This is a genomic window from Marinicauda sp. Alg238-R41, from assembly GCF_947331485.1.
Taxonomy (GTDB): Bacteria; Pseudomonadota; Alphaproteobacteria; order Caulobacterales; family Maricaulaceae; genus Marinicauda; species Marinicauda pacifica.
The window spans coordinates 172,305-228,204 of record NZ_CAMZOJ010000002.1; the positions used below are offsets into that span (position 1 = coordinate 172,305).

Annotated in this window: 53 protein-coding genes and 1 other RNA gene (2 of these 54 only partly in view); 36 read left to right on the forward strand and 18 right to left on the reverse strand. The window is 64.6% G+C overall.

The window, feature by feature from the left end; all coding sequences use genetic code 11:
• Both PGP17_RS09275 and PGP17_RS09280 read left to right on the forward strand, forming a co-directional pair.
• Positions 1-480 carry the final stretch of a leucyl aminopeptidase family protein gene (locus tag PGP17_RS09275; RefSeq protein WP_270375120.1) on the forward strand. Its footprint begins 870 nt before the window's first position, so 480 of the gene's 1,350 nt are visible here — the last part of the coding sequence; the start codon falls outside the window, past its left edge; the stop codon is at positions 478-480.
• 6 nt (positions 481-486) lie between these two features.
• Positions 487-1,284, forward strand: a complete 798-nt coding sequence (locus PGP17_RS09280; protein WP_270375121.1) for a C40 family peptidase — start codon at positions 487-489, stop codon at positions 1,282-1,284.
• A 76-nt stretch (positions 1,285-1,360) separates the two neighbouring features.
• Here PGP17_RS09280 and PGP17_RS09285 read toward each other — a convergent pair whose 3' ends face one another.
• Together PGP17_RS09285 and nudC are read right to left on the reverse strand one after the other, a co-directional pair.
• Positions 1,361-2,125 (reverse strand): c-type cytochrome, encoded by a 765-nt coding sequence (locus tag PGP17_RS09285; protein WP_270375122.1) that lies wholly within the window; start codon positions 2,123-2,125, stop codon positions 1,361-1,363.
• A 141-nt stretch (positions 2,126-2,266) separates the two neighbouring features.
• Positions 2,267-3,145: an NAD(+) diphosphatase gene (gene nudC / locus PGP17_RS09290; RefSeq protein WP_270375123.1), complete on the reverse strand. Its 879-nt coding sequence runs from the start codon at positions 3,143-3,145 to the stop codon at positions 2,267-2,269.
• Between the two features lie 289 nt (positions 3,146-3,434).
• Here nudC and PGP17_RS09295 point away from each other — a divergent pair, with 289 nt between their 5' ends.
• From PGP17_RS09295 to PGP17_RS09335, 9 genes are all read left to right on the forward strand, one after another.
• Positions 3,435-3,953, forward strand: a complete 519-nt coding sequence (locus PGP17_RS09295) for a porin family protein (RefSeq protein WP_270375124.1) — start codon at positions 3,435-3,437, stop codon at positions 3,951-3,953.
• Between the two features lie 188 nt (positions 3,954-4,141).
• A complete protein-coding gene (locus PGP17_RS09300; protein WP_270375125.1) occupies positions 4,142-4,342 on the forward strand; it encodes a hypothetical protein in 201 nt (66 codons plus the stop codon).
• Between the two features lie 95 nt (positions 4,343-4,437).
• Positions 4,438-4,534, forward strand: an RNA gene (gene ffs / locus PGP17_RS09305) — signal recognition particle sRNA small type.
• Between the two features lie 63 nt (positions 4,535-4,597).
• Positions 4,598-6,433, forward strand: a complete 1,836-nt coding sequence (locus PGP17_RS09310; RefSeq protein WP_270375126.1) for a DNA polymerase III subunit gamma/tau — start codon at positions 4,598-4,600, stop codon at positions 6,431-6,433.
• Complete coding sequence (locus PGP17_RS09315; RefSeq protein WP_135944372.1) at positions 6,430-6,774, forward strand: YbaB/EbfC family nucleoid-associated protein; 345 nt, start codon at positions 6,430-6,432, stop codon at positions 6,772-6,774. The genes PGP17_RS09310 and PGP17_RS09315 overlap by 4 nt, the downstream gene beginning before the upstream one ends.
• Before the next feature lie 4 nt (positions 6,775-6,778).
• Positions 6,779-7,384: a recombination mediator RecR gene (gene recR, locus PGP17_RS09320; protein WP_442915144.1), complete on the forward strand. Its 606-nt coding sequence runs from the start codon at positions 6,779-6,781 to the stop codon at positions 7,382-7,384.
• 286 nt (positions 7,385-7,670) lie between these two features.
• Complete coding sequence (locus PGP17_RS09325) at positions 7,671-8,675, forward strand: alpha/beta hydrolase (protein ID WP_270375127.1); 1,005 nt, start codon at positions 7,671-7,673, stop codon at positions 8,673-8,675.
• Between the two features lie 78 nt (positions 8,676-8,753).
• Complete coding sequence (locus tag PGP17_RS09330) at positions 8,754-9,620, forward strand: SDR family oxidoreductase (RefSeq protein ID WP_135944367.1); 867 nt, start codon at positions 8,754-8,756, stop codon at positions 9,618-9,620.
• On the forward strand, positions 9,617-10,234 hold the full coding sequence (locus tag PGP17_RS09335) for a hypothetical protein (protein ID WP_270375128.1): 618 nt from the start codon (positions 9,617-9,619) through the stop codon (positions 10,232-10,234). Before PGP17_RS09330 ends, PGP17_RS09335 begins: the two co-directional genes overlap by 4 nt.
• On the opposite strand, the gene PGP17_RS09340 is transcribed toward PGP17_RS09335, so the two are convergent.
• Positions 10,231-11,358, reverse strand: coding sequence for a GNAT family N-acetyltransferase (locus tag PGP17_RS09340; protein WP_270375129.1), 1,128 nt, complete (start codon positions 11,356-11,358; stop codon positions 10,231-10,233). The two genes, PGP17_RS09335 and PGP17_RS09340, sit on opposite strands and share 4 nt — an antisense overlap.
• Before the next feature lie 102 nt (positions 11,359-11,460).
• Here PGP17_RS09340 and def point away from each other — a divergent pair, with 102 nt between their 5' ends.
• From def to mdoH, 4 genes are all read left to right on the forward strand, one after another.
• A complete protein-coding gene (def, locus tag PGP17_RS09345; RefSeq protein ID WP_270375130.1) occupies positions 11,461-11,982 on the forward strand; it encodes a peptide deformylase in 522 nt (173 codons plus the stop codon).
• A 107-nt stretch (positions 11,983-12,089) separates the two neighbouring features.
• Positions 12,090-12,485 carry a hypothetical protein gene (locus PGP17_RS09350; protein ID WP_270375131.1) on the forward strand — a complete coding sequence of 132 codons (396 nt, stop codon included), beginning with the start codon at positions 12,090-12,092 and terminating at the stop codon, positions 12,483-12,485.
• Between the two features lie 132 nt (positions 12,486-12,617).
• Positions 12,618-14,162 carry a glucan biosynthesis protein G gene (locus PGP17_RS09355; RefSeq protein WP_270375132.1) on the forward strand — a complete coding sequence of 515 codons (1,545 nt, stop codon included), beginning with the start codon at positions 12,618-12,620 and terminating at the stop codon, positions 14,160-14,162.
• Entirely contained in the window at positions 14,155-16,248 is a 2,094-nt protein-coding gene (gene mdoH / locus PGP17_RS09360; protein WP_270375133.1) for a glucans biosynthesis glucosyltransferase MdoH, read from the forward strand. Before PGP17_RS09355 ends, mdoH begins: the two co-directional genes overlap by 8 nt.
• A gap of 318 nt (positions 16,249-16,566) precedes the next feature.
• Here mdoH and PGP17_RS09365 read toward each other — a convergent pair whose 3' ends face one another.
• Both PGP17_RS09365 and PGP17_RS09370 read right to left on the reverse strand, forming a co-directional pair.
• Positions 16,567-17,034: a Dps family protein gene (locus PGP17_RS09365; protein ID WP_135944355.1), complete on the reverse strand. Its 468-nt coding sequence runs from the start codon at positions 17,032-17,034 to the stop codon at positions 16,567-16,569.
• A gap of 121 nt (positions 17,035-17,155) precedes the next feature.
• A complete protein-coding gene (locus PGP17_RS09370; RefSeq protein ID WP_270375134.1) occupies positions 17,156-18,364 on the reverse strand; it encodes a pyridoxal phosphate-dependent aminotransferase in 1,209 nt (402 codons plus the stop codon).
• Between the two features lie 230 nt (positions 18,365-18,594).
• Here PGP17_RS09370 and PGP17_RS09375 point away from each other — a divergent pair, with 230 nt between their 5' ends.
• From PGP17_RS09375 to PGP17_RS09385, 3 genes are all read left to right on the forward strand, one after another.
• Complete coding sequence (locus PGP17_RS09375) at positions 18,595-18,753, forward strand: hypothetical protein (RefSeq protein ID WP_158291227.1); 159 nt, start codon at positions 18,595-18,597, stop codon at positions 18,751-18,753.
• A 69-nt stretch (positions 18,754-18,822) separates the two neighbouring features.
• Positions 18,823-19,893 carry a hypothetical protein gene (locus PGP17_RS09380; RefSeq protein WP_270375135.1) on the forward strand — a complete coding sequence of 357 codons (1,071 nt, stop codon included), beginning with the start codon at positions 18,823-18,825 and terminating at the stop codon, positions 19,891-19,893.
• A gap of 41 nt (positions 19,894-19,934) precedes the next feature.
• Positions 19,935-20,957 (forward strand): threonine aldolase family protein, encoded by a 1,023-nt coding sequence (locus PGP17_RS09385; protein WP_270375136.1) that lies wholly within the window; start codon positions 19,935-19,937, stop codon positions 20,955-20,957.
• Positions 20,958-21,017: 60 nt separating this feature from the next.
• Here the strand turns inward: PGP17_RS09385 and PGP17_RS09390 are convergent, their stop codons facing one another.
• The gene (locus tag PGP17_RS09390; protein ID WP_135944348.1) at positions 21,018-21,548 is read right to left on the reverse strand and encodes a response regulator; all 531 of its coding nucleotides are present in this window, start codon (positions 21,546-21,548) and stop codon (positions 21,018-21,020) included.
• 144 nt (positions 21,549-21,692) lie between these two features.
• Between PGP17_RS09390 and uvrB the strand changes: the two genes are divergently transcribed.
• The 4 genes from uvrB (at position 21,693) to PGP17_RS09410 (ending at position 27,041) form a co-directional block, all read left to right on the forward strand.
• Positions 21,693-23,912: an excinuclease ABC subunit UvrB gene (gene uvrB / locus PGP17_RS09395; protein WP_270375137.1), complete on the forward strand. Its 2,220-nt coding sequence runs from the start codon at positions 21,693-21,695 to the stop codon at positions 23,910-23,912.
• 321 nt (positions 23,913-24,233) lie between these two features.
• Positions 24,234-25,292, forward strand: a complete 1,059-nt coding sequence (locus tag PGP17_RS09400; RefSeq protein ID WP_270375138.1) for a DNA methyltransferase — start codon at positions 24,234-24,236, stop codon at positions 25,290-25,292.
• The gene (locus PGP17_RS09405) at positions 25,216-26,166 is read left to right on the forward strand and encodes a hypothetical protein (protein ID WP_270375139.1); all 951 of its coding nucleotides are present in this window, start codon (positions 25,216-25,218) and stop codon (positions 26,164-26,166) included. Before PGP17_RS09400 ends, PGP17_RS09405 begins: the two co-directional genes overlap by 77 nt.
• 176 nt (positions 26,167-26,342) lie before the next feature.
• On the forward strand, positions 26,343-27,041 hold the full coding sequence (locus tag PGP17_RS09410; protein WP_270375140.1) for a hypothetical protein: 699 nt from the start codon (positions 26,343-26,345) through the stop codon (positions 27,039-27,041).
• 515 nt (positions 27,042-27,556) lie between these two features.
• On the opposite strand, the gene PGP17_RS09415 is transcribed toward PGP17_RS09410, so the two are convergent.
• From PGP17_RS09415 to PGP17_RS09440, 6 genes are all read right to left on the reverse strand, one after another.
• Positions 27,557-28,456 carry a LysR family transcriptional regulator gene (locus tag PGP17_RS09415; protein ID WP_233342056.1) on the reverse strand — a complete coding sequence of 300 codons (900 nt, stop codon included), beginning with the start codon at positions 28,454-28,456 and terminating at the stop codon, positions 27,557-27,559.
• A gap of 78 nt (positions 28,457-28,534) precedes the next feature.
• On the reverse strand, positions 28,535-29,797 hold the full coding sequence (locus PGP17_RS09420; protein WP_270375141.1) for an ABC transporter permease: 1,263 nt from the start codon (positions 29,795-29,797) through the stop codon (positions 28,535-28,537).
• Entirely contained in the window at positions 29,794-30,513 is a 720-nt protein-coding gene (locus PGP17_RS09425) for an ATP-binding cassette domain-containing protein (RefSeq protein ID WP_270375142.1), read from the reverse strand. The genes PGP17_RS09420 and PGP17_RS09425 overlap by 4 nt, the downstream gene beginning before the upstream one ends.
• 66 nt (positions 30,514-30,579) lie before the next feature.
• Entirely contained in the window at positions 30,580-31,581 is a 1,002-nt protein-coding gene (gene trxB / locus PGP17_RS09430) for a thioredoxin-disulfide reductase (RefSeq protein ID WP_270375143.1), read from the reverse strand.
• 77 nt (positions 31,582-31,658) lie between these two features.
• The gene (locus PGP17_RS09435; RefSeq protein WP_270375144.1) at positions 31,659-32,582 is read right to left on the reverse strand and encodes a mitochondrial fission ELM1 family protein; all 924 of its coding nucleotides are present in this window, start codon (positions 32,580-32,582) and stop codon (positions 31,659-31,661) included.
• The gene (locus PGP17_RS09440) at positions 32,582-33,139 is read right to left on the reverse strand and encodes a MarR family winged helix-turn-helix transcriptional regulator (protein ID WP_135944333.1); all 558 of its coding nucleotides are present in this window, start codon (positions 33,137-33,139) and stop codon (positions 32,582-32,584) included. The genes PGP17_RS09435 and PGP17_RS09440 overlap by 1 nt, the downstream gene beginning before the upstream one ends.
• Before the next feature lie 89 nt (positions 33,140-33,228).
• On the opposite strand from PGP17_RS09440, the gene PGP17_RS09445 reads away from it, so the two are divergent.
• Genes PGP17_RS09445 through PGP17_RS09455 form a run of 3 tightly spaced genes read left to right on the forward strand, consistent with a single transcriptional unit; the run spans position 33,229 to position 34,753 of the window.
• Positions 33,229-33,942 (forward strand): hypothetical protein, encoded by a 714-nt coding sequence (locus PGP17_RS09445; RefSeq protein ID WP_270375145.1) that lies wholly within the window; start codon positions 33,229-33,231, stop codon positions 33,940-33,942.
• Positions 33,943-33,947: 5 nt separating this feature from the next.
• Complete coding sequence (locus PGP17_RS09450) at positions 33,948-34,190, forward strand: hexameric tyrosine-coordinated heme protein (protein ID WP_270375146.1); 243 nt, start codon at positions 33,948-33,950, stop codon at positions 34,188-34,190.
• Positions 34,191-34,204: 14 nt separating this feature from the next.
• Positions 34,205-34,753, forward strand: a complete 549-nt coding sequence (locus PGP17_RS09455; protein WP_270375147.1) for a redoxin domain-containing protein — start codon at positions 34,205-34,207, stop codon at positions 34,751-34,753.
• 124 nt (positions 34,754-34,877) lie between these two features.
• Here the strand turns inward: PGP17_RS09455 and greA are convergent, their stop codons facing one another.
• The 3 genes from greA to PGP17_RS09470 form a co-directional block, all read right to left on the reverse strand.
• Entirely contained in the window at positions 34,878-35,351 is a 474-nt protein-coding gene (gene greA, locus PGP17_RS09460; RefSeq protein WP_135944325.1) for a transcription elongation factor GreA, read from the reverse strand.
• Between the two features lie 53 nt (positions 35,352-35,404).
• A complete protein-coding gene (carB, locus tag PGP17_RS09465) occupies positions 35,405-38,656 on the reverse strand; it encodes a carbamoyl-phosphate synthase large subunit (protein ID WP_270375148.1) in 3,252 nt (1,083 codons plus the stop codon).
• A gap of 195 nt (positions 38,657-38,851) precedes the next feature.
• Positions 38,852-39,214: a hypothetical protein gene (locus tag PGP17_RS09470; RefSeq protein WP_270375149.1), complete on the reverse strand. Its 363-nt coding sequence runs from the start codon at positions 39,212-39,214 to the stop codon at positions 38,852-38,854.
• Between the two features lie 77 nt (positions 39,215-39,291).
• Between PGP17_RS09470 and PGP17_RS09475 the strand changes: the two genes are divergently transcribed.
• Positions 39,292-39,870 carry a hypothetical protein gene (locus tag PGP17_RS09475; RefSeq protein WP_270375150.1) on the forward strand — a complete coding sequence of 193 codons (579 nt, stop codon included), beginning with the start codon at positions 39,292-39,294 and terminating at the stop codon, positions 39,868-39,870.
• A gap of 29 nt (positions 39,871-39,899) precedes the next feature.
• On the forward strand, positions 39,900-40,085 hold the full coding sequence (locus PGP17_RS09480) for a helix-turn-helix domain-containing protein (protein WP_270375604.1): 186 nt from the start codon (positions 39,900-39,902) through the stop codon (positions 40,083-40,085).
• Positions 40,086-40,088: 3 nt separating this feature from the next.
• Here the strand turns inward: PGP17_RS09480 and PGP17_RS09485 are convergent, their stop codons facing one another.
• The gene (locus tag PGP17_RS09485) at positions 40,089-41,645 is read right to left on the reverse strand and encodes a peptide ABC transporter substrate-binding protein (RefSeq protein WP_270375151.1); all 1,557 of its coding nucleotides are present in this window, start codon (positions 41,643-41,645) and stop codon (positions 40,089-40,091) included.
• Positions 41,646-41,731: 86 nt separating this feature from the next.
• Positions 41,732-42,940, reverse strand: a complete 1,209-nt coding sequence (gene carA, locus PGP17_RS09490) for a glutamine-hydrolyzing carbamoyl-phosphate synthase small subunit (protein ID WP_270375152.1) — start codon at positions 42,938-42,940, stop codon at positions 41,732-41,734.
• 191 nt (positions 42,941-43,131) lie between these two features.
• On the opposite strand from carA, the gene PGP17_RS09495 reads away from it, so the two are divergent.
• The 5 genes from PGP17_RS09495 (at position 43,132) to PGP17_RS09515 (ending at position 49,676) form a co-directional block, all read left to right on the forward strand.
• The gene (locus tag PGP17_RS09495; RefSeq protein ID WP_135944314.1) at positions 43,132-43,599 is read left to right on the forward strand and encodes a GatB/YqeY domain-containing protein; all 468 of its coding nucleotides are present in this window, start codon (positions 43,132-43,134) and stop codon (positions 43,597-43,599) included.
• 100 nt (positions 43,600-43,699) lie between these two features.
• The gene (gene dnaG / locus PGP17_RS09500) at positions 43,700-45,547 is read left to right on the forward strand and encodes a DNA primase (protein WP_270375153.1); all 1,848 of its coding nucleotides are present in this window, start codon (positions 43,700-43,702) and stop codon (positions 45,545-45,547) included.
• 57 nt (positions 45,548-45,604) lie between these two features.
• Positions 45,605-47,656, forward strand: coding sequence for an RNA polymerase sigma factor RpoD (rpoD, locus tag PGP17_RS09505; RefSeq protein ID WP_135944311.1), 2,052 nt, complete (start codon positions 45,605-45,607; stop codon positions 47,654-47,656).
• Positions 47,657-47,801: 145 nt separating this feature from the next.
• A complete protein-coding gene (locus tag PGP17_RS09510; RefSeq protein WP_270375154.1) occupies positions 47,802-49,172 on the forward strand; it encodes a mechanosensitive ion channel domain-containing protein in 1,371 nt (456 codons plus the stop codon).
• A gap of 45 nt (positions 49,173-49,217) precedes the next feature.
• Positions 49,218-49,676: a GNAT family N-acetyltransferase gene (locus PGP17_RS09515; protein WP_135944307.1), complete on the forward strand. Its 459-nt coding sequence runs from the start codon at positions 49,218-49,220 to the stop codon at positions 49,674-49,676.
• Positions 49,677-49,739: 63 nt separating this feature from the next.
• Here the strand turns inward: PGP17_RS09515 and PGP17_RS09520 are convergent, their stop codons facing one another.
• Entirely contained in the window at positions 49,740-50,102 is a 363-nt protein-coding gene (locus PGP17_RS09520; protein ID WP_270375155.1) for a DUF378 domain-containing protein, read from the reverse strand.
• A gap of 110 nt (positions 50,103-50,212) precedes the next feature.
• On the opposite strand from PGP17_RS09520, the gene PGP17_RS09525 reads away from it, so the two are divergent.
• The 4 genes from PGP17_RS09525 to PGP17_RS09540 all read left to right on the forward strand — a co-directional run.
• Positions 50,213-50,635 (forward strand): secondary thiamine-phosphate synthase enzyme YjbQ, encoded by a 423-nt coding sequence (locus PGP17_RS09525; protein WP_270375156.1) that lies wholly within the window; start codon positions 50,213-50,215, stop codon positions 50,633-50,635.
• Positions 50,636-50,716: 81 nt separating this feature from the next.
• Positions 50,717-52,243, forward strand: a complete 1,527-nt coding sequence (locus PGP17_RS09530) for a hypothetical protein (RefSeq protein ID WP_270375157.1) — start codon at positions 50,717-50,719, stop codon at positions 52,241-52,243.
• 182 nt (positions 52,244-52,425) lie between these two features.
• Entirely contained in the window at positions 52,426-55,584 is a 3,159-nt protein-coding gene (locus PGP17_RS09535; protein WP_270375158.1) for a peptidoglycan-binding protein, read from the forward strand.
• Positions 55,585-55,596: 12 nt separating this feature from the next.
• Positions 55,597-55,900: the 5' end (the start) of a sulfite exporter TauE/SafE family protein gene (locus PGP17_RS09540; RefSeq protein WP_135944300.1), read on the forward strand. The gene runs 635 nt beyond the window's last position; the window shows 304 of its 939 coding nt (coding positions 1-304); the start codon lies at positions 55,597-55,599; its stop codon lies beyond the right edge, outside the window.

Consider the following 55,900-nt stretch of genomic DNA (forward strand, 5'->3'; position numbering starts at 1 on the left):
CTCTCGGTCGAGATCGGCAATACCGACGCGGAGGGGCGCCTGGTACTGGCCGACGCGATCACCCGGGCATGCGAGAGCGACCCCGATCTGCTGATCGACATGGCTACGCTGACCGGCGCGGCCCGGGTTGCACTCGGTCCCGAAGTCATGCCGTACTATACCGACGATGATGCACTCAGCGATGGGGTCATGGCCGCCGCTCGATTGGTCGATGATCCTCTCTGGCGCATGCCCTTGTGGGACGGTTACGATAGCTGGATGGATGGTGAGATTTCCGACCTCAACAATGCCGCCGAGGGCGGCTTTGCAGGATCGATCACGGCGGCGCTCTTCCTGCGCCGGTTTGCCCGTGACGCGAAAGCCTGGATGCATTTCGATATTTTTGCGTGGAACCCCAAATCGCGGCCCGGCCATCCGGCGGGCGGCGAGATGATGGGAGCCCGCGCCCTCTACGATTTCCTGAAGCGACGCTACGGATAACCCGACATGACCGACTACCAGGTAACAGCCTCAGTGACAGCACTGAGAGCGTCTCCCTCCGAGAATGCGCCGATGGACAGCCAGTTGCTCCACGGTGAAGTCTTCTCGGTAGAGAAGGAAGAGAACGGCTGGGCGTACGGCACGGCCCGCCGCGACGATTACTCGGGCTGGGTGTCTCTCAGCGCGCTGGAGGAGCCGGTCCTGATCTCCACGCACCGGGTCTCCGCCCTGCGAACCTACGCGTTCTCGGAGCCGGACCTGAAATCGCGTCCGCGCGCCATCGTGTCTCTGAATGCCAAGGTCGCATCGGCGCAACGCAAGGGCAAGTTCATCGACTGCCAGCGTCTGGGCTGGATCTTCGAAACGCATCTGGCCGTGCTGGGCGCGGCGGAAAGCGACTATGTCGCGGTCGCCGAGCGGTTCTTGTACACGCCCTATCTGTGGGGCGGCCGGGAGAGCATCGGGCTGGATTGCTCCGGCCTGGTCCAGACCGCGCTGGAAGCGGCGGGTGTGCGCGGCTTCCCGCGCGACACAAAGGAGCAGGAAGCCTGGGCGAAGACTCGCTGGAACACGCTGGATATCAGTGACGATCTGGCCGGCCTGCAGCGCGGCGACCTGATCTTCTGGCCCGGCCATGTGGGCATCATGACCGATTCCCGCTCACTGCTTCATGCCAACGCGCATCACATGGCCACGGTCGTCGAGCCGCTGGCCACCGCAGCCAAGCGGATTGCGCATAAATCCTCTCCGATCTCGGCGATCTGCCGCCCGCCGGTGGAAACCGGCTGGACCGGGATGATGTAGGCTGGGCCAACCGGCCAAGAAAAACCCCGCTCCGGTCCGGAGCGGGGTTTTTTGTGTCTGTCGCTGAAGCGAGGCGTCAGCCTTCGTTCGGTTCTTCGCTCGCTTCGTCTTCGGGGGACGTTTCGTCCTGCGCCGCGTCTTCGTCGGCGTTTTCCAGGACAGCGTCTTCCTGATCGAGTTCGTTGGTCTCCGCGACCGCCTCAGACGGGCTGTTGATGTCGGTTTCGACCTCGGCATCCACGATCTCGTCGCCGGCAACCTCCTCGGCCGGTTCCTCTTCGGGAAGCGGTTCGGGCAGCGGGGCGGGGTCGTTCGACAGGGTGCGCATGTAAGCGATGAGGTTCATGCGGTCTTCCTGGTCGCGCAGGCCGGCAAAGCTCATCGCCGTGCCGTTGATGTAGCCGCGCGGATTGGCCAGGAAATTGTCGAGATTCTCGAACATCCAAGCCGTGCCGCCAGACCCGTATTCTTCCATGGCAGACGAGTAGTTGAAGCCGTCAACGGCTGCGACCTGACGCCCGACCACGCCCCACAGGTGCGGGCCGGTCCCGTCCGCGCCGCCTTCTTCAAAGGTGTGGCAGGACGCGCAGCGGTTCGCGACACGTGCACCCGCCGAAACGTCAGCTGCGGCCAGAAGCGCGCCGTAGTCGACCGGGCCCTCTTCCTCTTCCTCGCTTGCGCCCGCGACGTCCAGGACGGACAGATCGATCGGGTAGGCCAGCGTTTCAGGGTCAAGTTCTTCATGGCCGAACAGACCTTCGCCAAACGTGCGCAGGCCCAGAATGATCAGAAGAATGGCCAGAACGGCCCCGGCAACTTTATTCCAGAAAAGATCGCCCATCGACGTCCTCTCTCCCACCTGTCCAGAATTCGGCGCTGTGTTTGGCACGCCCAGCGCGATGAGGCAATGTTTCCAGTGTGCTTTCCTAACTAACGCGTGTGCAGAAGTTTCACACGCGTCAGGTCGTCGCGGGTTTTGTCCTCAGCTTTCCTCGCCGGCCAGCCAGGTTTCGATCAGAAGCCTGGAGATCGAGAAGTGCTTCGGGGCCCAGTTATTCTCTTCGTAGAGCTCGCGGACTTGCGGGCGGGTAAACCATTTGGCGTCCTCGATGTCGTCATCGGGGAAGAGTTCGCCCTCGTCGATCTCGGCCATCAGCCCGATCATCAGCGAGGAGGGGAAGGGCCAGGGCTGGCTCGCCACGTAGCGCGCGTGGAGCACCTTCCGGCCGATCTCCTCGCGGGTTTCGCGCGCGCACGCCTCCTCGATGGTCTCGCCCGGCTCCATGAAGCCGGCCAGCGTCGCATACATGCCCGGCGGCCAGCTCGCCTGGCGGCCGAGCACGCAGCGGTCGCCGCTGAAGGGCAGCATGATCACACTCGGATCGACGCGCGGGAAATGCTCCATCCCGCACGAGCCGCAGTCCAGTTTCAGCCCGCCGACGCCGGCCCGGTTCTCATGGCCGCAATTGGAGCAGAAACGGCGCCGGCCATGCCAGGCGAGAAGGGACGCGGCCCGGCCCATCAGGCAGGCAAAGTCCGGCTCGGCGCGCATGGCGGCGACGCGGAAGTTCAATCCATCCGGAACCGACCCGGGTTCGAGTGCAGCGCAGAACCAGGGTGTGCTGTCCCATCGGCCCAGAAAGACCAGGCCCGGGCGTGCGATCGGCAGATCGTCGGCTTCCCGCGCACGCACCACGAACGGGTCCCCGGCAGAATCGGTCGCCAGGCTGCCTTTGTGAAGCAGAAGGACCTTGGCGGAGCTGTCCAGGCGCTGGGTCTCGACCCAGGCCTGGTCGGCGCGTTCGAGCCCGGAGAAGTCGAGCGGCGAGGCGGTGAAGGTGAGGGGGCGTATCTCGGTCATGGCTCAAGACCTAACCGATCTTGCGGTGAACCGCGAGCCGGGTCTTCAAGCCGATCTTCGCCGCCGGCGGAGAAAGGCCAGTATGGCTGAATGCATTCAATAACAGGGACTTAGCGCATTCTTGACGCCAGTTCGCCGCAGGAATGCCACAATGAGTATCCTGAAAACAACACATCGATCTCGCAGGTGAGTAGGTGCTGCAGATCACCGCTTGCGGGTTCGGCGCAGGCGCATCAGATGCGTTCCACGGCTGGGGAACAAAACAGCCTGCTTACAAGGACAATCGATTATGAAAACTCTCCTCCTCGCTTCCGCTGCCGCGCTCGCGGTGACCGCCGGTGCTTCCGCTCAGGACGCCGGCAACGTGCATTTCGGTGCCGGTTACACCTTCCTGGACTTTGACGGCATCGAGTTCGACGCGCTCAATCTGCGCGGTGGCTATGACTTCAACGACTATGTCGGTGTCGAGGGCGAAGCCCTGATCGGCCTGGGCGACGAAGACGTCACCGCTGCCGGCATCACCGGCGATGTCTCGCTCGACTATATCGTCGGCGCGTACGCCAAAGCCCAGTATCCGGTGGGCCAGGGCTTCAACCTCTTCGCGCGGGCCGGTTACGCCTACGCCGAAGCGGAAGCCTCCGCCGCGGGCCTGACGCTGTCTGATTCTACCGACGGCTTCGCCTATGGCGCCGGCGCCGAATGGGCCTTCAACGGCCCGAACGCCGTGCGCGTCGAATACACGCGCTACGAGTTCGAAGACGATGCCGAAGCCGATTCCTTCGGTGCGTCCTACGTGCGCCGCTTCTAGTCGGCACTCGTATTCATCGGCTGGTCTTCGGGCCAGCCGGGCACAAAGCCCCGCTCCACACCGGAGCGGGGCTTTTTGTGTCGTGCGGCATGAGGCGCATTGCAGGAGTTCATTGCGAATGCTTCGCAAATGCGGTTAGGCTGAGGGTGTTGAGTCCCAGTTGAGCCCAGTCAAGCGGAGCGAGCCTCATGAAGATTCCCCATCTCGACCTTGTGCGCGAGCCGGTATCGGCGCCGCCGCATCAGCCGTCTCTTTCACGCTGGCTGGAAACCCAGTCCCGCGTGGTCGAATTGTGGATCGAGCGCCTGGTGGGCGATGGCGGCGATCCGCGCACCATCGCCGTGTTGCAGCAGCACGCCGCCTTCCTGCGCGAGGCCGGCGAGCTTTAGCGTCCTGCGGCGCAAGCGGCAGGCCGACGGACGGCGCGGACGAGTCTGCGGGCTTGCCTTGCGTTTGCCCGCGCGCGACGCAATATTGAGCACAGGAAGGCCGGCGGCGGACGAGCCCCTCGCCAACCCGGTCAGGTCCGGAAGGAAGCAGCCGTAACGAGTTTCGGTTCGGGTCGCTGTCCGGTCTTCCGCCGTCTTCCAATCTATTCGCTCCACGCCACTTGATCATTCGCGGGGAAGGGCGCCGGCCTTGTGATGGACGATTTCGACCGCGATCCTCACACGCCGGAGGCAGCCGACGCGCCCGCCGCGCCGGGCCCTGACGATGTGGCCCTGCCCGGGTTCGAGGCGCCGGGCGCCTCCCAGCCCGGCTACCAGGTGCTGGCCCGCAAATACCGTCCCCAGACATTTGAAGACCTGATCGGCCAGGACGCGATGGTGCGCACGCTCACCAATGCGTTCCAGGCGGGCAGGGTCGCTCACGCCTACATGCTGACCGGCGTGCGCGGGGTCGGAAAGACGACGACGGCGCGCCTGATCGCCCGTGCCCTCAACTACGAGACGGACACGGTCAAGGGGCCGTCCATCCGGCTCGAACCGCCGGGGCGCCATTGCGCGGCGATCGCAAAATCCTCCCATGTCGACGTGATGGAAATGGATGCGGCCAGCCGCACCGGCGTCGGGGATATCCGCGAGATTCTGGAAGGCGTTCGTTATTCGCCGGTGTCGGCGCGCTACAAGGTCTACATCATCGACGAGGTCCACATGCTGTCGACCTCGGCCTTCAATGCGCTGCTGAAGACGCTGGAAGAGCCGCCGGCGCACGTGAAGTTCATCTTCGCGACGACGGAGATCCGCAAGGTGCCCGTGACGGTGCTGAGCCGCTGCCAGCGCTTCGATCTGAAACGCGTCGACCGCAGCGTGCTGGCCGATCACCTGGAAAGAATCGCCGGGCAGGAAGGCGCGAATGTCGAGCGCGAGGGCCTGATGGCGATTGCCAGGGCGGCCGAAGGTTCGGTGCGCGATGCGTTGTCGCTGCTCGACCAGGCCATCGTGCAGGCAGAACGCGACGGACCGGTCAGCGCCGCAAACGTGCGCGACATGCTGGGCCTGGCCGACCGCTCGCGCGTGCTCGACCTGTTGAGCGCCGCGCTCGAAGGCCGCGCAAAGGACGCTCTGGAAGAGCTGCGGGCGCAGTACGATGCGGGAGCCGACCCGCAGGTTCTGATGCGCGACGTACTCGACTATCTGCATGCCATGAGCCGGATCAAGGCTGTCGGCGAGGACGCCGAGATCGCCGAGGCGCGCGAGACGATCGAGACCCTTTCCGCGCTCGCGTCGAAAACCTCGCTCGCCGGGCTGACCCGTCTCTGGAAGACCGCCCTGTCCGGTCTCGACGATGTCCGCAATGCGCCCGACCCGGTTTCGGCCGCCGAGATGGCGATCATCCGCCTGATGGCCGCGGCCTGCCTGCCTTCCCCGGAAGATGCCGCGCGCCTGCTGGCGGGCGGTGTGACGGGCGCGGCGTCTGGCGCCGGAGCCGCAGCTCCGCAAGCGCCCGCCCCGGGACCGCAAGGTCAGGCCGGAGCGCCTGAGCCAGAACCCGAAGCTGAAGCTGAAGTTGAAGCTGAAGACGCGACCGGTCCCGCCTCGCTGGACGAACTGGTCGCCCTGGTTGACCGTGAGCGCGACATCGCCCTGAAACGCGACGTGGAGCGCTATGTCCGCCCGGTCACGGTCCGCGCGCCCAAGCTGATCTTCGAGGCAGCCAAGGGCGCGCCAAGTGATCTGGGCGGGCGTCTGTCCGCCTTCCTGCAGGAGCAGACCGGAGCACGCTGGCTGGTGGACGGCAATGCCGATGCGCGCGGTGGTGAAACCCTGCATGAGCGCCGGGTGCGCGAACATCGTGAAACGCTGGAGCGTGCCGAGCGCGACCCGGCCATGGTGAGGCTGCTGACGCTTTTTCCCGGCGCCGAACTCCTGTCGGTCGAGGCGCCGCAGCCGCCAGCTGCGGGCGCCGACGCCGTGGAAGATCCAGCCGACGCCGTCCAACCCTCTGAAGATACGATCCGCAAGGAGCGCCGCTCATGAAAGACCTCGCCGGCCTGATGAAGCAGGCCCAGGAAATGCAAAAGAAGATGCAGGACGCCCAGGAGCGCCTGGCCGACGTGGAAGTCACCGGCCAGTCCGGCGGCGGCATGGTCAGGATCGAGATGACCGCCAAGGGCGAAGTCAAGAAGCTGCATCTGGACAAGGCGATCGTCGATCCTGAAGAGGTCGAGGTGCTCGAAGACCTGCTCGCGGCCGCGCTCAACGATGCGCGCCGCAAGGCGGACGAGGCCCAGCAGAAGGTGATGGGCGAAGTCACGCAGGGCATGGGCCTGCCCCCCGGTATGGACCTGCCTTTTGGCAAGGGCGGCGGCCCGTTCTAGCCCCTTGATGAATCAGGCATCCGGTCCCGAAATCGAGCGGCTGATCCAGCTGCTCGCCAAGCTTCCCGGTCTCGGGCCGCGCTCGGCCCGCAGGGCGGCGCTGCACCTGCTCAAAAAGCGCGAGCAGCTGATGGAGCCGCTGGCCGAAGCGATGGGCGAGGCTGCGGCGAAAATCCGTGCCTGCGCCGAATGCGGCAATCTGGACGTGACCGATCCGTGCGCCATCTGCGCCTCCCAACGGCGCGATCCCAAGGTGATCTGCGTGGTCGAGACGGTGGGCGATCTGTGGGCGCTCGAACGCGCCTCTGCCTTCAAGGGCCGATACCACGTTCTGGGCGGCGTGCTCTCCGCGCTCGACGGGATCGGACCCGACCAGCTCAATGTCGCCAAGCTGATCGAACGGGCCGGACGCGAGGAAACCAGCGAGATCATCCTCGCGCTCAACGCCACCGTGGACGGACAGACCACCGCCCATTTCATCGCCGACAAGCTGGAAGGCGCGAGCGTGGACATCACCTCGCTGGCGCGCGGCGTGCCGGTGGGCGGAGAACTCGATTATCTCGACGACGGCACGCTCGCCGCCGCCTTCAAGAGCCGCCGCCCGGCCTGAGCCCCGCGCAGCCGGTGCAATCCAGACCTCAACGATCTCTCCCCCTGTCACCCCGGACGCCGCAGGCGATCCGGGGCCTCGCGCGGGTAAAAGGTGCGAGCCTGCCTCCCTCACGAGACCCCCGCTCTCGTTTCACTCGGCCGGGATGACAAAGTGGGACCTCTCCGGGTGAGCCAGGTGTGACGAGGCTGAGTTGGCGGAACGGAGGCAGGCGGCTGGCGGGGTTTGACGTGCGCCACCTCGTGCCTAGGCTCCGCGCGAACCGAAACCGATACGGGGGTCCCTCATGACTGCGCGCCATTCCCATCCGGCCGGACGCGTCGAGCGCCTAGTGATCGAGTCCGAGCTTCTAAAGGACAATTTTCTGGGCGATCCGGCGCGCCGGGCCATCGATGTCTGGGTCCCGCACGGATCGGACGGGGCGGATTTGCCGCTTCTGGTCAGCCTGGCGGGCTATACCAGTAGCGGGCTGGCCCACACCGCCTGGAAGAATTTCGGAGAGAATCTGCCCGAGCGCCTGGACCGCCTGTATGGCGAAGGCCGGATCGGGCCGTGCGTGGTGGCCTTTCCCGACACGTTTACCCGGCTGGGCGGCAACCAGTTCATCAACTCGTCCGTGATGGGGCCGTGGGAGGACATCCTGATCGAAGAGATGGTCCCGGCGGTGGAGGCGGCGTTCAGGTGCGGCGGGCCGGGAAAGCGTGGTGTGTTCGGCAAGAGCTCGGGCGGGTATGGCGCCATCGTTCACGCCATGCTGCACAGCGATTTCTGGTCGGGCGCGGCGTGTCATGCGGGCGATATGGGCTTTGACATCGCCTATCTGCGCATGATGCCGGCCACGCTGCGTCAGGTCGCGAAGGCGGGCACGATCTCCGATTTCTTTGAGCGTTTCGAAGCCAGCGACCGGGTGCGCGGCGAGGATATCGAGGCCCTGATGATTCTGGCGATGGGGGCAACCTACGATCCCGCCCCGGAGGAGCCGTACGGGATTCGCCTTCCGGTCACGCACGACACATGCGAGGTGATCGCGGATCGCTGGGCCAACTGGCTCGCCTGGGACCCGCTGGAAATGGTTGACCAGCATGCCGCAAGCCTGAACGCGATGAAGGCCCTCTTCATCGATTGCGGACGTCAGGACCAGTACGATTTCCTGTATCCGGCGCGGCGCATGAAGGCGAGGTTGGACGATCTCGGCGTCGAGCATCGCTACGAGGAATTCGAGGGCACGCATTCCGGCATCGATTTCCGGCTGGAGGTGTCGCTGCCCTGGCTGGTGGAAAGGCTGGCGTGAGGCTCGACAGGCGCGGCAGGCCGTGCTCCTCTGAACCAAGTTCATAAAAACACAGCCCCAGACACGGGAGGAGAGGTCATGAGTGGACGCCTGGAGGGCAAGGTTGCCATCGTTACCGGAGGCGCCAGCGGGATCGGCCGCGCGACGGTGGAATTGTTCGAGGCCGAAGGGGCGAAAGTGATCCTGGCCGATATCCAGGACGATCGCGGCGAGGCGATTGCGCAAACCTCGCCCAATATCCGCTATGTCCACACCGATGTGACCCAGGAGCGTGACATCAAAGCGATGATCGACGCGGCGGTCGAGGCCTGGGGCCGGCTCGATATCCTCTTCAACAATGCAGGCACGGCCGAGCCCGATGCCGAGATGGAGTATATCGGCGCCGATGTGTTCGACCGCACGATGAGCCTGCATGTGCGCGCGGCCCTTCTGGGCATCAAGCATGCCGTGCCGGTGATGCGCGAGCAGGGTGGCGGGTCCATCGTCTCCACCGCGTCGGTCGCCGGGATCGGCACCAATTACGGCCCGGTCTGCTATTCCATCGCCAAGGCGGCGATCATGCATCTGACCAAGCTGGCCGCCGTGCGCCTCGCCGCGGACAAGATCCGGGTCAACTGCGTCAATCCCGGCATGATCACGACCGCGGTCTTCGGCCGGGCCATGGGGCTGAGCCAGGATGAGGCGGAAGAGAAATACGACGTGCTGCGTCAGGTTTCCTCGTTTGCCCAGCCCTTGCCGGTCGGCGGGGAAGGAGTCGATATCGCCGAGGCGGTGGTATACCTTGGCAGTGACGCTGCACGCTTCGTCACGGGCCAGGCCCTGGTCGTCGATGGCGGGCTGACGGCGGGTACGCCGCCCGATCCCGAAGGCGGGACGCAGAAAATGCTGGCGGAGATGCTGGGCGCCGATTTCGAAGCCCTCAAACAAAAGGCCCGTGGCTCATGAAACATCTTCTTTTTTCCGCCGCCGGCGCGCTCGTGCTTGTTGCCTGCGGGACGGACCCCGACAGCGCGCAGGAGGGAACCGGGACAGAGTCCACCTTGTTCGCAGCGCTGCAATCGCTGTGCGGAGACGCTTTCGAGGGTGAAGTCGTGTCCGACGATCCCGCCGACGCGGACTGGGCCGGGGAGGTGCTGACCGTGCATGTACGTACGTGTACCGACAACATGGTGCGCATGCCGCTGCATGTCGGCGACGACCGCTCGCGCACCTGGGTGGTGACGCGCCTGGAGGATGGCCGCCTTCGCCTGAAGCACGACCATCGTCACGAGGACGGCAGCGAGGATGCGCTGACCCAGTATGGCGGGGACACTGAAGGTGAGGTGGACGATTTGTCCGCCCGGTTCCCGGCCGATGACTTCTCACGCGATCTGTTCGAACGCGAGGGCATCCCGGCCTCGATGGATAATGTGTGGACGCTCGCCATCGAAGACGGCGGCGACACGCTGGTCTATGCCCTGGACCGGCCTGGCCGCCATTTCGAGGCCCGGATCGATCTGACCGAAACGGTCAGCACACCACCGGCGCCCTGGGGCGCGGAGCCCGGAACGCAGGACTAGTCGCGCGAGGACCCGAACCGGGCGCCGACCGCCGCGCCCATAAGGGCCAGCCTGCGGGCGCGGCGCGGCTCGAAGGCGCTGGTCTGCGCCCAGCGGCGGCGCAGCCGGGCGGGTATTTGCGACGCCGGGCCGGGCAGGTGCCGGGTCACGGCTTCGGCCAGTTCCCAGCCTGCGATACGCGCACCGGCCAGGCTTCCGGTCAGGACGCGGCCCTGCGCGAGCGGGACCTCGTAGTCGGCATAGTATTTCTTGTAGTCCGCCTCGCTCTTGCCGAGATCGATGCGGTCGATACCCAGGCGCGGCGCGGCCTCCGCGATGGCGTGGATGAGCTGCAGACCGGGAGAAGCGCTGGCAAATTGCCGGTCATAGGCCGGGAACCAGGAATGGTAGGCGCCGCCCGCCACGAGGCCGAATTCCACTGCGGCGAGCCGGTCACCGAAATAGAGCGCGCAGGTCAGCCCGCGGAAGGGCCCGAAGCGCCTTGCGGCAAAGCTTTCCAGCGCCTGATCGACCCAGCCGATCGAGAACAGGTCGAGCAGGCCGCTGGCGCGGTATTGCGCACTCTTCCAAGCCTTGAGCGTTTCGAAATGGGCGCCGAGCGGATCACCAAATTCCACCCGCCTCGCGCCGAATTCGCGCTCGGCCTTGCGGGCGCGCTGGTCCATTTTCCTGAAATAATTGCGGTAAAGGCTGCGGCGGCGCTTGAAATAGGCCTGCGAACCCTCTGACAGGTCGAGCACGCAGGAGCCGCCAATCGAGCGAACACGGCCCGGCGCCGGTGTGGTCGCCCAGTTTTCGTACACCAGCGCCCCGGTCTGGGTGGTGTTGAGCAGGTCGGACGCACTGACCTGTGTGCCTTCCCGGCACACAACCCCCTGATAGTCCGACATCGGGGCGCCGACCGGGCGCGCGATGGAGCCGGCGTGGTAGGCGAAGAAGGCGGCAGGACCGTCCGCATCCTCTGCGACGGCGACGCGCACATCGTCACGCGCGCTGGCGATCACCTTGGCGAAATCGGGGGTCAGATAAGGGCTTATCAAGCGTCCGCCCGGGGCGGCGAAGCGCCGCCAGGCTGCCAGGTCGCGTTCGCCAAGCTGCTGGATATCCAGATCGAAAAACCGCATGATCGCCTCATCGCGTTCTGTCCCGGATTGCGGCGACGCAAGACTGGTGCCGGAACGCGGCGCTAACTTGATCGAAACGCGTTCAGCCCTTATTTCGTGGCTATGGCTGTTAGAGACATCATCACCGTTCCCGATCCGCGCCTGAAGACCGTGTCCAAGCCTGTGGACACGGTCGACGATGCATTGCGCGCGCTGATCGACGACATGATCGAGACCATGTACGCCGCCGACGGTATCGGTCTGGCCGCCATTCAGGTCGGGGTCGACAAGCGCGTAATCGTGATGGACCTGTCTGAAGAGCGCAACGCGCCGCGCGTCTTCATCAATCCGGTCATCACGCCTTTGAGCGAAGACCTCAAACCGTATCAGGAAGGCTGCCTCTCGGTTCCCGAAGTGTTTGACGAGGTGGATCGGCCGATACGTTGCAAGGTCGAGTATCTCGACTATGAGGGCGAGGCGCACGAGGAAATCGCCGAAGATCTCTACGCAGTGTGTATCCAGCACGAGATGGATCACCTGGAAGGGATTGTCTTCATCGACTACCTGTCGCGCCTCAAACGCGACCGCGCCGTCAAGAAGGTCCAGAAGCTGGTTAAGGCCCGCTCGGCGATCGCCGCAGAGTAGGATCAGGCGCGCGCGCCGGATAACGCGGTCAACTTCTCGCGATACCGCTTCCCTCTCACGCGCCGATGAGACAGGCTGCCCCCCGGTTATCAGGCAGGGGTGGTTTCATGACCAGGCTCACACTTTCACTCTTCATCATGCGCGCTTCGGTTGCCGCATTCTTCGCCGTCTGGGCGGTGGAGAAGCTCGTCAAACCGGAAAGCGCGGTCGCGATCTTCGACCGATTCTACGGCATCTCCGGCCTGCCGGTCGGTGTGGCGTACGCCATTGGCGCGATTCAGCTCCTGCTGGTTCTGGCGTTTCTGGTCTGGGCAAGGTGGCGCGCGATCACTATCGGCCTCCTCCTGGCCATGCATGCGGTTTCGACGCTGTCTACATGGCAGCAGCTTGCCGCGCCCTATGAGGGCGGGAACCATCTGTTCTGGGCTGCCGTTCCGACGCTGGCAGCCTTGATCGCCCTCTTCCTGCTGCGGGACGAAGACCGCTTCCTTACGGTCGGTTAGGCAGGCAGCGAAAGAGGCTGTGGATAATCGCGGCCTCGCCGCAGACATGCCCGATTTACCCGTATTGTGCGCCCCGGGCTGAGCGACGTTCACGGGGGAACGATTCGCCGGAGTGGAGGCTGAGCTAAAGTCGTGACTGAGACGTCCAAACCTGACGCCGGCGCTGTGTCGCGCCGTTCGCTTCTGGCTGCCGGGGCCGGGGGGCTGAGCGCCCTTCTTGCCGGGCCCGCCTTCGCTCTGCAGGGGACGGGGGAGCGCTTCTCGAGAGAGGGTGTTGTCGCGCTGGCGCGGGCGCTGGCTGCGCGTGCCTACGTGCCGCCCGCCCCGATGCCTGAAGCGCTTTCCACGCTGGGTTATGATGCCTATCGCGCCATTCGCTACAAGCGCGAGGCAGCGGTATGGGGCCGGTCGCCGACGCGCTTCTCTATCGAGATGTTCGCGCCCGGCTCGGTCTATGCGAACGGCGTGGATATCCAGATCGTGGAAAACGGAGTGGCGCGCCCGGTTCCGGCCAATGCAGACGCGTTCGAGACCCCCTCCGAGGAAGTGGCTCAGCTGCTCTCGCGAGTCGGACAACTCGCCGGCTTCCGGCTTCACTTCCCGCTCAACCGTCCCGAGATCGCCGACGAGTTCGTCGTGTTCCAGGGCGCGAGCTATTTCCGGGCGGTCAGCCGCGGGCAGCATTACGGGCTGTCGGCGCGCGGGCTTGCTATCGATACCGCCGAGCCAACCGGCGAGGAATTCCCGATCTTCCGGACCTTCTGGATCGAACGCCCGTCGGCCGGGGTGGACTCCATCGTGGTCCACGGCCTGCTCGACAGTCGCCGGGTTACCGGCGCGTACCGGTTCGGGATCTATCCCGGGGCGCCGACCCAGATGGAAATATCTGCCACGCTGTTCCCGCGTGAGCGTCTGTCCCATGTTGGGCTCGGCTGCCTGACCTCGATGTATATGCACGGGCCGATAGATCCCCCCGCTCAGCCCGACTACCGCCCGGCGGTTCACGATTCGCTCGGACTGGCGATGGAGACCGGGCGGGGCGAGCGGCTGTGGCGCCCGCTCTCCAATCCACGTGCGCTCCAGATGAGCGCGTTTTCCGACCGCAGCCCGTCCGGCTTCGGGCTGGTCCAGCGCACGCGTGATTTTGGCGCCTATCAGGATCTCGAAGCGCGGTACGAAACCCGGCCCTCGGCCTGGGTGAGGCCGCGCGGCGACTGGGGCGACGGCCATGTCCAGCTGGTCGAGATTCCGTCGTCGCACGAAGGCAATGATAACATCGTGGCCTACTGGCGACCGCGGGAGGGCCTGCCGGCCAACGCGGCTTTCGAGTTTGCCTACGATCTGTCTTGGCCAAACCAGGTCAGCCTGCCGGGGCGTCTCGGCGAGGTCACACGCAGCGCGGTGGGACGCACGCTCGACCGCGGGTTGCCGCAAATGGTCATCGACTATGCCAACCCGCGCCGGATCGCGGCGGACCAGGTCCGCATCGAGGCCTCGGCGGGCCGCGATCTGCCTGTGCAGTACACCGTGGCCGAGAATGCGCGTACCGGAGGCTTGCGTGTGTATCTGACCTTCGAACCGCGCGATGCGCAGACGGTCGAACTGCGCGTGCGCCCCTTCGCGGGTGAAGACCCGATCGGTGAAACCTGGCTTTACCGGTGGACGCCCCGTGGCTGAGGGCAAGCGCGCCCTGCCGCCCGAAGAGCCACTCGAGATGCCGCGCGGACGCGTGCATGACGCGTTCACTCGCGCACCGGGGTGGGCGCTGCCGCGTCGAATCGAGCTCTATCTGGCGCGCACGGTCCTTTTCCTAGCCAGTTTCACGCTGACCGCTTACGGCGTTTACGAACTCCATGCAGTGATGAATGTTGCGGGCGGTCTGACGCTGACCCAGTGGGCATTTCTGGTCCTGTTCACAATCAGCTTTGGCTGGGTCGCTTTCTCCGCCGTTCAGGCCGTGCTGGGCTTTCCGGCCTTGCTTGCCGCGCGCCGGGCGCAGGCGGAGGGCTCGGTCGCCAAAACCGCAATCCTGCTGCCGGTCTATAACGAGGAACCCGCCCGGATCGCGGCGGCGCTGGAGGTCATGATCGGTGACCTTGCCCGGGACGCCCCGGACTGCTTCGCCGTCTTCCTGCTCGCCGATACCAACCGCCCCGGGGCCTGGGTGGAGGAAGAGGCGATCTTCTCGCGTCTCATCAGCCAGGCGCCCGAGGGGTGCCCGGTTTATTATCGGCGCCGCTCGGACAATGCCGAGAAGAAGGCGGGCAATATCGCCGACTGGGTTCAGCGCTGGGGCGCTGGGTACGAGGCCATGCTGGTGCTTGACGCCGACTCGGTGATGGGCTCGGGTACCGTTCTGTCGCTGGCGCGGCGCATCGCGGCCGACCCCCAGCTTGGCCTGCTCCAGACAATCCCCCGGATCGTGCGCGCCCGCACCCTGTTCGGCCGGCTGCAGCAATTTGCCAACCGGTGCTACGGCCCGGTCTTTGCCGCCGGACTGAATGTCTGGCACGGGCGGGAGGCCAATTACTGGGGTCACAACGCGATCATCCGGACGCAGGCCTTTGCCGCCGCAGCCCGCTTGCCCATCCTTACCGGAAAGCCACCGTTTGGCGGACCGGTGATGAGCCATGATTTCATCGAGGCGGCCCTGATCCGCCGGGCCGGCTGGCGGGTCGAGCTGGCACTGGATCTCACCGAAAGCTACGAGGAGGCCCCGCCGGCGTTGTCGGACGTGATCATCCGCGACCGGCGGTGGTGCCAGGGCAATATGCAGCACGCCCGCTTCCTGTTCGCGAGAGGCCTCAGCCTGGTCAGCCGCATCCATATCGTCATGGGCATGATGAGCTATATCAGCGCGCTAGTCTGGCTTGCGCTGATCGCCACCGGCCTGGTGCTGGCGGTCCAGGCAGAACTGAGCGAGCCGGATTATTTCGCGGAGCCGGGCCTGTTCCCGACCTGGCCGGTCTTTGATTCCGAACGCGCGGTACAGCTCTTCATCATCGCGATGGCAGTCGTGCTCGTTCCCAAGGTGCTGGGCTGGCTCTCGATCCTGGTCAGGCCGCGTCACATGATGCGCTACGGCGGCCCGGTGGCGCTGACCGCGTCGGTTCTGGTCGAGACGCTCATGAGCGCGCTCTATGCTCCGGTGATGATGCTGGCGCAGGCCAATATCATCCTCGACATCGTCCTCGGTCGTGACTCTGGCTGGCGTCCGCAGCGGCGCGATGGCGGGGCGATCGCCTTCACGGCTGCAGTGCGCGCCCATGCCTGGCATTTCATTACCGGCCTCGTTCTGGCTTCGGTCACGCTGGGCATCAGCCCGGGACTTTTCTGGTGGACCTCTCCGGTGACTGCGGGCCTGCTTCTGTCGCCAATCCTGTCATGGATCAGCGGAATGCGCGCAATCGGTTCGGGGCTGTCCGCGGCGGCAATCCTGAGGACCCCCGAGGAGCGGCCCCGGCGGGCACCGGTCATGGACGCCATGCAGGAGCGGCTCGGCATCTGGCGCGATGCAGGCGGCGCTGACTCCCTGCCGATGCTGGTGGCCGATCGCGGTCTGCTCGCCTTCCATTGCGCGCAACTGACCGACCCCGCACCGGGGCGATATGTCGAGGCCGAGATCCTGGCTGCCGAGAAGATCCGGCGGTCTCGGGATCTGGGAGAACTCAGCGATTGGCTCACCGCTTCCGAGCAGATGGCGGTGCTCAACAATCGCGATCTGCTGATGTTGGCGGCGCAACTTGGCGAAAAGCCGGCGTGACCGCTCGATCGTGACAGCTTTGCGTCAAACGCGCGGCTGAAGTGTGCAGCACCGCAAAAATGCATAGCGGGCTTTCTTATTCGTCTGTTGTAGAATTGGGAGCGCGCCTGCATATACCCGTCCAACAACGGCGCGGCGCACTCCTCCCCTTCAGCGCCCCGTTGTTTGAATGCGCATACCGTCTCCTCCCCGATAGGGTATGCTAAACTGGGCCGGCCACCGCTGATGCGGGGTCGGCCCTTTTCTTTTCAGGCCATAAAAAAAAAGACCCCGCCGCGGGTCGCGCGGCGGGGTCTTTGCCTCAGCATGAGTTCATGCTCAGCCTGCCGTAGCGCGCAGCATCCAGGCGGTCTTCTCGTGGAAGCTGACCCGGGGCGCGACAAGGTCGGCTGTGGCCTCATCGTCATGCTCAGCGGCCAGGGTCAGGACTTCGCGCGCAGTCCGCACGACCTGCTCATGACCTTCGACAAGATTTTTCACCATCGTTGACGCGTCCGGCGTGGACGAGTCGAAGGTGATAGAGGCCGACTTGGCCATTTCGTCGTAGGAAATCGGCGCCATGTAGCCGAGTGCGCGCACGCGTTCGGCGATGTCGTCGGTCGCCTGCCAAAGCTCGGTGTATTGCTCTTCAAACATGGCGTGCAGGTCGTGGAAGCGCGGACCCGTCACATTCCAGTGGTAGGCATGCGTCTTGAAATAGAGCGCGTAGGTGTCTGCCAGCAGGCGGGCAACGGCTTTGGCCATCTCTTCGCGCTGGTCTTTCGACAGTCCCATATTGATATCCATGATCGTCTCCTTTCGATCCTGCGCGAGGCGCAGGCTAACTCATCTGCCATCTACAATGCATCAGGGCGATCAATCGATCCAACTGATAATAACCCTAAAACCTATAAAGGTTTTCTATGCGCTACTTACAAGCGCGGCAGAATGCCTCAAGCCGCTCGCAAGCGTCTTTGACCAGGTCGTCGGAGGTGGCGTAGGAGATGCGGAACCCGGGCGCTGCGCCGAAGGCCGTGCCCGGCACCACGGCGATCCGTGCTTCGGCAATGAGCGCATCGCAAACATCGAGATCGGTTTCGAGGACCTTGCCGTCTCCGCTCGTCTTGCCGATGAGGCCGGCACAGTCGGCGAATACGTAAAACGCGCCTTCGGGAATCGGCGCCTTGAGGCCCGGTGACGTCCCGATCGCGTTCATCACGACATCGCGGCGCGCCTTGAACTTCGCATTGCGCGGCGCCAGGAAGTCGTGCGAGCCGTTCAGAGCCGCCACCGCCGCCCACTGACTGATCGAGCACGGGTTGGAGGTGGTCTGGCTCATGACCTTGCCCATCGCCTTGATCAGCGCCTCGGGGCCGGCCGCGTAGCCGATACGCCAGCCGGTCATCGCATAGGCTTTGGAGACGCCGTTCATGGTCAATGTGCGATCGTAGAGATCGGGCGCGACCTGGGCGATCGTGACGAACTCGAAGTCGTCATAGACGAGGTGCTCATACATATCGTCGGTCAGGATTAGCACGTCGGGATACCGGCGCAGCACGTCGGCGAGCGCTTCCAGATCGGAGCGAGAGTAAGCCGCGCCGGTTGGATTGGACGGCGAGTTGAGCACGACCCAGCGCGTGCGCTCGTTCAGCGCGGCCTCGAGTGCATCCGGCCTCAGCTTGAAACCTTGCTCCACGCTGGCCTCGGCAAAGACCGGGGTCGCGCCGCATAGCGCGACCATTTCGGGGTAGCTGACCCAGTAAGGTGTGGGAATCACGACCTCGTCGCCTGCATTCAGCGTCGCCGCGAACGCATTGTAGATGACCGGCTTGCCGCCGGGCGAGACATTGACCTGCGCAGGCGTGTAGCTCAGGGCGTTATCGCGCTTGAACTTGTCGACGATGGCCTGCTTCAGCTCCGGTATTCCGTCCACCGGCGTGTATTTCGTCTTGCCGGATCGGATCGCCTCCATCGCCGCGTCCTTGATGTGGTCGGGCGTATCGAAATCGGGCTCACCCGCACCGAGCCCGATAATATCAATCCCCTGAGCCTTGAGGTCTCGCGCCTTCTGGGTCACCGCGATGGTGGCAGAGGGCTTTACGCGCGACAGGGCATCGGAAACAGGGATTTGCGTCATGGAGGTCGTCTCGCTGTGAGAGGAGGGCAAGGCCGGAGAGGCACGAGCGGACCCTACTCGTTTCGTCGGGGAGTCCACAAGCGCGACAGAGGGACGTTCTGCCTCCAAATGGCCTTCTTTTTTCCCGTTTGCGCCACGATGCGGACGTCAAGCTGCCGCGCGTGGAACCGAGTGTGTTCAGGTACGGTTCATGGACCGGCCGGATTTTTCCGGCATGAGGAGACGCTGACATGGCAAAGTTCGAACCCACTCGCGCCCGGGCAGCCGCGGCAAGACAGACCTCGTCGCACGGGATGGTCTCGCTTGGCTTCGCAGTTCTCGCTTTCGTGATCTGCTTCACGCTCTTTGCCCAGACCGCTGCTGGCTCGTCCAGCCTGTTCTCCGGCTAGGAGCCGCAGCGCCCAGCGACAATTTCAATTGAAGCCGCTTCCGGTCTCGCTCATGTCATAGGCGTGGCAATGAGACCGAAGCTTCGTCTGCCGGCCCTGAGCGAGGACCGGATGGCACGCCGCATCCTGGCGGGTGCGGCCACCGTGCTGGTGCACGCTACCTTGCTCGCCTCCATCCTGGCCGTTCCGCTCTATCAGTTGCCTGACCGGTCCGCCGCGCGCAGCGCTGGCGGGACGCGCGGGCAGGTCTACACCGTCTCTGGCATCAACGCGCAGACCGATGCGCCCTTGAACGAACCCCAGATCGGCAGCCAGGAGGGCGACGGCTCCGGTGAGGGAGAGGCGGGTGGCGAGCCCGGGCTTGAAGACGCGCCTGCCCGGACCTCCGCCGAGGCCGAGGATGCTGAGCTGGCACCGGATCCGGATGCGTCCGACGCCGCCACGCCGGAGGCCGGCGAAGAGACGGCCGTGACCGGCGATCCGTCGGAAGCCGATGCTGCAGCTGAAGTTCTGACCGCACCGGGAAGTGGCAATCCGGGTTTGCGCGAGGGCGAAACCGCTGCCGCCGCGTCCGGAGGCACACCGGCAGCACGTCCCGATCGCGCGCCCGTCAGCCCCAATCAGCCGGTAAGCACCACGCAGCCCGGGGAGACGCGGGCGCCCGGACCGGTCGAGGCGCCTCCCAGCTTTGCCGACATACTCGCGCGTGTCGATCCGACGCTCGACCCGGAAGATTTCCTGGTGCGGGCGCTGGAGGGCGACACTAACGGGGCCGTGCGTGAAAGCCTTTGCCTGTCGAGTTCGGAGGCGACGCTGCAGGCGGCCGGCTGCCCGGACGAACCCAATCCCGCGCAGGGCGCTCTGGCGGCCTATGGCTTGACACGGCCGGGCGAATTGCCGCCGCAATTCCTGATCGATCTCGACCGCCTGGCGTTCCAGCTCAATCAGCTGGGCGCGAATCCGTCGCGGATTCAGGCTTTGATGCTGGGCGTGGCCGATGCGCGGCGCCGTGAGATCGAACGCTCGCCACTCGAGCGTCAGATGGGGCGCGATACGCAGGCCGGGAGCCGCGACAATCTGGGCGTATCCAATCCGTTCGGCAATGAGGGCATTCCGATGCCCGACGACCCGGATGGATAGAGTCATTGACCTGACTGGCCGGCTCGGCATCCTTTGATCCCATGAATTTTCTGTCCGACACCACCGCGCCCGCCCATCCAGCGATCCTGAAAGCCCTCGGCCAGGCCAATGAGGGCTTTGTGGCCAGCTATGGCAATGACGAGGTGTGCGAACGCGTCACCGAGCGGTTGCGGGAAATCTTCGAGACCGACCTTGAGGTAATGTTCACGACCTCGGGTACGGCGTCGAACGCGCTGGCGCTGTCTGCGCTGGCCCCGGCGGATTCGATGATCCTGTGTCACGAGGAAGCCCATATCCAGCGCGACGAGCGCGGCGCGCCGGAATTCTTCACACGCGGCGCGAAGCTGCTGCCCCTGCATGGTGACCATGCGCGCCTGCGACTGGACGGCTTGCACAAGGCGCTCGCCGAATGGCCCGCCGATTTCGTGCACAGCACCCCGCCTTCGGTGCTGAGCCTGTCCCAGCTGAACGAGGCCGGCTGCACGTATGCGGTCAACGATGTGCGCGCGCTGGCGCTGGCGGCGCACGAGCGCGGGCTTTTCGTTCATATGGACGGGGCCAGGTTCGCCAATGCGCTCGTCACCCTGGATGTCAGCCCGGCAGAGATGAGCTGGAAGGCCGGTGTCGATGCGCTGTGCCTGGGCGCCACGAAGAACGGGGCGATGATGGCCGAGGCGGTCATCCTGTTTCCGAGCGTCAAGGACCGGCTGGGCGAGCTGAAGGCGCGGCAGAAACGGGCCGGGCACATGCTGCCCAAGATGCGCTTCGTGGCGGCGCAGTTCGAAGGCTGGCTGGCCAACGATCTGTGGCTGGAGCTGGCGCGCAAGGCCAATGCGAACGCGCGCCGCCTGTCGGAGGGCCTGTCGGCGCTGGAGGGCGCGTCGCTGGCCCACCCTGTGGAGGGGAATGAAGTGTTTGTCCACCTGCCCGAACCGGTGATCGCGAGACTGCGCGAGGCGGGAGCGGGCTTTTATGCCTGGCCGGACGGCTCGGCGCGCTTCGTGGCGAGCTGGTGCACGACCGAAGACGAGGTCGAGACGCTGCTGGCCGCCGCGCGAGTCTAAGTCTTTGTTTTATCGCATTTTCGAACCGCGAAACCGGGGTCCACTTTCGCTGAAAATGCTCTAGCCGAAATCGACGCTGTCGGCCGGGTCCTGATTGGCCTCGTCGGTCGAGCGGCGCCACGGGCCGGTATAGCGCGGATCCTGGCGCCGGCGGCGGTCCGGGCCGAAATAGCCGGTGGCTTTCACGAAGCGGCGTGGCCTCTCTATCAGGCTGACGAGGCGGTTATAGACGTCCACCGGGCGCACCGGCTTGGCCAGGTATTCGTTCACGCCCGCATTGATCGCTTCCATGATGCGTGAGCGGTCAGTGTGACCCGACACCATGATGATGGGGAGATATTTGTTCGGGCTGTCCGACGCGGTGCGCACCAGGCGGGTGAATTCCAGCCCGTCGACATCGCCCAGCATGTAGTCGACCAGCGCGAGATCCGGGTTGGAGTTGCGCATCGCCTCGAAGGCGTCGGCGGCGTCGCGCGCCTCGAATACCTGACGCACGCCGAAGCCCTGCAGGATTTTCCGCAGGATGGTCGACATGTGCGCATTGTCCTCGAGGATGAGGATGCGGATCCGTTCAAAGCTGGCGTTCGACATGCTGCCCCGGTAGCCCGGTCACGCCGGCTGGACCTGCCGGCAAAATGGGTTCGGCCCACACTGCCCCGGTCAGCGTTAAAGCTTCCTTTCGGCGGTGCGGTACAGGCCTCGAAATTCTGCGCGCGGCCCTCCATATTGACGTGCATGGCCAAGTTGAAAACCGACGATTCCGCCCTCGTGCCCGCGACCGAAGAGACCGAAGCCGAGGGGCTCGGCGGCATGGCCGACATGGGCCAGGCCGAATTCATCCGCGAGGGTAATGCCCCCGAGGCGTTGCGGGGTATCTCCGACCCGCTGAGCCTGCCGGCCAACTGGACCCCGCACAGGCCCGACCGGCCGGAGAAATCGGAAGGGGGGAAAACCTTCCAGATCGTCTCCGAATATGAACCGACGGGCGACCAGCCGGCCGCGATCAAGGAGCTGGTCGAAGGGATCGCCCAGCAGGAAAGCGATCAGGTTCTGCTCGGGGTCACCGGCTCGGGCAAGACGTTCACGATGGCGCAGATCATTGAAAAGACACAGCGTCCCGCCCTGATCCTGGCGCCGAACAAGACGCTCGCGGCCCAGCTCTACGGCGAATTCAAGAGCTTTTTTCCCCATAACGCCGTGGAATATTTCGTCTCCTACTACGACTACTACCAGCCCGAAGCCTATGTGCCGCGCACCGATACCTACATAGAAAAAGAGTCGTCCATCAACGAGGCCATCGACCGGATGCGCCACGCCGCCACGCGCGCCATCCTGGAGCGCGACGACACCATCATCGTGGCCAGCGTCAGCTGCATTTACGGCATCGGCTCGGTGGAGACCTACACCGCCATGGTGTTCGACCTGAAGGTGGGCGACAGCGAGGACCCGCGCGACGTGATGAAGAAGCTCGTCGCGCTGCAATACACCCGCAATGACCAGGCCTTCACCCGCGGCACCTTCCGCGTGCGCGGCGACACGCTGGAAATCTTCCCGGCCCACTATGACGATTTCGCCTGGCGCATCTCCTTCTTCGGCGACGAGATCGAGGAGATCACCGAGTTCGAGGCCCTGACCGGCAAACCCACAGGCTCGCTGGAAAAGGTGCGCGTCTACGCCAACTCCCACTATGTCACGCCGCGCCCGACGCTGAACACCGCGATCAAGTCGATCAAGGCGGAGCTGGACCAGCGCCTGGAATGGATGGAAGCCAACGGCAAGCTGCTCGAAGCCCAGCGCCTGCAGCAGCGCACCGAGTTCGACATCGAGATGCTGGAGGCCACCGGCAGCTGCAACGGCATCGAGAATTATTCGCGCTACCTGACCGGGCGCAAGCCGGGCGAGCCGCCCCCCACCATGTTCGAATACCTGCCCGACAACGCGCTGGTCTTCGTGGACGAAAGCCATGTCACCATCCCGCAGCTCGGCGCCATGTTCAAAGGCGACTTCAACCGCAAGCGCACGCTCGCCGAGCACGGCTTCCGCCTGCCCAGCTGCATGGACAACCGCCCCCTCAAATTCGAGGAATGGGAGGCGATGCGCCCGCAGACGCTCCACGTCTCGGCCACGCCCGGCAAGTGGGAGATGGAGCGCACCGGCGGCGTCTTCACCGAACAGGTGATCCGCCCCACCGGCCTGGTCGATCCCCCCGTCGAGGTTCGCCCCGTGCAGGGCGAAAACCACTCCCAGGTCGACGACATCATCGAGGAGGCGCGCAAAACCGCCGAGGCCGGCTATCGCACGCTGATCACCACCCTGACCAAGCGCATGGCCGAGGACCTGACCGAATACATGCACGAGCAGGGCCTGAAGGTGCGCTACATGCATTCGGACGTCGACACGGTGGAGCGCATTGAGCTGATCCGCGATCTGCGCCTGGGCGTCTATGACGTGCTGGTCGGCATCAACCTCTTACGCGAGGGGCTGGACATTCCCGAATGCGGCCTGGTCGGCATTCTGGACGCGGACAAGGAAGGTTTCCTCAGGAGCGAGACCAGCCTGATCCAGACGATCGGGCGCGCCGCGCGCAATGCCGACAGCCGCGTCATTCTCTATGCCGACCGCATCACCGGCTCCATGGACCGCGCCATGAAGGAGACCGAGCGCCGGCGCGCCAAGCAGATCGCCCATAACGAGGAGCACGGCATCACGCCCACGACCATCGTGCGCGGCATTTCCGACGTGCTGGAAGGCGTGATGGAGAAGACCGCCAAGGGCCGGGGCAAACGCGCGGCGGACCGCAAGCGCGCCCTGGCCGAGGATCAAGCCCAGTTCGAGCCCAACAACCTCAAGGCCACGATTGCCGAGATGGAAAAGCGCATGCGCGAAGCGGCGGCGAATCTGGAGTTCGAGGAAGCGGCCAGGTTGAGGGATGAGTTGAAGAAGCTGGGGGAGTGAGGAGGGCGACATGATGACATGTGCACCCATGGTAAGTAAGTACTGATCGATCACCTGTTACTCAGCTGGGCACAGATCCAATACGCCTGAGCGGTACCACCTCCCAGAAATAAGCATGCGGGCAACCTTCATGGCCGCTCTTTTTCTCGGGAGCGGTTTTGAAAGCCGCGTACAACGATGCACGGACAGCGCATTGAATCTGTTTTGAACGATCAATGTGTGGACAGCCATGCAAGGTTCACTTTATGTTCGCATTGTTGCAGTTGCACGGTTTGTCGATCACGACCAACATGTGTCTGAATGAGCAATGGACATAGAATAATGAAAAAGAAGGTAGTCCCGCTAATTCCAAAATCGCCAGTGGAATTTAAAGCACGGGGTAGCGCGACCGTCCATCACGCAGACGCGATGAACTGCTACAGCAAGTGGCCGCGCCCCACCGTGATCGTGGCAGATGGCCCCTATGGCCTAGGCAAGTTTCCAGGCGAACCGAATACCGCCGATAATCTCGGCGAATGGTATGCTCCGCACGTCGCCGAATGGGCGCGTCTGGCCCTGCCTGAAACGACTCTCTGGTTTTGGTGCTCTGAAGTTGGTTGGGCGGAGGTGCACTCGGTGTTGAAGATGCATGGGTGGCGCTACAAAGCAGCACACATCTGGGACAAAGGCATCGGGCATGTCGCAGGCAACTGCAATGGTGACACGATCCGGGGTTTTCCTGTAGTCACCGAGATATGCGTCCAGTATGTGCGGGACACTCAATTGACAACCGCAGAGGGGGAAGCGCTTTCAATGAAGCAGTGGCTCCGTCACGAATGGCAGCGCTCATGCCTTCCACTCTACAAGACGAATGAGGCCTGCGGAGTTGTCAACGCTGCGACCCGGAAATACTTCACTCAGTGTCACATGTGGTACTTTCCGCCTGCAGATAAAATGGTCGCGCTTGCTGAATATGCGACAAAGCACGGGCGCCCGACAGATCGCCCGTACTTCTCTCTCGATGGCAAGACGCCGCTGTCCGAAAGACAGTGGGAGCGGATGCGTGCAAAGTGGAACCACGCTCACGGCGTAACTAATGTCTGGATAGAGCCCGCGGTCCGTGGCGTCGAGCGGGTAAAAAGTGTGGGTTTTAAGGCCCTGCATATGAACCAGAAGCCACTGCGATTGATTGACCGCACTGTGTCTGCATCCTCAGATCCCGGGGACGTGGTGTGGGAGCCATTCGGGGGTCTTTGCTCGGCTGCTGTCCACTCTCTTCGTTCTGGTAGACAATGCTACGCTTCTGAGGTTATTCCTGAATTCTATGCAGCCGCTGTTCGCCGGCTTAATGGGGAATCAGGAATTGACAACACCGGAACCGCCAAAGCCAACCGAGCCTGATCAAACTTGGGAACATTACGAACTCTGGCGGGCGGTGAAGAGGGCAATTTACACATTGCCTTCTCGCTTCGAGTCGGAGTTGATCATTTCTGGCGTTCTTGCGACTGATCTATTCGCTTTCAATTCGTCCCTTGGTGCGACGATAGAAGAACAGGTAATTGAGTCCCTGAACAAGTTGCGTTCTGTTTGGGACCCACAACAAAAATACTCGCTCTACAGTTTTGAGCGTCAGCCACAAACTTTCCCAGACGTTGTGTTGCGCGCGTCCGCGCCGGACGTTAAGCCGCAGGTTCTCATGGGTATCGAACTCAAGGGGTGGTATGCCCTTGCCAAGGAAGGTGAGCCGAGTTTTCGTTACAATGTAACGCCCGCCGTCTGCGCACCAGCCGACTTGCTCGTTGTGGTGCCGTGGGCTTTGTCAAAGGTAATTTCTGGCTCGCCACAAGTATTCACCCCCTACGTGATCAACGCCAGACAAGCTGCTGAATATCGCAATTGGTACTGGGAACATGCCCGAGGCGGGAAAGGGACGGATCGCGGCGTTAGCCTGTCCTCGGTGACAACACACTATCCGAACAAGACAGACCAAATTTCAGATCAGGCCCAGAAGGACGCAGGCAAAAATTTCGGTCGGTTTGCACGGTCGAAGGCAATGGATAGCTACATCGAAGAACTGTTTAACGACAAGCTAGCTGGCATCCCACTTTCGGCTTGGCAGAAATTCTTGTTGCTGTTCACGGAGGGACAAACAACTGAGAGCGTTGAAGCCGGCCTCAATGCGCTGGCAAATCGGGCCAGAATTGCGCCAGAGAACCAGCGAAACGACCTAGCCGACAAGTTCCGTGAAATTGGGGATATACTCGCGGGCGATTGATGGCCCAGCATTAACTATGCGACGATTATGGGAAATCCGGGCCACATACACATTTTGCGATCACAGTCCGCCATAGGATAAAAGGATACACATCTATTTACCGGTGAGAACGCGGATAGATACCGAGTTCAGCACCCTTATCCCCGCCCCGCCCTCACACCCCCATCCTTCCCTCCATGGGATATTTACGCTCCGAGGATGAACGCCTCGACCTGATCGCTGCGGCGCGCGCGATGCGCGAGGCGGGTCATGAAATGCATGTGATTGCGGCCGAGGTCGCGGTGCCGGTCTCCACCCTCTATCGCTGGGCGGCCGAGGGCGGCTGGCGGGGCCAGGACCTGGCTCAGGCCCGGGTGCGCGAGGTGTTCGCGCGCCAGGCGCGCCTGAACGCCGCCGCGCCGGCGGGGGGCTCTGCGTCCCCTGACGGGTCCGGCTGCGCCCCGGCCGGCGGGCCGGACTGCGGCGGCACGGACGAGGACCCGGAGGGCGACGACGGCGGGACCGGCGAGTCCGGGGAGGTTGGCGGCCCCGCCGGGGCGGACGGGACGGCGCCGGCCACCGCGATGAACCCGCTGGAGGCGCGCGCCGCCGGGGAGCGGGCCATGCGCGCGGCGCTCGCCCTGATGGAAGAGGGGGAGCTGAAACACGCCGCCGAGCTGATGCGCCTGGCCGAGCGCATGCTGACCGTCTGCCGGATGCTGGCCACGGTGCCCGACTATCTGCCGCCGGAGGAAGAGGATTATCGCGAGATTCTGGGGCGGCGCATCGAGCGCATTGCCGCGTCGCATGCGGCCAGGGCGGCGGAAGAGGGCTACACCTTTCCGGACTGGTGGTGGGGGGAGAAAAAGACCGGCCCCGACTCGTGCCCTGAGTGAACCGTCCCATGGTGTCATTCCGGGCGAGTGAAGCGAGAGCCAAGGACCTCGTGAGGACAGGGCGACGTCATCGGATGACGGCGCTTCACGCGCTCTGGATCCCGGATCAAGTCCGGGATGACGAGTTATATGTTTGAAATCAAACAGAATCCAACGGTCGTCATTCCGGGCGAGTGAAGCGAGACCCGGAACCCAGAGAGGACAGGGCGGCGTCATCCGATGACGGCGCTTCACGCTCTCTGGGTCCTGACTTTCGTCAGGAAAGAGGGTTCTGGTTATCGGCGTGAGACCGTCATCCGACCCTTCGAGGCTCGCTGCGCGCGCACCTCAGGGTGAGGGGGATGGGCGACATCGGATGATGGTTTTGACTGCGATACTGGCATCAGACGTCCAACCCGCTCCCTCATGCTGAGGTGCCCGGCTTGCCGGGCCTCGAAGCATCGGAGGGCGGGCGCGCACCCTCGGTCCTGACTTTCGTCAGGAAAGAGGGGGTGGGTGACGGGGAATGGCCGGCCCTATTGCTCCCAGCGTTTGACCTCTTCGATGAGGAATTCGCGGAAGGCGATGACGCGGCGCGAGCCTTTGAGTTCCTCGGGGTAGACGAAGAAGGTCTCGAAGGCGGGGCCGTCAATGTCGGGCAGGACGCGGACCAGATTCTCGTTCTCGCGCGCGACATAGTCGGGCAGGCCGGCAATCCCCAGGCCCGCCTCGGCGGTCTTCATGATGGCGTTGATCGTGTTGGCCTCGATCACGGCCTCGCGCGGCTTGGCCCCCTTCTCCCGGCCGAGCACGAGATGCCAGTTCAGGTTCGGGATGGGCGCGAGATGGCGCGGCCCGTAGGCGACCATGTCGTGGCGGTCCAGCGCCTCGATGGAGTCCGGCAGGCCGGCGCGGTCGAGATAGGCGGGGCTGGCATAGAGGTGCTGGTCGACATCCATGAGCTTGCGCTGGATGAGGTCGTTCTGGGTCGAGCCCCAGGGCCGGATGGCGACGTCGGCCTCCAGATTGGCGATGTCGAGCTCATGGTCGGCCAGCAGCAGGCGCAGCTTGATCAGCGGGTAGAGGGCGCGGAAACGGTAGAGACGCGGGGCGAGCCAGAGCGCGCCGAGCGCGGTGGGGGCGGTGACGCGCAAGAGCCCGGTCGGCTCGTCGCGGCTGTCCTGCACCTGGGCCTCGGCGAAGGCGACCTTGGCGGCGATGTCCCTGGTGGCCTCGAACAGGAGGCGGCCGGGCTCCGTGGTCAGCAGCCCGCGCGCATGGCGGTGGAAGAGCTTGACCCCGAGCTCGGCTTCCAGCGCGCTGATCTGGCGGCTGACGGCCGACTGGGAGAGGTGCAGGGCGTCGGATGCGCGCGTCAGCGAACCGGCCTCGGCGGCAGCGTGGAAGGTCTTCAGCTTGTCCCAGTCCAGCGTCATGCGCGCCTCTCCCCGATCGGCCCGGTGCGGCAGCGGTTATCATCCGCCGTCCGTTCAGGACCGGTCAGACCCCGATGGTCAGACCCGAATGGTCATACCGTCGGCCAGCGAGTTGCGGTAGGCCCGCCAGGCGGGAAACGCACCCAGAAGCGCGGCGGCGCCGGTCACTGCGGCCACAATGGCCAGATCGTAGAGGCCCGGCCAGAGCTGCGCGATCAAAATCGCGTAGCGCGCCTCCAGCACAGGGGCGAGGACGGCGAGGAGGCCATAGGTCAGGGCGGTGCCCAGCACGGCCCCTGCGAGCGCCAGCAGGGCGGCCTCGCTGACCAGCAGCGTGAAGATGTGATGCGGCCGGGCGCCGAGCGCGCGCAGGATCGCCATCTCGCGCCGGCGCTCGTTCAGGCTGGTCAGGATGGCGGTGAGGATCGACACCAGCCCGGTCAGCACGACGAAGGCGGCAATCAGGGTCAGCGTCGTTTCCGCCGCCCCGATCACGCTCCACAGCTGGACCAGCGCCATGCCGGGGATGATCGCCTGCAGGGCTTCGTCGGGATAGGTGTTGACCTGGCGCTGCAGGCGCAGCGCGGCGGCCGGATGATCGAGCCCGACGAGGAAGGCGGTGATCTGGTCGGGTTCAGCGTGGGCATGGTCGTCTTCGGTGTGGGCGTCTCCGGCGTGATCCTCCCCGGACCCCGCCCCGTCGTGGATCGCGTCGAGCCCGTCCAGCCGCACGAAGACCGAGCGGTCGACGGGCGTTCCGGTCGGCGCGAGGATGCCGGTCAGCGTGAAGGGGTTCTGGTCGTGCTGGACGAAGCTGAATTCCCCGCCGCCATGGGCGACGATCAGCTCGCCGCCGACCTCATAGCCCAGCTCGTCGGCGACGCGCGCGCCGATCACCGCGCTGAACGTGTCTTCAAGCGGGCCGCCATTCGCGAATTCGAGGTCGCGGCGATTGGCGTATTTGTAGTGCTCGAAGAAGCGGTTGTCGGTCCCCACCACGCGGAAGCCGCGATGGGAGTCGCCCAGCGAGATCGGAACCGTCCAGGCGACCGAGGGCGCGCCGGACACGGCCTCATAGCTCTCCCAGCTGATCGCATTGGTCGGGTCGCCGATATGGAAGATGGAGTAGAGCAACAGATTGATCGGGCTGGAGCGCGCGCCGACGATGAGGTCGGTGCCCGAGATCGTGTTCTCGAAGCTCGCCCGCGCGCCATGGCGCACCTTCTCCACACCCAGGAAGAGGGTGACCGAGATGGCGACGGTGAGGGCGGTGAGGATCGCGGTCGCGCGCCGGTTCAGCACCGAGCGCAGGGCGAGGCGGGGCAGGGGGAAGCGGCTCATGCGGTTTCTCCCGTGCCGGCGCGGTTGATCTCGGAGAGATCCAGCGCCCGGTCGAAATGAGGCGCCAGCCCGCCATCATGGCTCACGAAAAGCAGGGCCGCCCCGCTGCTCGCGCATTCCTCCAGCAAGAGGGCGATGAAGCGGTCGCGGCGGTCGGTGTCCAGGGCGCTGGTCGGTTCGTCGGCCAGGATGAGTGAGGGCTGGCCGATCAGGGCGCGCGCTGCGGCGACACGCTGCTGCTGGCCGACGCTCAGGCTGCGCGACGCGGCGTTCCAGTACTCTGTGGGATCGAGCTCCAGCCGGCTCAGGAGACGCCGCGCATCGGCGGCCGGGCCGCCATTGACCTTCGTGGCGCGCGCGCGTCCGGCCGAGAAGCGGCAGGGCAGCATCACATTCTCGCCCACCGGAAGGTAGGGCAGCAGGTTGAACATCTGGAAGATGACGCCGAGACGCTCCGCCCGCGTCTGGTCGCGCGTGGCCGCGTCGGCATGCGCCATGTCCGTGCCGAGCGCTTCGACCCGCCCGTGGGAGACGTCCAGAATGCCCGCGATGACGCCGAGCAGGGTCGATTTGCCGCTTCCCGACGCGCCGCGCAGGAAAACGCGCTCACCCGGATCGACACGAAATTGGGCGATATCGAGAACCGGAGGCGATTTGCGCGCGTAGGCAAAGCGCAAATCCTCGATCAGGACGGCAGGCGTAGCGGGCTGGGTCATGCCTGTGTCGATACCGCGACCGGCCCGCTACGCCAAATGAAACTCACGCAACGTTATAATATATCGCTACGCCGCGTCGGTCTTCTCTTTCTCCGCCGCGTCCGGCTCGGGCTCGCCCGCCGCTTCACGCGCCGCGAGATAGCGTTCGGCCTCAAGTGCGGCCATACAGCCCATGCCGGCAGCGGTCACGGCCTGGCGGTATTTGTCGTCGGTCACATCGCCCGCCGCGTAGACGCCGGGAATGGCGGTCTCGGTGCTGTCCGGCCTGGTGACGAGATAATTGCCCGGCTTGGTTTCGAGCTGGTCGATGAAGAGCTCGGTTGCAGGCGCATGGCCGATCGCGATGAACACGCCGTCGGCGGCGCGTTCCTCGGTCTCACCGGTCTGCGTGTTCTTCAGGCGAACGCCGGTGACGCCGGGCATCGGCTTGTCCTGGCCCAGGATTTCATCCAGCTCGCTATTCCAGACGACCTCGATCTTGGGGTGCTTGAACAGGCGGTCCTGCATCACCTTTTCAGCGCGCAGTTCGTCGCGGCGGTGAACCAGCGTCACCTTCTTGGCAAAGTTGGTCAGAAACAGTGCTTCTTCGACAGCGGTATTGCCGCCGCCCACCACGAAGACTTCCTTGTCGCGATAGAAGAAACCGTCGCACGTGGCGCAGGCCGACACGCCGAAGCCCTGATATTTCTGCTCGCTTTCGAGGCCCAGCCATTTCGCGCTGGCGCCGGTGGCGATGATGACGGTGTCGGCGGTGTAGACCGTGCCGCTATCGCCGACGAGACGTTTGGGCGTCGCCTTCAGGTCCGCCTCGACGATGATGTCGCTGACCATGTCGGTGCCGACAGCCTCGGCCTGGGCCTTCATCTGCTCCATCAGCCAGGGCCCCTGTATGGGCTCGGCGAAGCCGGGATAGTTCTCGACATCGGTGGTGATGGTCAGCTGTCCGCCCGGCTGCAATCCGGCGATCAGCATGGGCTTGAGCATGGCACGCGCCGCGTAGATGGCGGCGGTATAGCCGGCGGCGCCCGACCCGATAATGACGACTTTCGCGTGGCGCGACTCGCTCATGGCTGATCCTCTCTCATGATTTCGGTCCGAACCTGACGGGATTCGCCCCAGGTCCTGACCCATTTGACCGTTGATGTTCAGGAGTGGGATTTCGCGTCGAGAATTTCAAGCACGCGCTGCGCCGCGCGCCCGGTTTCGCGAAGCGGGCGATAGCGCCACCGGTCCAGTCTTCCGAGGAAAGGGCGCACGGCTCCATAGGCCTCAAGCTCGGCGTAAAGGCGCCTGAACTTGCCGGGATCGCCCGCGACCGGCAGGCGAAACACCGGCTTTCCGGTCGCCGCGGCTTCGGTCAGCATATTGGTGGAATCCTCGGTGACGAAAATCCAGTCGGCGCCCTCAAGGAAGGCAAAATACGGGTTCGGGGCGCCATCCTCGTGTAGCCAGACGCCCTCATCGTGCGAGAACCGCTCCCGAAGCGCATCCTTCAACGCGTCCGGGGTGCGCCGCGAGACGGTAATCAGCAGCGCCACATCGCAGGCGCGCAGGAAGGCCAGGCGCTCGATCAGATAGGTATTCACCGCTTCACCAAACCGGTGGTGCCGGGAGTCCCCGCCGATCAGCACGGCGGCGCGGGGTGTACCGAAACCGGCCATGCGTGATGCGAACGGGGCCGCGCCTTCGGCCAGGCGTGACGGCGTGATCCGGTTGGCAGAGCCAAGGATGGAGAACACGTTCGGCCCGTCCAGGCGGTCATGGCGCGGAGGAATGACCAGATCGAAACGCGCCATGTTTTCGCGCGGATGCTGGATATAGACCATCGTGCAATCAGGAAAGGCGCGCCGGTGGACCTCGCTCGCGCGCACCGCGGCCCGCCCGCAGCCAATCCAGACCTCGGGCGCGATCGGTCCGGGGTCGGGAATCGGTCCGGTTCGCGGGACATGGACCGGCATCAGACGCAGCGGCGTCAGGTCGCTCAACGCCTCGGCCAGGCCCAGAGCCTGATTCTCGATCCCGCGGCGTCCGTCGGAGACGACGAAGCAGGTGCGTTCGGTTTGGGACATCAAGCGGTCGTCTCCTGTTCGATGCAGATCTGTTCACTTTCCTCCCGGGACAGTGGCGCACGCAACAGGGCGCAGAAATACGGCGCGCCCTCACGATGTCCGCGCGTGAAGTGCCGGCAGGTTCGGCATGCGCCAAAGGCCCGCCCTCCACGACGGGCGAGCATTTCCGTCATGAGCCGTTCTAAAGATGTGCTCAGCTGATCGCGGGCTTCAGGTGGCATTGCGGCCAGGCTGGCGTCGAGATCGGTCAACGGATCGTCGGCGAGCAGGGTCCGCCCGGCGGGAGTCAGGTCCAGCTTCACGCCGCGGCGGTCGCCATCTGCCGTCGTCTTTTCAATCAGCCCCTTTCGTTCGAGCGCCTGCAGCGTCTGGGACACCGTTCCCTTGGTCACGCCCAGAAACCCCGTCAGCGCCCCTGGGCTGCGGGAAACCCGGTTGGCCCGGGCGAGGAAGCGAAGGGCTTCCCACTGAGTGGGTTTGAGACCGCTGGCATGTGCGTCGTTGTGGATGACGCGCGAGAGGCGTTCAAGCAGCGCAGTGGCGGCGAAATCGGACATGTTTTTTTGTATCGACTAAAAACAATTCTTGCAAGAGCGGCCGAGCGTGCTATGAGACAGTATCGACTCGATACTAAAGGAGAAAACTCATGAAACGCTTGACCCTCGCCATCATGCTGGCAACCGGCGCCGCCGGTTCAGCGTCCGCCCACCCGATCGAGAGCGAGGTGAATCCCGATATCCCGCCAGCCTTCGATGTCACCAGCACACAAGCCTCCACCGACGGTCGCCTCGTGACATTCGCCATGGAAGTCGCCGGCGTCGCGGGCAGTGTGAAGCCGTCTCCGACGGGCCAGCTGACCGGCGCCCGGGTCGAGGCCTATGTCTGGCCCACCAGCCTGGATCCGGACGCCGTGGGTTTCGATGCAGACTCCGGCATTCTGGCACTCGCGATCACGGCACATCCTGATTTCGATGACACGCCACTCTTCGATGAGGACCAGGATGGCGATCCGAACAATGACGGCGCCGACTGGCACTCGCACTGGGTGGTTCTGACCGAAGATGTCGCCTGCGGCGCAGGCCTGAAAGTGCGCGATGTCTCCCCGGGCCAGGACCTGCTGCCCGCTACCGCGCCCGGCCTGCCCATCGCCCTGGACAGCCCCGGCATGAGTCCGGTCCTCGATGGACGCCTCGCACGGATTACCGTGCCGGTGACCGGTGCTGAAAACGTCTCGTTCGACGCCGTGACCGCTCAGTTGCAGGTCAACGAAACAGGGCAAGCCCCATTGCTGTGTGTCACTGGCGTGCATGACATCGCATCCGGTGACCTCTCGATGCCCGGCAAGGTCATGGCGGAGTAATCTCGATGACGGATATGCTCTCCGGCTTTCCGGATAGCCTTGTCGCTCCAACGCCGGAGGCGGGTTTCCAGCTTGCGATCAAGCTGTCCCGCCTCGGCGTGAAGGCCACGCAGCCGGACGCGGAGGTTCTGAACCGGCTACGCCCGAAATACTCCAGAGACGCCGATGCGCTGATCGCCTCGAGTCAGGTGGTCGCCATCCACTATCAGACCATCGCCGCGGCCAATGATTATTGGCGCGAGTTGTGACGAGGATCGCCGCAATGAGACTCCGCCCCGCCAAGCCACTGCAGACGACCGAGTGGCTCAATGTACCGGAACCGGTCACGCTCGAATCCCTGCGCGGCCGGGTCGTCCTTCTGGAAGCGTTTCAGATGCTGTGCGCTGGCTGCGTATCCCATTCGCTGCCGCAGGCCATGCGCGCGAGGGAGTTGTTCAGTAAAAGCGACCTGGCGGTGATCGGTCTGCACACGGTGTTCGAACATCACACGGCGCAGGGGTCGAAAGAGGCGCTTGCGGCTTTCCTGCATGAATACCGGATCACATTTCCGGTGGGAATCGATGCGCCGCCGGATGGCCGTGGGCTGCCCAGGACCATGACGGCCTATCAGATGCAGGGCACACCGACGACGATTCTCATTGATCGCCAGGGCAATCTGAGAAAGCAGAAATTCGGGCACACTCAAGACATGCTGATCGGCGCGGAGATCATGGCGCTCTTGCGGGAGGACGGGTCACCGGTTTCCGGGCAGCAGCAAGCGGCCGCTGAAAGTGGCTGCACGCATGATGGCTGCGCCGCGCCGACGCAGTAACACGTCAGGCAAGCGCGCGGCGCGAGCGGTCATCGCAGCGCAAGGGCGGCGGTATCAAGACGAACCCGAGACAGCTCCGGGCAGGGCCGCAGCGTTTCCAGGTCCGTGCATGAGCCAGATTGCCTTACTTCCACTCAACCTTGAGGATTTCGTAGGATTTCACGCCGCCGGGGGCATTCACCTCGACCACGTCACCGGTGTCCTTGTTGATCAGCGAGCGCGCGATCGGGGAAGAAAGCGAGATCTTGCCGGCTTTGACGTCGGCCTCGTCGTCGCCAACAATCTTGTACGTCGCTTCCTTGTCGGTGTCCTCGTCCACGAGAGTTACCGTCGCGCCGAATCTGACCGTGTCGCCCGACATCTTGGACGTGTCGATGACCTGGGCGCGCGCGAGCTTGTCCTCAAGCTCCTGCAGGCGGCCTTCGATCCAGCCCTGGCGTTCCTTGGCGGCATGATACTCGGCATTCTCAGACAGGTCGCCGTGCTCGCGCGCCTCGGAGATCGCCTGAATCACCGCCGGGCGTTCCACGCTCTTAAGATGCTTCAACTCGGCGTCGAGGGCCTGATGGCCCTCGGCCGTCATTGGTATTTTCTGCATGAGAGTTTCCCGTCAGAGTCGGACGTACCGGCCGTGGCGGAAATGCCGCCCGGTCAGGCCGATCCACTACGATAGGATTGCAAGGAGCGCGGTTCAAGCTCTCCCGCGTCGATCGCCGCAATGGATTGCACACAGATGCGGCTGGCAGACGCGGTCGTGTAGCACGGAACTTTCAGCTCCAGAGCGGTGCGCCGGATCGAATAGGAATCGATCAGCGACTGACGCCCTTCGGTCGTATTGAAGATGAGCTGGATGTCGCCGTTCTTGATGGCATCCACGATATGGGGCCGACCTTCGAAGACCTTGTTGATGCGCGCGACCGTCACGCCAGCTTCGCGCAGCGTCTTCTCGGTCCCTCCGGTCGCCACCAGCGAGAAGCCGAGTTCGGTCAGCTTGCGGCAGGACTCGATCATGAAGGCCTTGTCGCTCTCCTTGAGCGAGACGAAGACCGTGCCGGTGCGCGGCAGATTGACACCCGCTCCGAGCTGGGCCTTGGCAAAGGCGCCTTCAAAGCGCGCATCGATGCCCATGACCTCGCCGGTCGACCGCATTTCAGGGCCGAGAACCGGATCGACGCCGGGGAAACGCGAAAACGGCATGACCGCTTCCTTCACCGCGACATGGCCCGGATCGGACGGCTTGGTGTTGAACTCGGACAGCTTGGCGCCGGCCATGACCTTGGCTGCGATCGCGGCCACCGGGGCGCCGATCGCCTTGGCGACGAAGGGCACGGTGCGGCTGGCACGCGGATTGACCTCGAGCACGAAGATCTCGCCATTCTTGACGGCGTACTGCACGTTCATCAGCCCTATCACGCCGACCGCATGGGCGAGGGCCTCGGTCTCGCGCTTGAGCTCCTCGATGAGTTCGGGCGAGAGCGAGTAGGGCGGGATCGCGCAGGCAGAATCGCCCGAATGCACGCCGGCCTCCTCGATATGCTCCATCACGCCGGCAACCCAGACAGTCTCGCCGTCACACACCGCGTCCACGTCGACTTCGCTGGCGTCTGTGAGGTAGCGGTCGAGCAGCAGCGGGGATTTACCGGAGACGTGAACAGCCTCGCGGATATAGCGCTCGAAACTCTCCTGATCGCGAACGATCTCCATAGCCCGGCCGCCGAGGACGAAGGAGGGGCGCAGAACCAGGGGGAAGCCAAGCTGCTTGGCGATCTCGGTCGCCTGCTCGACCGATTTCGCGATGCCGTTGGGCGGCTGGCGCAGCTTCACATCGTCCAGCAGCGCCTTGAAGCGTTCGCGGTCCTCGGCGAGGTCGATCGCGTCCGGCGCGGTGCCCAGGATCGGGATCCCGGCCGCTTCCAGCTCTGCGGCGAGCTTGAGCGGGGTCTGCCCGCCAAACTGCACGAGCACGCCGAGCAGCTCGCCGTTGGAGCGCTCGGTCTCGATGAGCTCGAGCACGTCTTCAGCGGTCAGCGGCTCGAAATAGAGCCGGTCAGCGGTGTCGTAATCGGTCGAGACCGTCTCCGGGTTGCAGTTCACCATGATGGACTCGATGCCCATCTCTGCAAAGGCGAAGGCCGCGTGGCAGCAGCAATAGTCGAACTCGATGCCCTGTCCGATCCGGTTCGGCCCGCCGCCCAGGATGATCGCCTTCTTGCGGTTCGTCGGCTCGCTCTCGCATTCCCCGGTCTCGTAGGTGGAATACATGTAGGGCGTCGCGGCTTCGAACTCGGCGGCACAGGTGTCGACACGCTTGAAGACCGGACGCACACCGAGCTTGCGCCGGTGGGCGCGGACGTCGACTTCATCCATTGAGGTCAGCTGCGCCAGTCGCGCATCCGAAAAGCCGTCCGCCTTGAGCGCGCGCATCGCCTCGACATCGTCGGGCAGGCCCAGCGTGGAAACGTCTTCCTCGGTGTGGATGATCTCCTCGATCTGGCGCAGGAACCAGGGCTCGTAGGAACAGGCGGCGTAGATGTCGTCGACGCTCAGGCCTTCGCGGAAGGCCTGGGCGATCACCCGCAACCGGTCCGGCGTCGGCGAGCTGAGTGCGGCCAGCACGGCGGCGCGGCGGCTGTCGGGCGTGTCGGCATGGTCGAGCCCGGCAATGTCGATCTCGTCGAAGCCTGACAGGCCGGTCTCGAGCGAACGCAGTGCCTTCTGGACGCTCTCCTTGAAGGTGCGCCCCATGCTCATCGCTTCGCCGACCGACTTCATGGAGGTCGTCAGCGTGTTTTTGGCGCCGGGATATTTCTCGAAGGCGAAGCGGGGAATCTTCGTGACCACATAGTCGATGGTCGGTTCGAACGAGGCCGGGGTCGCGCCGCCGGTGATCTCGTTGTCGATCTCGTCCAGCGTGTAGCCGACGGCCAGCTTGGCGGCGACCTTCGCAATCGGAAAACCGGTTGCCTTGGAGGCGAGCGCGGAAGAGCGCGAAACCCGCGGATTCATCTCGATGACCAGCATGCGCCCGGTCCTGGGATCGACGGCGAACTGAACGTTCGAGCCGCCGGTCTCCACGCCGATCTCGCGCAGCACTGCGATCGAGGCGGTGCGCATGCGCTGGTATTCCTTGTCCGTCAGAGTCAGGGCCGGGGCGACGGTGATGGAATCGCCGGTATGCACGCCCATCGGATCGATATTCTCGATCGAGCACACGATGATGCAATTGTCCGCCTTGTCGCGCACAACCTCCATCTCGTACTCTTTCCAACCCAGAACGCTTTCCTCGATCAGCACCTCGTTGACCGGGGAATTGTAAAGCCCGGACGCGACGATCTCGCGGAACTCCTCGACATTGTAGGCGATGCCGCCGCCGGTGCCGCCAAGGGTAAAGGACGGTCGGATCACGGCCGGCAGACCGAGTTCTTCCATGACGGCTTCGGCCTCGGCCAGAGAATGGACCGTGCGCGAACGCGGGCTTTCCAGGCCGATCTTGTCCATGGCGACGCGAAAGCGTTCGCGGTTCTCCGCCTTGTCGATGACGTCCGCGCGCGCGCCGATCATCTCCACGCCGAACAGGTCGAGCACGCCGCGCCGGTCCAGCTCCAGGGCGCAGTTGAGCGCGGTCTGGCCGCCCATGGTCGGCAGCAGCGCATCGGGGCGCTCCTTCTCGATCACCTTGGCGACCATTTCCGGGGTGATCGGCTCGATATAGGTGGCGTCCGCCAGGCCAGGATCGGTCATGATCGTGGCCGGGTTGGAGTTCACCAGAATGACCCGGTAGCCTTCATCTTTCAGTGCCTTGACCGCCTGAACTCCGGAGTAGTCGAATTCGCAGGCTTGGCCGATCACGATGGGCCCGGCGCCGATGATCAGGATGGATTTCAGATCGGTGCGCTTGGGCATGGTGGCTCTCTCGTGTCTGGCCGGCGGCAAGGGTCCGGCGAAGGGATATCGGCGCGCGCGAACCCGCCCAGCCTTCCGAAGAGCTTCGGACGGCGGCGGTGTCGGCGTTCTCAAAAATGCTGAAGCCGGGTGTTAGCGCGGAATCGCCGCGATGGCGAGAGGGGATGTGAGGAGAAATGCGCCGGCGCCGGCGTGCTATCGCCTGGCCCGCGCCGCACGCACCAGAGCCCATAGCGCCCCCTCGGCCGGCACGCTGGAATCATTGACCATGACCGCGACGAAGATGTCGTCCTCGGCCAGGTAAGCGACGGCCGCGCGAAAACCGGTTATGCCGCCGGAATGCATCAGCATCGGACCGGTTGCGTCGATGCCGCCGGTCAGCTGGATGCCGCGCCCGTAGGACATCGCTGTGGTGTCGGTGACGGCCACCGGCAGGTGGAGGGCAGCTGGCCGGTCGATCGACCGCGGACCGTCATAGCTCTGATCGGCATGGCATTGCAGAAGCGGCGCCGATTGGAGTGAGGCGCTAAGGAGTGCCAAAGCTGCAAATGCGTACATCGAGGCGGCTCTTCGACGGATGACACGCGCTATCGATTAAAGTAAGGCTTTAATTAGATCAACTCGGAGATTGATAAATGAAAGCCATGGACAAGCGGCATGAAGCGGCATCGGAAAGCCCGGAGCAGGGTCTCACCCCGGCGATGCAAGGCTGGGCAGCGGTGTTCGCCGTCCTGACCCGCCTGGGCGCGGCGTTCGTGATCGTGTTCGCCGTTCTGCCGGTTGCGATATTCCCCGAAATGCTGCCCGAGCGCGCCACCTATATGGGCGAACGGTACGACTGGTATGCTTGGCCGTTGCGCCTCGGGGCGGCAGCGATCGTTCTGGTTCCGTCATCCATCATGGCGTGGGGGCTGTGGGGTCTCGGCAGGTTTTTCGGGCAATGCGCGGGCGACCATCCCTTCGCCGTCAGCGGTCTGACCGGCTTGCGTAATTTTGCGCTGGCCATCTGGCTGAACGCCGTACTGGGACCGCTGGCCGGCGCTGGCCTTAGTGCGTATCTAAGCGGTCTGAGCCCGGAGGTGAGCGGCCAGCTTGCGTTGAGCGTCGGCAGTGGCGATCTGGGCGCTCTGCTTCTGGGCGCCAGCTTTTTCTTCGCCGCCCAACTCCTTCATGAGGGTGGCCGGGCCCATGACGAGTTGAGGACGATCTTGTGAGTTCGGCAATTCAGGTCAATCTCGACGTGATGCTGGCGCGGCGCAAGATGCGCTCCAAGGAACTGGCCGAAGCGATCGGGGTCTCTGAACAGGCTTTGTCCATGATCCGCACCGGCCGCATCAAAGGGATGCGTTTTTCCACTCTGGCCGCGATTTGCGACGTGCTCGATTGCGAGCCAGGCGACATTCTGGCTCTGGTTCCATCCGCCGAATAGCGATCAATCCAGATCGAGGTCGCGCCAGAGCATCGGCGGAATCTCCTGACGCCAGCCCTCCACCCGGTCGCCGATCAGCCAGAAGGTACGTTCATGCAGTAGCGGCACGATGGCCTGTTCGGCGAGCAGGAGCTGCTCTGCGCGCCGGTACAGCTCGGCCCTGGCGTTGGCGTTTATGGTCGCGCGTGCCTGGGTCATCAGCAGGTCGAAGTCCTCGCGAACCAGGCCGGACCAGCCGCCATCGTCGGCAAACCCGTCCGGACCGAATGGCTGGAGCATGAAGTTGGGGTCCGATTTGAGGCCTCGGTCGAAGCGGGACAGGGAGAGATCGAAATCGCCCGCATCCACGGCCGCGAACATGTCCAGAGCCTCGCTCGGCACCAGGTTCAGCTCGACATGCACGCGGGCGAGGTCGCGCATGATGGCGGCGGCCATGCGTTCCCGCCCGCCGGCAATCAGGCGGAGGTCCAGGCGCAGCGGCCGTTCGGGACCGTATCCGGCGGCGGCCAGGAGGGCGCCAGCGGTATCCAGATCGGCGGGAGCCGGGCGCGCATCGGCAGGGATGACGGTTTCGGTCGGGCTGGCCTCTGCGTCGAACAGCGTGTCTGACAGAAAGGCGCGATCGATGGAGAGCGAGATCGCCTGTCTTACCCGCAGATCGTTCAGCGGTGCGCGGCTGTGGTTGAGCTTCAGATAGGTGAGGGTGGGGGCGTTGAAACTATGAAGTTCCGGGCCGAACTCGGCCTTCAGGGCACTGATTTCACCGGCGGGAGGCTGTTCGCAAATATCGAATTCGCCTGCGCGGAAACGCTGCGCCCTCGCCTCGGCATTCTCGACGACCTCAACCTCGATTTGGGGAATGGAAACGCTCTGCGCAGCGTGGAAATTCCGGTTCCGGCGCAGCAGGTAGCGTCCCTCCTCGTGCGTGGCGAGGACATAGGGTCCGGCGCTGACCCATCCCGCCGCGCGCGTCCAGGCCTCCGGCGCGGGCTCGATGGCATGGCGCGGAAGTGGATAGAATTCGCGCATGAAGACCGGAAACAGGCCGACCGGCTGGTTCAGCCGGAAGACCACCGTGCGCGGATCGGGCGCCTCGACGGCGATGTCTTCGGGTGGACGTTCGCCGGCCACGGCTTCTCGCGCGCCCTCCACCGCGAAGAAATCGCCCAGATCCGCGAATCCGGTCATCGGGTCGACCGCGCGCTGGGCCGTCCAGACGACATCCTCCGAGGTCAGCGGTGTCCCGTCCGACCAGACGAGGTCCGGGTTCAGGCGAAAGATCCAAAGCTGACCGTCATCACTGCGCCAGCCATCGGCCAGGCCCGGCGCGACCCCGCCGGAGGGCGCGTACTCGGTCAGGGGCGCATGCAACTGCTTGAACATCAGGGCGGAGACAGCGAGCTGGCCGCGCAGCGGATCGAGCGTATCGGGTGCACTTGCGAGGGCAACGCGCAGTATCGCGTCGTCACCGCCCGGGCCCGCAGTCCTCGAGCAGGCGGCCAGCGACAATGCGCTGGCGGCGGCGAGGAATTCCCGGCGATTGGCAAATGGCTTGCGCACCCTCGCGTTCTACTCCCGCAAGACTCGTGAAGATGCTGATATAGCGTGCCTGAATCCGGGATGCACCCGTTTCGAGGCCGCGAGTGCTAGAGGCTGGTGACGAAGGTCTCGAAGACGGCAAAACTGTCTTGAGGACCCGGGCTTGCCTCAGGGTGGTGTTGCACCGAATAGACCGGCTTGTCGGTCAGCATGAAGCCACAATTGGTTCCATCGAACAGGGACACATGCGTCTCTTTGGCATTGGTTGGCAAGGTGTCGCGATCCACCGCGAAGCCGTGGTTCATCGACACGATCTCCACCTGCCCGCTGGAGATGTTCTTGACCGGATGGTTCGCGCCGTGATGGCCTTGAGTCATCTTCACGGTCGTCGCGCCCACCGCGAGCGCCAGCATCTGGTGACCGAGGCAAATGCCGAGCACCGGGATGCCGGCCTCGATCACGCCGCGAATGGTATCGAGCGCGAACTTGCCGGTTTCGGCCGGATCGCCCGGGCCGTTGGAAACCACGACACCAGCCGGTTTTTCAGCCAGCACATCCTGCGCGGTCGAGCTGCCCGGCATGACATGCACGCAGGCGCCCGCCCCGGCGAGGCGGCGGAGGATATTGGCTTTGACCCCGTAATCGAGGACGACGACTTTCGGTCCGTCCTTGGGGCCTTGCGCATAGCCTTCCGGCCAGGCCCAGTCCGCGCTCTGCCAGTCGGCAGCGGCGGCACCGGTCACAGCCCGGGTCAGCTCGCGTCCTTCCATACCGGGGGCGTCGTGGGCGAGCTTGGCCAGGGCATCGAGATCCAGCTTCCCGTCGCGCGCATGAGCGATGGCAACCATGGGCATCCCGTCCTGCCGAATGCGGCGCGTGAGGGTGCGCGTGTCCACGCCGGTCACCGCGATCACGCCGCGTGCCGCCAGCCACTCGTCGAAGCTCTGCTCGGCACGCCAGCTGGCCGGAGCGGTAATGGGCGCACGGCTGACCATGCCGACTGCCGCCTTCCTGGCCGGTTCGGATGCGGCTTCTTCGTCCTGCACATTCGCGCCGACATTGCCGACATGCGGGAAGGTGAAGCAGACAATTTGCCCAGCATAAGAGGGATCAGCCAGAATCTCCTGGTGACCGGTCATGGCGGTGTTGAAGCAGAGCTCGCCCGTCGCAATCCCGCTGGCCCCCGCGCCCTTGCCGAGGAAGACGCTGCCATCGGCCAGGAGAATGGCGCCTGTGGCCGCGTTGATCTCGTCTGCAGTGAGGTCTTCAATCCGGCGCTTGGGACCGCGCACTTGATTCTCGATCGTATCCGACATACTTCACCGCTCCTTAGACGCCGCGCGACCCCGTGATGGCGCGAACGCGGATGCGTGCGCCCTCTGGACAAACGCGCGGACGGTATGAGAGGCAACCCGGCCCGTCAAGAGACGGCAGTTGCTAAAAACGGTTTGTTTTACAAAGAGTTGCTGGTTTTGCTGTGGATGTCTGACCGGCAGAAGGATCTCGAATGCACATTCGCGAACGAATTCTCGCCGACCTGAAGGACGCGATGCGCGCCAAGGACACCTTGCGCCTTAACACGCTGCGTCTCATTCAGGCCGCGATCAAGGACCGCGATATCGCGGCCCGGGCCGAGGACCGCTGCGATGGCTGCGGTCAGAGCGAGGTGCTGACGCTGCTTCAGAAACTGGTCAAGCAGCGCGAGGAAAGCGCGGACACGTACGAAAAGGCGGGCCGGCTGGATCTGGCCGAGCGCGAACGCGCGGAAGCCGATATCGTGCGCGAATATCTGCCGCGGCCCATGGATGAGGCCGAGATTTCCAAAGCTGTCGATGCAGTCGTGGGTGAGCTGAACGCTACCGGCCTGAAGGACATGGGCAAGTGCATGGGCACGCTCAAGGACCGCTATTCGGGTCGGATGGATTTTTCGCGGGCCGGTGCAGAGGTCAAGTCGCGCCTGAGCGGCGCGGCCTAGGTCTTTCCCGTCAGGCCAGCGTGAAACCCGGCGTGACGGAGACGGTCCGGCAGGTCTAGACTGACCGGCTGGCCCATCCTGTCATTATTCCAAGGCGCTCATGTCCCTGCCTGACGGCTTCATCGACGAGATCAAGGCGCGTGTGCGTCCGTCCGATATCATCGGACGCTCCGTCGCGCTGAAGCGCCAGGGCCGGGAGTTCGTCGGTCTCTCTCCGTTCAAGAAGGAACGCACGCCTTCCTTTTTCGTCAACGACGAGAAGGGCTTCTATCACTGCTTTGCCAGTCAGAAGCATGGAGACGTCATTTCCTGGCTTCAGGAAACCCAGGGCCTGTCCTTCATGGAGGCGGTCGAGGCGCTGGCCAGCGAGGCCGGGCTCGACATGCCCAAACCCGATCCGGACTCGGCGCGGCAGGAAGAACGCAAGAAATCTCTGGTCGAATGGATGGAGGCCGCGCAGGGCTTCTTCCGGCGCAAGCTCTCCGGCTCTGATGCCGGCGAGGCCCGCGCCTATCTGCAACGCCGTGGCCTGTCTGGAGCAGATTGCGAGCGCTTCGGTATCGGCTATGCCCCCTCGAGCCGGCGCGCGCTGAAGGATTTCCTGACGGCGGAGGGCGCGCGGGTGGAAGAGCTGGTCGAAGTCGGCCTGCTGATCGCGCCCGACGACGGGGGCGAGGCCTATGACCGCTTCCGCGACCGCATCATGTTCCCCATTCACGACCCGCGTGGACGTCTCGTGGCGTTCGGGGGGCGTGCGCTGTCCAAGGACGCCCGGGCCAAATACCTCAATTCGCCGGAGACCTCGCTGTTTCACAAGGGCGCGTGTCTGTATCGCTTTCCCGAGGCGCGGCGCTTTGCGTCCGATCCCAAGGTCAAGGCACGCGGACTGATCGTGGCCGAGGGCTATATGGACGTCATCGCGTTTGCCCGCGCCGGGCTCGGCCATGCCGTCGCGCCGCTGGGCACCGCGCTGACCGAGGACCAGCTGCGTCTTCTATGGCGTGCGGGTGGCGCGCCGACCGTCTGCCTCGACGGTGATAGCGCCGGACGCCGGGCGGCGGCTACAGCCGCCGAGCGCGCCCTGCCGCTGCTTGAAGCGGGACGCACCTTGCGCTTTGTCTTCCTGCCCGAGGGCCAGGACCCGGACGACATGCTGCGCGATCGCGGCGCCCAGGCGCTGCGCGAGGCGATCGCTGAACCCCGGCCCCTGGTCGATGTCCTGTGGGACCGCGAGAAGTCGCTGGAACCGCTCGACGATCCCGACCAGCGCGCAGGCTTTCGAAAGCGGCTCCGCGCGCTGACGGGCAAGATCCAGGATGGCGACCTGAAAGCGGAATATATCGCCGAATTCGACCGGCGCCTCTCTGACCTTTTCGGCGCGGGCTTTGCCGGACGACGGACGCACCGTCAGTCGAGCTGGCGCCGCGAGAAGGATCCTCTGGCCGGTCCGGCGACCGCGTCGCTTAAAGCCTCCAGGCAGGGGCCGCGCGCCGGCGCGACGGCGCGCATCCTCCTTCTGGCAGCGATCGAATGGCCCTCGATTGCCGAAGGCGAAGCCGAAACACTCGCCGAACTCCCCCTCGGTCCGCTTGACAGCCTGCGTGACGGCGTTCTAGACGCCTGCTCTTCTGAAGACCTTGCGCGCGCGGGCGGATTGAGTTCCGCTCTGGTCGAGCGCGGGTTTGGAGAAGTGTTACAGCGTCTCGAAGCGGACCGCGGACCAATGCGGGCTGCAATGGGGGGAGATCAAGCTGCAGTCGATGGCCGGGCGGAGGCTTGGCGTGCACTTGCGGCTTCTTATATGGATAAGCTCACTCGCGAAGTCCGTCAGGCTGAAGAGCGTGAACGCCTCGAGGGCGTGTTTGAAGACGGCGATTCGGATGAGTTCAAGAAAGTCGTGGCCGCCATGCGCCGCGGCAGGGTGAACAAACGAGGCGGCGCGCGGTAGGAAGTCCTGCCGGCGCGCGCCCTTTTGCGGGCAAGGCTCGAGGAGCTGAATTCACTAATGACGAAATCGACCGACACGACCGACAGCGCTGCTGCGGAAACGCAAGACCGGCCGCTGCTGGATCTGACCGATCAGTCGGTCAAGGCGATGATCAAGACCGCGAAAAAACGCGGCTATGTCACGCACGACGAACTCAACAAGGTTCTTCCCAGCGAAGAATTCTCCTCCGAGAAAATCGAAGACATCCTCTCCCAGCTGTCCGAGATCGGTATCACGGTCGTCGACAGCGAAGAGGAGTTCGAGGACACCGACAACAGCGCGGACGAGTCCGACGAGGAGGACGAGTCCAAGTCTACGGCGCTCGCAGCCAAGTCCAAGACGGCTGTAGCGGGTCAGAATACCGGCGCGGCCCAGGACCGGACCGATGACCCGGTGCGCATGTATCTGCGCGAGATGGGCTCGGTGGAACTGCTGTCTCGCGAGGGCGAGATCGCCATCGCCAAGCGCATCGAGGCCGGCCGCAACGCGATGATCCGCGGCCTGTGCGAGAGCCCGCTGACCTTTGAAGCGATCATGGTCTGGCGCGATGAGTTGCAGTCGGGCCAGGTCCTGCTGCGCGACATCATCGATCTGGACGCCACCTATGGCGGCACCAAGCCGGACCATTCGGAAACCGGCGGACCCGGCTCGCCGGGCGCCAAGGCCGCCGAGGCGGAAAAGGCTCGCAAGGCCGAAGCAGCCTCCAAAGACGAGGACGGCGCCGAGAAAGCGGAAGGCTCCGAAGACACTGAGTCCGAAGAGGGCGAGAACGGCGACGAGGACGAAGACGACGAGGAGGGCCAGAACCTCTCTCTGGCCGCGATGGAAGCTGAACTGCGCGACGGCGTGATGGAAACGCTCGATGCCGTGGCGAGCGATTTCGAGAATTTCCGCCGCCTGCAGGACAAGCTCGTCACCCAGCGCCTCGAAGGCAAGGACCTGACCAAGAAGGACCGGGAGAACTACGAGACCCTGTCCGAAAGCATCGTGGAAAACCTCAATTCGCTGCATCTCAACAATGCGCGGATCGAGGCTCTGGTCGAGCAGCTCGATGCGATCAACAAGCGTCTGGTGGGTCTGGAAGGCAAGCTCTTACGCATGGCCGAAGCTCATGGCGTGGCGCGCGGCGAGTTCCTGAAGCTCTATCACGGCAACGAGCTCAATCCGAACTGGCTTGAGGAAGTCTCGGCCAAGTCGAAAGCCTGGGCGAAATTCGCCGAGCGCGAAGAGCGCGAAGCCACCGCCATCCGTGAGGAAATTGCCGCTCTGGCGACAGAGTCCGGTGTTCCGGTCGACGATTTCCGCCGCATCGTGCACACCGTGCAGAAGGGCGCGCGCGAGGCGCGCGTCGCCAAGAAGGAAATGGTGGAAGCCAACCTTCGCCTGGTGATCTCGATCGCGAAGAAATACACCAATCGCGGGCTGCAATTCCTCGACCTGATCCAGGAAGGCAATATCGGCCTGATGAAGGCGGTCGATAAGTTCGAATACCGCCGCGGCTACAAATTCTCGACCTATGCCACCTGGTGGATTCGTCAGGCCATCACACGGTCGATCGCCGATCAGGCCCGCACCATCCGCATTCCGGTGCACATGATCGAGACGATCAACAAGATCGTGCGCACCAGCCGCCAGATGCTGCACGAGATCGGCCGCGAGCCGACCCCGGAAGAGCTGGCCGAGAAACTCTCCATGCCGCTGGAAAAAGTGCGCAAGGTGATGAAGATCGCCAAGGAGCCGATCTCGCTCGAAACCCCGATCGGGGACGAGGAAGACAGCCATCTGGGCGATTTCATTGAGGACAAGAATGCGGTCCTGCCCATCGACGCCGCGATCCACTCCAATCTGCGCGAGACCACCACTCTGGTCCTGGCCAGCCTGACCCCGCGCGAAGAGCGTGTGCTGCGCATGCGCTTCGGCATCGGTATGAACACGGACCACACCCTTGAGGAAGTGGGCCAGCAGTTCAGCGTGACCCGCGAGCGGATCCGCCAGATCGAGGCCAAGGCGCTGCGCAAGCTGAAACACCCGAGCCGGAGCCGCAAGCTTCGCTCTTTCCTGGATAGCTAGGCAAACGCGCTGCACACAGAATGAAGCCCCGGCCCGAACAGCCGGGGCTTTTTCGTCTTCGCCGGCGGCGAAACGAAAGCCGCCGGCCGGCGTTAGCTCCGTCGGCGACTTCCCTTTTCATGCACCTTGCGCAAGGCTCTGCCCGATGACCCGTGTAACCCTCCGCTTCTGGCTTGCCTTCGCCGCACTTCTGGCGTGCGTTTTCGCCCTGCTGTCAGCTCCGGCCGGGGCGCAGACGGGCGGAAGCGACGCCGGTGGCGAAATCCAGCTGGAGACCGACGCCCCTTCGGACGCCGCGATCGCCCGGCGTATCGAGACCATCTTTGGTGAAATCCAAAGCCTGTCCGGCGTCGAAATCGATGTCGAGGCAGGTGTCGTGACCCTGACGGGCGAAACCGTGACCGCCGAGGCGGCCAGCCGCGCCGAGGCGCTCGCAAGCCGCGTGGAAGGTGTGGTGACGGTCGAGAACCGGATCGGGCGTGACGTCTCGGTCGCCACCCGCGTCGCTCCGGCCGTGGGCGAGCTAGAGACCTCACTACAGGATCTCGTTCGCTTCTTCCCGCTGCTGGCGCTTGCGGTGGCGCTGTTTCTGGTACTCGGACTGGCCGGCTGGCTCCTGAGCCGCTGGGACGGACTTTGGCGCGTGCTCGCGCCCAACCGCTTTGTCGCGGAGCTTCTGGGCACGACCGTTTTCGGCCTTTTTCTCGTTTTCGGACTGGTTTCGGCCCTGACCCTGCTGGACGCCACGGCCTTCCTGGGCGCGCTGCTGGGGGCGGCCGGTGTCATCGGTCTGGCCGTCGGTTTCGCGGTCAAGGACACGATCGAAAACTACATCGCTTCGATCATGCTTTCGGTCCGCCAGCCTTTCCGGCCCAACGAGCATGTGGTGATAGACGGGCAGGAGGGGCGGGTGATCCGGCTGACCTCGCGCGCCACCGTGCTGATGACGCTCGACGGCAACCATTTGCGTCTGCCCAACGCCCTCGTCTTCAAGGCGGTGATCCTGAACTACACCCGCAATCCGGAGCGCCGTTTCGATTTCATTCTGGGCGTGGACCCGGACGACGATCCAATGTCCGCGATAGAGACCGGCCTGACCGCGCTGAAGGCCCTGGACTTCGTGTTGACGGCACCGGATCCGGCCGGAGTCATACGCGAGGTGGGCGATTCCACGATCAACCTGTTCTTCGCCGGCTGGATCGATCAGACCGCAGCCGATTTCTTCAAGTCGCGCTCGGTGGCGATCGCGGCGGTCAAGGCGGCGCTGGACCAGGCCGGCTTCACCTTGCCAGACCCGACCTATCGCCTTCGTATCGACGGCGGCGCGCTCCCGGCTGCGCCTGCCGCGCGAACGCCAGCCACGCCGGCCGCAGGGGCACCGGCCAAGCCTGCCAAGGCCCCCACCGGGGAGGCCTCGGATGTGGCGCCGGATACCTCGCTGGCTGACCGTGTCGAAGAAGAACGCCGTGAAGCGCCGGCGCGCGATCTGCTCTCGGAGGACGCGCCGAGCGAATAGGACAGGGAGGTCAAGGCGACCGTTCCCCAACACAAAGGAAATCCAATGAGCCAGTCAGAGCTGACCATCAAGGCGGCGCGCCCCAAGGATGCGCCCGCCATCGCCCGCCTCTCGCGTGAACTCAATGAAGTAGTCGGAGATTCGACCGAGCACTGCACGCCGGAGAATATCAAGCGCACCCTGTTCGGGCAGGACACGAGTTTTCATGTGCTGGTTGCCTCGCGCGCCGATGGCGAGCCGATCGGCTATGCGGTCTGGCATGCCTATTACGATAGCGGCCATGGCGGCGCTGGCGCGTGGCTGGCCGAGGTCTGCGTGGGCAAGGCGGGCCGCGGCGAGGGCGCCGGGCGCGCTTTGTTCGAGGCAGTGATCGAGGATGTCCGCGAAAGCCCCGCGACATTCCTGATGTGGACCAGCTCGGAGACCGAAGCGGCCGAAGGGCTCTACGAGAGCTCGGGCGGCTACGCGAAACCCGTTCGCCGCTGGGAGTTGAACGGGCTCTAGGCCAGAAAAACGCCCCGGTGAAAACCGGGGCGTTTTTTTTTGACGTCGTCCAATGCCTGGAAGCTAGGCCGTCCCGCCGGGGCCGGCACCGGGCGCACCGGTCGTCGGTGGCTGCTTGGGGTCGCTGCCCGGGCCCGTACCGGCAGGCGTGCCGCCAACCCGTGGCTTGCCGGCAGCCGGCGTCGCGGGCGTGGTCGGACCCGTCTCGGGCGCATTGGCGGCTTCGGGCCGGGATTCGCTTTCACCGCCGGGTGAGAGCACCTTGGCGGCGAACAGGGCCACGACAATGGCCGCAGCGCCTACCAGCAGGTAGATCAGGGTCGTGATCCAGCTATTCGCGCCGAACATCGCGAGGAGATTGAAATTGGACAACCCGATCAAGCCCCAGGCGAGCGCGCCCAGGATGACGATGATCAGGGAAACCATGTAAAGCACTCTCATGACGGTGGGCCCTCGTGTCCGCGAATATGTGGAATGAATCCAACGGCCGCGCCGTACACAGGGTTCCAAAGATCAGACCCCGGCCGGGAGGGCGCATGGCACAGTCACGCATCGAGATTTCCACCAGCGGGCCCGGCCTCTATGAGTTTACCGACAAGGCCTCGGCCTTCATCAGGTCAGTCGCGTCCGGCGATGGACTGCTGACGTGCTTCGTGCGCCATACCTCCGCGTCGCTCTTGATCCAGGAAAACGCCGATCCGGATGTGCGCCGGGACCTGGACGTGTTTTTTCGCCGGCTGGTTCCGGACGGAAATGATCCGGCCATGTCCTGGCTGCGACATACCGCCGAAGGTCCCGACGATATGCCGGCCCACATCAAGGCGGCGCTCACGCCCGTCTCTCTGAGCGTACCGGTCACGGCCGGGCGCCTGGCGTTGGGAACCTGGCAGGGCCTCTACCTGTTTGAGCATCGGCTTGCCGCCCACACCCGTGAGATCGTCCTGCATCTGTCGAGCTGACCCAGCCTCGTTTTCACCAGGTCATGAGCCTGCCCTATTCCTTGGTTCCCCTGTCGATATCGTCATTTGAAGGATTGCGTCATGCGACTCGCCTCCTGCCTGTCAGCTCTGTGCTCTGCCGGTCTCCTGTGTGCGGGCCTTGGCGCTCCGGCGGCCGGAGCCCAGACGACCGAGCCGGTCGTGCACGAGCCAAATAGCGCCATTACGCCTCAGATGAGCGGACCGGCCTATATCGCGGCACGCGGCGGCTTCGGCTCTGCACGTGAAATGACCGTGGCGATGAGCCGGACCGATCTGGGCGGAGGCGCCCGCGTCGAGGGCGAACTGACGGTCCTGGTCGGGGAAGACTGGGTTCTGGAACAGGGGAACGGGCCGGTGACCCTGTACGATTTCGCCGAAGAGCGCACGGTCGAGTTCGACCGGGAGGCAGGGACGTTCAGCAATCTGGCGACCCACGCTCTGGCCCGGCGCAATCTTGATATCTACGTCGCGCTGTCGGACCGGGGCATGCGCGAGCAGATCGACTTTGCAGACGTGGTCGGACTGGACCGCTTCTGGCTCGAGGCGGCGATGGGTATCAGCGCGCGCGAGGCAGATGTCGAGCTGAGTGTGGCGGACGACACACTGACTGCGGTTCGCGGCGATGAAACGGTAACCCGGATCGGTTTCGGCACCTGCCACTCGCCCGCCCTGAACGAAAGCCAGGCGGCGGCCTTCAACGCCTGGCTGGTCCGGGCTGCGCCAGTCCATCCGACCGTCTCTGCCGCCCTGCTGGACCAGGATCGGGCACCGTGTGCGCTGTCCTTTGTGATTTACAGTCCGGATAGCCCCCAGGGGCGAGAGGAGAGCTGGTCGATCGAGTCTGCGGACATGGTCCCCAATGCGGACGTGTTTGCTTCCGGCGATAGTGTAGCCCTGCCGGGCCCTGACCTGCTTCAGGAGTTGCTCTGGCCCGCCGTACTGGAGGCAGTGCGCGGCGAGGCGGGCGACACGCCCGGCCCTATCACGTTCATGGATGACATCGAGAGCCTGCGCGAAGCCGGGGATCTGGCCGGCGCCCTGCTGCTGTCCATCCGGGAAACCCACCATTTCGGTCCGTGCCCCACGGCGACCATCGGGTCTGCGCGCCTGGCGTGCACAAGCATGAGCGGCTTGCGCGCACAAGGCATTGGGAATGCGGATTTCGAACGTGTCGCGGCCGGGCTCGCCGCCGTCGATAGCGGCGATCACGCCGGCGCTATCGCTGCGTTGAGGCCCTCGCTTTCGCGCCAGGACCGGGCCGGCGCCGCAGCGCGCACGCTCGTGGCGAACGAGCTTGTCGCCTGGGGGCGCGAAGGTCTCGAGGCTCACGAGGAGCTCGACCCGGCGCGCCTTCTGGCCGAGGCGATCGTCCTCGATCCCCTGGCTCCGGATACGTATTGGTATCTGGGTGAGCGCTTTCTTGTCGCCGGCTCGCCGGAAACGGCGTTTACCCTGTTTGAGCTGGGTTCGGCCCTGCCCGGACGGGATATGACGCCGCTTCTACAGCAGTCGGTTGAGCTCAAGGCGCGAATCGAAGACGTTGCGCCTGCTTATTTTCCAGCTGCTTTTGGGCTTAACCCCGATTGACACCGGGTTAATAGCTTTACCCCGCCTTAACCGCACCACCTGCTTTTATCGTTAAGACGTCACAGTGAGCCGTGAACCGGCGGATGCGTGTGGATATCCACATCTAGTATCCGTTTAGAGCGTTTACACAATATTTACGGCTTCGCTACGCTGGCGTAAGGAGCAGGAGTCGATTCGCAGCCATGCCACCGTCCGGCAATCCCTGGAGCGTTAAGGGTATCGACCCTCGCGCCCGCGCCATCGCCAAGTCGGCGGCGCGCCGGGACGGTATGACTCTGGGCGAATGGCTCAATCGCGTCATCCTGGATGACGAACCGTCAGGCTCGAACGGATGGGACGACCAGCTCTCTGCCTTTCCCGGCTTCGGCGGCGGCGATGGTGGCGACGAAGACACCGAACTGGCGGAAATCGTTCAACGGCTGGCCACCCGGGTCGAGGCATCCGAACGCCGGTCCACGCTGGCCCTCTCCGGAGTAGACCAGGCCGTTCTCGGCCTGTCGCGCCGCCTCGAAGCGCTCGAAGACGAGCATGAGGAGGATGGCGGCGAGGTCGAGCAGGCCTTGTCTCGTGCGAGGGCGGCTCAGGACGAACTCCTGGAGCGCATCCGCAAGCTTGAAAAGGCCGGCCCCGGCGCATCGGGTCAGGAAGCGGTGCGCGCCGTGGAGCATGCGCTCGGCAAGCTGGCAAGCCGGCTTTACGAGACCGAAAACGAGATCCGGTCCGAACTCGATACGCTGGCGCTCAAGGAAGAACGCCGCCGCGACGGATCGGAGAAAACGATCAAGTCGCTGGCTCAGCGCGTCGACGATGCGGAACGCAAGCTGTCCGGTGAAGACTCCGCCCTGCGTGACATGGTCGAGGACCGTTTGCGGCGCAGTGGTGAGGAAGTCAGCGCGCTTCACGATGCGACGCGCACCCTGCAGCAGCGGCTCACCGCCGCCGAAGGCGCTACCCACCGGGCCGCCGAAATGCTCGGTCGCTCGCATGAGCAGCTGGAAAGCCGGTTGAAGTCCCTGGAGGGACGCGCCTCAGACACCGTGAGCCAGGACGTGTTTCAGCGCCGCTTCGATTCGCTGGCTGGCGAACTGGCCAATGTCATTCGCGATACGCGCGCCGATTTTGCCCGGCAGATCGACACAGTGGCGCGCGGCGGCAATTCCCAGGAGATGCGGGATGCGCTGCGCGACGCGGAAACACGTATCTCCCAAGCCGAACAGCGCCAATCAGACCAGCTCGCGCGGATCGGCGACCAGATCGGCAAGCTCGCCCGCGCGATGGAAAAGCGCCTGGACGAGACAGACCGTCGCCTGGAAAGCCGCCTGGTCGATGCCGAGCGCGGCCGCCGTACGAGCGAGAGCCAGGCCGTGATCGAAGCCCAGCTCAATCAGGTGCGCGAAGAGAACGCGAATGCGGTTCGCAAGATGGGCGAGGAAGTCGCCAAGCTTGGCAATTCACTGGCCGACCGGGTCCAGCAAGCCGAACATCGCTCCGCCCGCGCCGTTCAGGCCGCTGGCGAGCGCATGGCCCAGGTGGTCGAGAAAATGCAGACGCGGCCGCCTGAACGCGAAGAGGAATTGCAGGCCCGCATCGATGCCTCCGAGACGCGCACAGCGCAGCGTATCGACGAGGCGATGGGCAAGCTGCATGACCGCCTCGACATGGCGCGCAGCGAACAGGCTGACGCGCTGACCCCCGTTCAGCGGGCGATGTCGGCCCTGGCAGACCGTCTGGAACGGATCGAAAGCGGTGCACCGGCCGGCGGCCCCGTCGCCAGCACCGAGGCCGCGGAGCCGGCTGAACAGCCAGACACGATGGCTGCGCCCGAACCGGAGGCTCCTGCCGAGCGCCGCAAGGCTCCGTTGCCTCTGCCGCCCGGTGTGGCGGAAGACCGCCGGGAGCAAGACCCGTTCGACATCGATCTGGAAAACGACGGCTTCGTCGTGGACGCAGAGCCTGCACCGGGGCGCAAGCGCGACGCGGAGCCGGAAGAAATGGCGCGGGACGCGCGTCCCAGGAAACCGGCCGTACTGGGCGCGACAGCGGATGCCGACTTCCTGGCGTCGATGCGCAATACTGCGCGGACCAGCCGTGCGAAGGCACCCGAGCTGCCGCGTTATGCGCCCGGCGAAGCGTCCGACCGTGAAGAAGGTGGTCGGGGGCGCTGGGTCCTGATCGGGGCGAGCGTTCTGAGCTTCCTCATCATTGGCGCCGCGGCAGGACTGCTGATCCTCGATACGCTGTCTGGCGAACGTGTGGCGCGCTCGACAAGTCCGGCTTCGTCGGATGCGCTGAATTCGCTGTTTTCCGCCGAAGCCGAAAGCCGGCCGCCGGAACCCGTGCGTATCGAAAGCCCGGCCGAGCCGGCGGGGACGAGCCGCGCCGGGGAAGCGGCCACCGATGACGCCACACCACCGGCAGATGCCGAGCGCTTGCCGGAGCCCGAGCCCGTCGAAACCGCCGGAGTCGAACCGGTGCAGGAGCCGCAGTCCAGCCGTCCGCAACCCGACGCGCGGGTGCAACCGGTGTCAATGGAGGCCACTCCGCCGAGCCTGGAAGAGCTGGCGAATGCCGGCGATCCGGTGGCGCGCTATCAGCTCGGGCTCGAGCGCCTCGAAGCCGGCGCCATGGAAGATGCGGCGGCCCTGATGCGGCGAGCTGCCGAGCAGGGCCTTGCCGCGGCCCAGTATCGCTATGCCCAGATGCTTCAGCGCGCCGAGGGCGTGGACGCCAACGCAGAAGCGGCCCGGCTCTGGATGGTTCGCGCCGCGCAGAACGGCAATGTGCGCGCGATGCATGCGGCCGGGGCCATGTTCATCAATGCGGATACGACCATGGAGAATCAGGAGCAGGCAGCTCGCTGGTTCGAGCAGGGCGCTCTGCACGGGTTGCGTGACAGCCAATTCAATCTGGCCCTTCTGTTTCAGTCTGGCTACGGCGTTCCCGAAAGCCCGGCGGACGCGTATGCCTGGTTCCTGATCGCAGCCGACAACGGGGACGAGGCGGCCGCAACGCGCGCCGCCGATTTGCGCCGGGAACTCAGCGTGGAGCAGCGCAACGCCGCTGAAGAGGTGGCCAACGCCTTTACGCCGCGAAGCGCCGACCCCGCGGCTCAGGGACGCTTTGGCGATCGCGATGCTCTGGCTGGCCAGGACCTCACCCTGATTGCCCGCGCTCAGGACCTGCTTGGCGATCTTGGATATGATGCGGGTCCGGCCGATGGGGATTTCGGACCGCAAACCCGTGAGGCTATTGTCGCCTATCAGAGCGATCAGGGGCTTGACCCCACTGGCCGGGTGGATGCCGCCCTGCTCGCCCGCCTCGAACAATCAGCGCCCCGGTAGGGCGGCGGCGCGATGCAGATCTACCTGCCGATCGCGGAAATCTCGGTGAACCTCTTCCTGCTGCTCGGTCTTGGAATCGGGGTGGGCTTCCTGTCGGGGATGTTCGGCGTGGGGGGCGGCTTCCTCATGACGCCGGCACTCATCCTGATCGGCGTTCCTCCACCGGTTGCGGTCTCCACCCAGGCCAACCAGATCGTGGCGAGTTCGGTCTCCGGTGCACTGGCTCATTTCCGGCGAAAGACGCTGGACGTGAAGATGGGGCTGGTGCTCCTGGTGGGCGGTGTGATCGGCTCGACCTCAGGCGTCTTCCTCTTCT

What these genes read in the sequence shown, in the direction of transcription:
- PGP17_RS09280 (WP_270375121.1), top strand. Translation starts at nt 487, where the DNA reads ATGACCGACTACCAGGTAACAGCCTCAGTGACAGCACTGAGAGCGTCT.
- PGP17_RS09285 (WP_270375122.1), bottom strand. Translation starts at nt 2,125, where the DNA reads ATGGGCGATCTTTTCTGGAATAAAGTTGCCGGGGCCGTTCTGGCCATT.
- nudC (WP_270375123.1), bottom strand. Translation starts at nt 3,145, where the DNA reads ATGACCGAGATACGCCCCCTCACCTTCACCGCCTCGCCGCTCGACTTC.
- PGP17_RS09295 (WP_270375124.1), top strand. Translation starts at nt 3,435, where the DNA reads ATGAAAACTCTCCTCCTCGCTTCCGCTGCCGCGCTCGCGGTGACCGCC.
- PGP17_RS09300 (WP_270375125.1), top strand. Translation starts at nt 4,142, where the DNA reads ATGAAGATTCCCCATCTCGACCTTGTGCGCGAGCCGGTATCGGCGCCG.
- PGP17_RS09310 (WP_270375126.1), top strand. Translation starts at nt 4,598, where the DNA reads ATGGACGATTTCGACCGCGATCCTCACACGCCGGAGGCAGCCGACGCG.
- PGP17_RS09315 (WP_135944372.1), top strand. Translation starts at nt 6,430, where the DNA reads ATGAAAGACCTCGCCGGCCTGATGAAGCAGGCCCAGGAAATGCAAAAG.
- PGP17_RS09325 (WP_270375127.1), top strand. Translation starts at nt 7,671, where the DNA reads ATGACTGCGCGCCATTCCCATCCGGCCGGACGCGTCGAGCGCCTAGTG.
- PGP17_RS09330 (WP_135944367.1), top strand. Translation starts at nt 8,754, where the DNA reads ATGAGTGGACGCCTGGAGGGCAAGGTTGCCATCGTTACCGGAGGCGCC.
- PGP17_RS09335 (WP_270375128.1), top strand. Translation starts at nt 9,617, where the DNA reads ATGAAACATCTTCTTTTTTCCGCCGCCGGCGCGCTCGTGCTTGTTGCC.
- PGP17_RS09340 (WP_270375129.1), bottom strand. Translation starts at nt 11,358, where the DNA reads ATGCGGTTTTTCGATCTGGATATCCAGCAGCTTGGCGAACGCGACCTG.
- def (WP_270375130.1), top strand. Translation starts at nt 11,461, where the DNA reads ATGGCTGTTAGAGACATCATCACCGTTCCCGATCCGCGCCTGAAGACC.
- PGP17_RS09350 (WP_270375131.1), top strand. Translation starts at nt 12,090, where the DNA reads ATGACCAGGCTCACACTTTCACTCTTCATCATGCGCGCTTCGGTTGCC.
- PGP17_RS09365 (WP_135944355.1), bottom strand. Translation starts at nt 17,034, where the DNA reads ATGGATATCAATATGGGACTGTCGAAAGACCAGCGCGAAGAGATGGCC.
- PGP17_RS09370 (WP_270375134.1), bottom strand. Translation starts at nt 18,364, where the DNA reads ATGACGCAAATCCCTGTTTCCGATGCCCTGTCGCGCGTAAAGCCCTCT.
- PGP17_RS09375 (WP_158291227.1), top strand. Translation starts at nt 18,595, where the DNA reads ATGGCAAAGTTCGAACCCACTCGCGCCCGGGCAGCCGCGGCAAGACAG.
- PGP17_RS09380 (WP_270375135.1), top strand. Translation starts at nt 18,823, where the DNA reads ATGAGACCGAAGCTTCGTCTGCCGGCCCTGAGCGAGGACCGGATGGCA.
- PGP17_RS09385 (WP_270375136.1), top strand. Translation starts at nt 19,935, where the DNA reads ATGAATTTTCTGTCCGACACCACCGCGCCCGCCCATCCAGCGATCCTG.
- PGP17_RS09390 (WP_135944348.1), bottom strand. Translation starts at nt 21,548, where the DNA reads ATGTCGAACGCCAGCTTTGAACGGATCCGCATCCTCATCCTCGAGGAC.
- uvrB (WP_270375137.1), top strand. Translation starts at nt 21,693, where the DNA reads ATGGCCAAGTTGAAAACCGACGATTCCGCCCTCGTGCCCGCGACCGAA.
- PGP17_RS09400 (WP_270375138.1), top strand. Translation starts at nt 24,234, where the DNA reads ATGAAAAAGAAGGTAGTCCCGCTAATTCCAAAATCGCCAGTGGAATTT.
- PGP17_RS09405 (WP_270375139.1), top strand. Translation starts at nt 25,216, where the DNA reads ATGCAGCCGCTGTTCGCCGGCTTAATGGGGAATCAGGAATTGACAACA.
- PGP17_RS09410 (WP_270375140.1), top strand. Translation starts at nt 26,343, where the DNA reads ATGGGATATTTACGCTCCGAGGATGAACGCCTCGACCTGATCGCTGCG.
- PGP17_RS09415 (WP_233342056.1), bottom strand. Translation starts at nt 28,456, where the DNA reads ATGACGCTGGACTGGGACAAGCTGAAGACCTTCCACGCTGCCGCCGAG.
- PGP17_RS09420 (WP_270375141.1), bottom strand. Translation starts at nt 29,797, where the DNA reads ATGAGCCGCTTCCCCCTGCCCCGCCTCGCCCTGCGCTCGGTGCTGAAC.
- PGP17_RS09425 (WP_270375142.1), bottom strand. Translation starts at nt 30,513, where the DNA reads ATGACCCAGCCCGCTACGCCTGCCGTCCTGATCGAGGATTTGCGCTTT.
- trxB (WP_270375143.1), bottom strand. Translation starts at nt 31,581, where the DNA reads ATGAGCGAGTCGCGCCACGCGAAAGTCGTCATTATCGGGTCGGGCGCC.
- PGP17_RS09435 (WP_270375144.1), bottom strand. Translation starts at nt 32,582, where the DNA reads ATGTCCCAAACCGAACGCACCTGCTTCGTCGTCTCCGACGGACGCCGC.
- PGP17_RS09440 (WP_135944333.1), bottom strand. Translation starts at nt 33,139, where the DNA reads ATGTCCGATTTCGCCGCCACTGCGCTGCTTGAACGCCTCTCGCGCGTC.
- PGP17_RS09445 (WP_270375145.1), top strand. Translation starts at nt 33,229, where the DNA reads ATGAAACGCTTGACCCTCGCCATCATGCTGGCAACCGGCGCCGCCGGT.
- PGP17_RS09450 (WP_270375146.1), top strand. Translation starts at nt 33,948, where the DNA reads ATGACGGATATGCTCTCCGGCTTTCCGGATAGCCTTGTCGCTCCAACG.
- PGP17_RS09455 (WP_270375147.1), top strand. Translation starts at nt 34,205, where the DNA reads ATGAGACTCCGCCCCGCCAAGCCACTGCAGACGACCGAGTGGCTCAAT.
- greA (WP_135944325.1), bottom strand. Translation starts at nt 35,351, where the DNA reads ATGCAGAAAATACCAATGACGGCCGAGGGCCATCAGGCCCTCGACGCC.
- carB (WP_270375148.1), bottom strand. Translation starts at nt 38,656, where the DNA reads ATGCCCAAGCGCACCGATCTGAAATCCATCCTGATCATCGGCGCCGGG.
- PGP17_RS09470 (WP_270375149.1), bottom strand. Translation starts at nt 39,214, where the DNA reads ATGTACGCATTTGCAGCTTTGGCACTCCTTAGCGCCTCACTCCAATCG.
- PGP17_RS09475 (WP_270375150.1), top strand. Translation starts at nt 39,292, where the DNA reads ATGAAAGCCATGGACAAGCGGCATGAAGCGGCATCGGAAAGCCCGGAG.
- PGP17_RS09480 (WP_270375604.1), top strand. Translation starts at nt 39,900, where the DNA reads ATGCTGGCGCGGCGCAAGATGCGCTCCAAGGAACTGGCCGAAGCGATC.
- carA (WP_270375152.1), bottom strand. Translation starts at nt 42,940, where the DNA reads ATGTCGGATACGATCGAGAATCAAGTGCGCGGTCCCAAGCGCCGGATT.
- PGP17_RS09495 (WP_135944314.1), top strand. Translation starts at nt 43,132, where the DNA reads ATGCACATTCGCGAACGAATTCTCGCCGACCTGAAGGACGCGATGCGC.
- dnaG (WP_270375153.1), top strand. Translation starts at nt 43,700, where the DNA reads ATGTCCCTGCCTGACGGCTTCATCGACGAGATCAAGGCGCGTGTGCGT.
- rpoD (WP_135944311.1), top strand. Translation starts at nt 45,605, where the DNA reads ATGACGAAATCGACCGACACGACCGACAGCGCTGCTGCGGAAACGCAA.
- PGP17_RS09510 (WP_270375154.1), top strand. Translation starts at nt 47,802, where the DNA reads ATGACCCGTGTAACCCTCCGCTTCTGGCTTGCCTTCGCCGCACTTCTG.
- PGP17_RS09515 (WP_135944307.1), top strand. Translation starts at nt 49,218, where the DNA reads ATGAGCCAGTCAGAGCTGACCATCAAGGCGGCGCGCCCCAAGGATGCG.
- PGP17_RS09520 (WP_270375155.1), bottom strand. Translation starts at nt 50,102, where the DNA reads ATGGTTTCCCTGATCATCGTCATCCTGGGCGCGCTCGCCTGGGGCTTG.
- PGP17_RS09525 (WP_270375156.1), top strand. Translation starts at nt 50,213, where the DNA reads ATGGCACAGTCACGCATCGAGATTTCCACCAGCGGGCCCGGCCTCTAT.
- PGP17_RS09530 (WP_270375157.1), top strand. Translation starts at nt 50,717, where the DNA reads ATGCGACTCGCCTCCTGCCTGTCAGCTCTGTGCTCTGCCGGTCTCCTG.
- PGP17_RS09535 (WP_270375158.1), top strand. Translation starts at nt 52,426, where the DNA reads ATGCCACCGTCCGGCAATCCCTGGAGCGTTAAGGGTATCGACCCTCGC.